Annotated in this window: 45 protein-coding genes and 1 pseudogene; 28 read left to right on the top strand and 18 right to left on the bottom strand. The window is 71.1% G+C overall.

From position 1 onward, the window contains the following. A pseudogene (locus KJS59_RS27415) lies at window positions 1-343 on the bottom strand (hypothetical protein); the annotation flags it as partial. Window positions 344-663: 320 nt separating this feature from the next. Here KJS59_RS27415 and KJS59_RS27420 point away from each other — a divergent pair. Beyond that, window positions 664-1,299, top strand: coding sequence for a maleylpyruvate isomerase N-terminal domain-containing protein (locus tag KJS59_RS27420; RefSeq protein WP_213456264.1), 636 nt, complete (start codon window positions 664-666; stop codon window positions 1,297-1,299). A 269-nt stretch (window positions 1,300-1,568) separates the two neighbouring features. On the opposite strand, the gene KJS59_RS27425 is transcribed toward KJS59_RS27420, so the two are convergent. Continuing rightward, entirely contained in the window at window positions 1,569-1,838 is a 270-nt protein-coding gene (locus tag KJS59_RS27425; RefSeq protein WP_213456267.1) for a hypothetical protein, read from the bottom strand. A 430-nt stretch (window positions 1,839-2,268) separates the two neighbouring features. Here KJS59_RS27425 and lysX point away from each other — a divergent pair, with 430 nt between their 5' ends. The 4 genes from lysX to KJS59_RS27445 all read left to right on the top strand — a co-directional run bounded on the left by lysX (window position 2,269) and on the right by KJS59_RS27445 (window position 8,207). Next, window positions 2,269-5,694, top strand: a complete 3,426-nt coding sequence (gene lysX / locus KJS59_RS27430) for a bifunctional lysylphosphatidylglycerol synthetase/lysine--tRNA ligase LysX (protein ID WP_249714966.1) — start codon at window positions 2,269-2,271, stop codon at window positions 5,692-5,694. A gap of 44 nt (window positions 5,695-5,738) precedes the next feature. Next, on the top strand, window positions 5,739-7,022 hold the full coding sequence (locus KJS59_RS27435; RefSeq protein ID WP_213456269.1) for an MFS transporter: 1,284 nt from the start codon (window positions 5,739-5,741) through the stop codon (window positions 7,020-7,022). Window positions 7,023-7,051: 29 nt separating this feature from the next. Continuing rightward, window positions 7,052-7,366, top strand: a complete 315-nt coding sequence (locus KJS59_RS27440) for an ArsR/SmtB family transcription factor (protein ID WP_283775905.1) — start codon at window positions 7,052-7,054, stop codon at window positions 7,364-7,366. Between the two features lie 190 nt (window positions 7,367-7,556). Then, window positions 7,557-8,207 (top strand): alpha-ketoglutarate-dependent dioxygenase AlkB, encoded by a 651-nt coding sequence (locus KJS59_RS27445; RefSeq protein WP_213456273.1) that lies wholly within the window; start codon window positions 7,557-7,559, stop codon window positions 8,205-8,207. 49 nt (window positions 8,208-8,256) lie between these two features. On the opposite strand, the gene KJS59_RS27450 is transcribed toward KJS59_RS27445, so the two are convergent. The 4 genes from KJS59_RS27450 to ligD form a co-directional block, all read right to left on the bottom strand. Further along, window positions 8,257-9,114, bottom strand: a complete 858-nt coding sequence (locus tag KJS59_RS27450) for an alpha/beta fold hydrolase (RefSeq protein WP_213456275.1) — start codon at window positions 9,112-9,114, stop codon at window positions 8,257-8,259. A gap of 127 nt (window positions 9,115-9,241) precedes the next feature. Next, window positions 9,242-10,132, bottom strand: coding sequence for a hypothetical protein (locus tag KJS59_RS27455; RefSeq protein WP_213456277.1), 891 nt, complete (start codon window positions 10,130-10,132; stop codon window positions 9,242-9,244). Between the two features lie 219 nt (window positions 10,133-10,351). Next, window positions 10,352-10,915: a hypothetical protein gene (locus KJS59_RS27460; RefSeq protein WP_213456278.1), complete on the bottom strand. Its 564-nt coding sequence runs from the start codon at window positions 10,913-10,915 to the stop codon at window positions 10,352-10,354. 111 nt (window positions 10,916-11,026) lie between these two features. Further along, window positions 11,027-11,983 carry a non-homologous end-joining DNA ligase gene (gene ligD, locus KJS59_RS27465; protein ID WP_249714968.1) on the bottom strand — a complete coding sequence of 319 codons (957 nt, stop codon included), beginning with the start codon at window positions 11,981-11,983 and terminating at the stop codon, window positions 11,027-11,029. 264 nt (window positions 11,984-12,247) lie between these two features. On the opposite strand from ligD, the gene KJS59_RS27470 reads away from it, so the two are divergent. Continuing rightward, window positions 12,248-13,105, top strand: coding sequence for an alpha/beta fold hydrolase (locus tag KJS59_RS27470; protein WP_249714970.1), 858 nt, complete (start codon window positions 12,248-12,250; stop codon window positions 13,103-13,105). A 39-nt stretch (window positions 13,106-13,144) separates the two neighbouring features. Here KJS59_RS27470 and KJS59_RS27475 read toward each other — a convergent pair whose 3' ends face one another. Both KJS59_RS27475 and KJS59_RS31510 read right to left on the bottom strand, forming a co-directional pair. Continuing rightward, window positions 13,145-13,792 carry a response regulator gene (locus KJS59_RS27475; RefSeq protein ID WP_249714971.1) on the bottom strand — a complete coding sequence of 216 codons (648 nt, stop codon included), beginning with the start codon at window positions 13,790-13,792 and terminating at the stop codon, window positions 13,145-13,147. Continuing rightward, window positions 13,789-14,964 (bottom strand): sensor histidine kinase, encoded by a 1,176-nt coding sequence (locus KJS59_RS31510; protein ID WP_249714974.1) that lies wholly within the window; start codon window positions 14,962-14,964, stop codon window positions 13,789-13,791. Before KJS59_RS31510 ends, KJS59_RS27475 begins: the two co-directional genes overlap by 4 nt. Before the next feature lie 159 nt (window positions 14,965-15,123). Here KJS59_RS31510 and KJS59_RS27480 point away from each other — a divergent pair, with 159 nt between their 5' ends. From KJS59_RS27480 to KJS59_RS27555, 16 genes are all read left to right on the top strand, one after another. Then, the gene (locus tag KJS59_RS27480) at window positions 15,124-15,837 is read left to right on the top strand and encodes an ABC transporter ATP-binding protein (RefSeq protein ID WP_213456285.1); all 714 of its coding nucleotides are present in this window, start codon (window positions 15,124-15,126) and stop codon (window positions 15,835-15,837) included. 69 nt (window positions 15,838-15,906) lie between these two features. Further along, the gene (locus KJS59_RS27485; RefSeq protein ID WP_213456287.1) at window positions 15,907-16,590 is read left to right on the top strand and encodes a hypothetical protein; all 684 of its coding nucleotides are present in this window, start codon (window positions 15,907-15,909) and stop codon (window positions 16,588-16,590) included. Window positions 16,591-17,145: 555 nt separating this feature from the next. Beyond that, a complete protein-coding gene (locus KJS59_RS27490; RefSeq protein WP_249714976.1) occupies window positions 17,146-18,120 on the top strand; it encodes an LLM class flavin-dependent oxidoreductase in 975 nt (324 codons plus the stop codon). Between the two features lie 47 nt (window positions 18,121-18,167). Then, window positions 18,168-19,223, top strand: a complete 1,056-nt coding sequence (gene mpaB, locus KJS59_RS27495; protein ID WP_213456288.1) for a daptide biosynthesis RiPP recognition protein — start codon at window positions 18,168-18,170, stop codon at window positions 19,221-19,223. A 4-nt stretch (window positions 19,224-19,227) separates the two neighbouring features. Continuing rightward, window positions 19,228-20,112, top strand: coding sequence for a daptide-type RiPP biosynthesis methyltransferase (mpaM, locus tag KJS59_RS27500; protein WP_213456291.1), 885 nt, complete (start codon window positions 19,228-19,230; stop codon window positions 20,110-20,112). Next, window positions 20,109-21,380 carry a daptide-type RiPP biosynthesis aminotransferase gene (gene mpaD, locus KJS59_RS27505; RefSeq protein ID WP_213456293.1) on the top strand — a complete coding sequence of 424 codons (1,272 nt, stop codon included), beginning with the start codon at window positions 20,109-20,111 and terminating at the stop codon, window positions 21,378-21,380. Before mpaM ends, mpaD begins: the two co-directional genes overlap by 4 nt. Continuing rightward, on the top strand, window positions 21,368-22,639 hold the full coding sequence (gene mpaC, locus KJS59_RS27510) for a daptide-type RiPP biosynthesis dehydogenase (protein ID WP_213456295.1): 1,272 nt from the start codon (window positions 21,368-21,370) through the stop codon (window positions 22,637-22,639). The genes mpaD and mpaC overlap by 13 nt, the downstream gene beginning before the upstream one ends. Window positions 22,640-22,644: 5 nt before the next feature. Then, the gene (locus KJS59_RS27515) at window positions 22,645-22,815 is read left to right on the top strand and encodes a hypothetical protein (protein ID WP_213456297.1); all 171 of its coding nucleotides are present in this window, start codon (window positions 22,645-22,647) and stop codon (window positions 22,813-22,815) included. Window positions 22,816-22,865: 50 nt separating this feature from the next. Continuing rightward, the gene (locus KJS59_RS27520) at window positions 22,866-23,033 is read left to right on the top strand and encodes a daptide-type RiPP (RefSeq protein WP_213456298.1); all 168 of its coding nucleotides are present in this window, start codon (window positions 22,866-22,868) and stop codon (window positions 23,031-23,033) included. Window positions 23,034-23,130: 97 nt separating this feature from the next. After that, entirely contained in the window at window positions 23,131-24,771 is a 1,641-nt protein-coding gene (gene mpaP / locus KJS59_RS27525; RefSeq protein WP_305071793.1) for a daptide biosynthesis intramembrane metalloprotease, read from the top strand. A gap of 21 nt (window positions 24,772-24,792) precedes the next feature. Then, window positions 24,793-27,405, top strand: coding sequence for a class III lanthionine synthetase LanKC (gene lanKC, locus KJS59_RS27530; RefSeq protein WP_213456302.1), 2,613 nt, complete (start codon window positions 24,793-24,795; stop codon window positions 27,403-27,405). Then, window positions 27,402-28,337, top strand: a complete 936-nt coding sequence (locus tag KJS59_RS27535) for an ABC transporter ATP-binding protein (protein ID WP_213456304.1) — start codon at window positions 27,402-27,404, stop codon at window positions 28,335-28,337. The genes lanKC and KJS59_RS27535 overlap by 4 nt, the downstream gene beginning before the upstream one ends. Beyond that, window positions 28,334-29,071 carry a hypothetical protein gene (locus tag KJS59_RS27540; RefSeq protein ID WP_213456306.1) on the top strand — a complete coding sequence of 246 codons (738 nt, stop codon included), beginning with the start codon at window positions 28,334-28,336 and terminating at the stop codon, window positions 29,069-29,071. The genes KJS59_RS27535 and KJS59_RS27540 overlap by 4 nt, the downstream gene beginning before the upstream one ends. Window positions 29,072-29,086: 15 nt before the next feature. Further along, window positions 29,087-30,532: an NDP-hexose 2,3-dehydratase family protein gene (locus tag KJS59_RS27545; RefSeq protein ID WP_213456309.1), complete on the top strand. Its 1,446-nt coding sequence runs from the start codon at window positions 29,087-29,089 to the stop codon at window positions 30,530-30,532. Continuing rightward, entirely contained in the window at window positions 30,529-31,503 is a 975-nt protein-coding gene (locus KJS59_RS27550; RefSeq protein ID WP_213456311.1) for an NAD-dependent epimerase/dehydratase family protein, read from the top strand. Before KJS59_RS27545 ends, KJS59_RS27550 begins: the two co-directional genes overlap by 4 nt. Further along, on the top strand, window positions 31,500-32,600 hold the full coding sequence (locus KJS59_RS27555; RefSeq protein ID WP_213456313.1) for a DegT/DnrJ/EryC1/StrS family aminotransferase: 1,101 nt from the start codon (window positions 31,500-31,502) through the stop codon (window positions 32,598-32,600). The genes KJS59_RS27550 and KJS59_RS27555 overlap by 4 nt, the downstream gene beginning before the upstream one ends. Window positions 32,601-32,617: 17 nt before the next feature. Here KJS59_RS27555 and KJS59_RS27560 read toward each other — a convergent pair whose 3' ends face one another. From KJS59_RS27560 to KJS59_RS27570, 3 genes are read right to left on the bottom strand one after another with little or no spacing between them, the layout of a single operon-like run. Continuing rightward, a complete protein-coding gene (locus KJS59_RS27560; protein WP_213456315.1) occupies window positions 32,618-32,923 on the bottom strand; it encodes a transcriptional regulator in 306 nt (101 codons plus the stop codon). Further along, window positions 32,920-33,357: a hypothetical protein gene (locus KJS59_RS27565; protein ID WP_213456317.1), complete on the bottom strand. Its 438-nt coding sequence runs from the start codon at window positions 33,355-33,357 to the stop codon at window positions 32,920-32,922. The genes KJS59_RS27560 and KJS59_RS27565 overlap by 4 nt, the downstream gene beginning before the upstream one ends. A 44-nt stretch (window positions 33,358-33,401) precedes the next feature. Next, on the bottom strand, window positions 33,402-35,237 hold the full coding sequence (locus KJS59_RS27570; protein ID WP_213456319.1) for a S1 RNA-binding domain-containing protein: 1,836 nt from the start codon (window positions 35,235-35,237) through the stop codon (window positions 33,402-33,404). A 101-nt stretch (window positions 35,238-35,338) separates the two neighbouring features. On the opposite strand from KJS59_RS27570, the gene KJS59_RS27575 reads away from it, so the two are divergent. From KJS59_RS27575 to KJS59_RS27595, 5 genes are all read left to right on the top strand, one after another. Further along, on the top strand, window positions 35,339-36,622 hold the full coding sequence (locus KJS59_RS27575; protein ID WP_213456321.1) for a YcaO-like family protein: 1,284 nt from the start codon (window positions 35,339-35,341) through the stop codon (window positions 36,620-36,622). Window positions 36,623-36,708: 86 nt separating this feature from the next. Further along, window positions 36,709-37,590, top strand: coding sequence for an ABC transporter ATP-binding protein (locus tag KJS59_RS27580; RefSeq protein ID WP_213456323.1), 882 nt, complete (start codon window positions 36,709-36,711; stop codon window positions 37,588-37,590). After that, the gene (locus KJS59_RS27585) at window positions 37,587-38,750 is read left to right on the top strand and encodes an ABC transporter permease (RefSeq protein ID WP_213456326.1); all 1,164 of its coding nucleotides are present in this window, start codon (window positions 37,587-37,589) and stop codon (window positions 38,748-38,750) included. The genes KJS59_RS27580 and KJS59_RS27585 overlap by 4 nt, the downstream gene beginning before the upstream one ends. Window positions 38,751-38,756: 6 nt before the next feature. Next, the gene (locus tag KJS59_RS27590; RefSeq protein WP_213456328.1) at window positions 38,757-40,142 is read left to right on the top strand and encodes a TfuA-like protein; all 1,386 of its coding nucleotides are present in this window, start codon (window positions 38,757-38,759) and stop codon (window positions 40,140-40,142) included. 47 nt (window positions 40,143-40,189) lie between these two features. After that, window positions 40,190-41,380 (top strand): YcaO-like family protein, encoded by a 1,191-nt coding sequence (locus KJS59_RS27595; protein WP_213456333.1) that lies wholly within the window; start codon window positions 40,190-40,192, stop codon window positions 41,378-41,380. Between the two features lie 42 nt (window positions 41,381-41,422). Here the strand turns inward: KJS59_RS27595 and KJS59_RS27600 are convergent, their stop codons facing one another. The 7 genes from KJS59_RS27600 to KJS59_RS27625 form a co-directional block, all read right to left on the bottom strand. After that, entirely contained in the window at window positions 41,423-42,679 is a 1,257-nt protein-coding gene (locus tag KJS59_RS27600) for a class I SAM-dependent methyltransferase (RefSeq protein WP_213456335.1), read from the bottom strand. Continuing rightward, complete coding sequence (locus KJS59_RS27605) at window positions 42,676-43,491, bottom strand: TylF/MycF family methyltransferase (RefSeq protein WP_213456337.1); 816 nt, start codon at window positions 43,489-43,491, stop codon at window positions 42,676-42,678. The genes KJS59_RS27600 and KJS59_RS27605 overlap by 4 nt, the downstream gene beginning before the upstream one ends. Before the next feature lie 22 nt (window positions 43,492-43,513). Next, complete coding sequence (locus KJS59_RS27610; protein ID WP_213456339.1) at window positions 43,514-44,596, bottom strand: glycosyltransferase family 2 protein; 1,083 nt, start codon at window positions 44,594-44,596, stop codon at window positions 43,514-43,516. Window positions 44,597-45,049: 453 nt separating this feature from the next. Beyond that, window positions 45,050-45,661, bottom strand: coding sequence for a dTDP-4-dehydrorhamnose 3,5-epimerase family protein (locus KJS59_RS27615; protein WP_213456342.1), 612 nt, complete (start codon window positions 45,659-45,661; stop codon window positions 45,050-45,052). Further along, window positions 45,658-45,942: a glycosyltransferase family protein gene (locus tag KJS59_RS31515; RefSeq protein WP_249714978.1), complete on the bottom strand. Its 285-nt coding sequence runs from the start codon at window positions 45,940-45,942 to the stop codon at window positions 45,658-45,660. The genes KJS59_RS27615 and KJS59_RS31515 overlap by 4 nt, the downstream gene beginning before the upstream one ends. A gap of 28 nt (window positions 45,943-45,970) precedes the next feature. Beyond that, complete coding sequence (locus KJS59_RS31520; protein ID WP_249714980.1) at window positions 45,971-46,114, bottom strand: hypothetical protein; 144 nt, start codon at window positions 46,112-46,114, stop codon at window positions 45,971-45,973. 401 nt (window positions 46,115-46,515) lie between these two features. Further along, complete coding sequence (locus KJS59_RS27625) at window positions 46,516-47,778, bottom strand: ATP-binding protein (protein ID WP_213456353.1); 1,263 nt, start codon at window positions 47,776-47,778, stop codon at window positions 46,516-46,518. A gap of 644 nt (window positions 47,779-48,422) precedes the next feature. On the opposite strand from KJS59_RS27625, the gene KJS59_RS32365 reads away from it, so the two are divergent. Then, entirely contained in the window at window positions 48,423-48,596 is a 174-nt protein-coding gene (locus tag KJS59_RS32365; protein ID WP_213456344.1) for a WYL domain-containing protein, read from the top strand. Window positions 48,597-48,993 lie beyond the last annotated feature (397 nt).

The following is a 48,993-nucleotide window of genomic DNA, read 5'->3' on the forward strand; positions in this document are numbered from 1 at the left end:
GCTCCGGATCCATCCCGTTGACCGACTCCAGGTCGACGAGCGGCGCGTACCTCTCGTTGCCGCGCTTCTGCCGGCTGGTACCGGCCACCACGTCGCCGCGGCGCAGCGCGTGCCGCTTCACGTGCGTCATCGATACGTACACGTCCTCCGGACCGGGTGCGTAGCCGGTCACGCGCAGGAACGCGTGGTTGTCGGTCACGTCCAGCACGCCCGAGACGGGCCGCCGGACGTCGTCCTCGGTCACCGGTGGCGCCGCGGCGCCGGTCGGGCGCGGGTTCGCCGGCCGGGTGGCACTGCGGCGGCGCCGGGTACGTGGCTTCTCCGCCACCGTTGTTTGGCTCATCGATTGTCCCTTCTGGACGGGGAAAATACGCCGAACCGGGCCCGATACGAGGGCGGGTTCGCGAAAGCGGCGGGCCGGATCGACCGCGCCGGAAAACGTCGGTTGTCGGGCTACTCGAACCGGGGCGGTGCGTGACGGATGGGACCGTCGATACGTACGAGACGGAAGCAGCGCCGCGGGGGAGCGCGACCACCCCGGGGGGCAAGATCACTTGCCGGCAACCACAGGGCTGACCGGCCAACCGTAGCGCACAAACCGGGCATCGGCAAGCCACCCGCGCACGGTCATCCGCCCCGCCGGACGGACCCTAGGCTCGGCACATGATTCGAGACGCGTATCTCGAGGCCGCGACCGCCGCCGCGACCCTCCTCCGCGACCCGGCCGTATCGGCCGCCTGGAACGAACCGAGCGCCCTCACCGGTTTCACCGTCGGCGGCCTCTCCGCCCACCTGGCCCGCCAGGTCTCCTTCGTCCCGCTGACGCTCGCCACCCCGCTCCCCGACCAGTCGGCGCCCATCTCGCTGCTGGCGTACTACGCCCAGGCCGCCTGGGTGGAGGCCGGCCCGGACGACGCCCCGAACGTCGGCATCCGCGACGCGGGCGAGAAGCTGGCGGAGCCCGGCATCGAACCGCTCCTCGCCCGCCTGGACGCCGAGCTCGCCGACCTGCGGGAAACCCTGCGGGTCGAGCCCGCCGACCGCCTGGTCCAGATCATGCCGGCGGACCGCACGCTCACCTTCGACGATTTCCTCCTCGGCCGCACCATGGAACTCGTCGTCCACTCGGACGACCTCGCGGTCAGCGTCCAGCTGCCGACGCCCCCGCTGCCCGCCACGGTCGTCGAACCCGTCGTCGACCTGCTGACCCGCATCGCCATGCGGCGCCGGGGCAGCGTGGCGATGGTCCGGGCACTGTCCCGCGCGGAGCGCGCACCGGCCACGATTTCCGCCTTCTGACCCGGGAAAACGGGGCGGCTCCGATCGGGCGAGCGGCACAACCCGTACGGGCGCAGAGCACCCGGGCCTCGCACCCTCGATCGCGCACTCGCCGCGCGTGGCGCATTCGGGATCTTGGTACTGATTCCGCCAGAAAACGGCCGATCCGAGCCAAGATTCACGGCGCGGGGGCCGGGCGGAGCAGGCTCGGCGGAGCAGGGCCGGCGGAGCGGGAGGGCAAAGCAGGCCGGGCGGAGCGGGGGGCGGATGGGGAACGATTCGGGGCGTCGCTAGCGCTGACTGGTCGCCGCTGCCCGGGGCGCGCGGATGCGCGCGTCCGAGCGCGGCGGGTCACCGGGCCGGGACGGTGGCGCACCGACCTTCGGGGGCGACTGCACCTGCACGGCGATCAGGTCGCGGGTCACGAGGACGGGGGTCGCCGCACCGGCCGGGGCGTGTGCGGGGAACGGCGCCGCCGCCACCGCCAGGCCCGCGGCGAGGGCCAGCATGGCGGAGGCGAGGCCGTACCGGACGATCTTGTTCGAGCCAGTGAACCTCATGGCTACCAGCAAACTCTCCGGGCGTTCCCGGCACACTCCCGACCGCTAGAGACTTCTGGGTAGTGCTAGCCCCCCTGTGACGGGTACTGGTCCACGCCAAGGATCCGACGCGGGGCAGCCCCGACAAAGGCGGACTCTGGGGGCCGGAAACCGCACCCCGTCCCGCGCGCACCGACCGAACCGCTGCGGGCGAAGTGCGGCGCCCGAATGAGAGCCGTAACGGCCCGCGTTACACCCACCTCGACCTTCGGCCCTTCCGAGGGGTGCCACAACTCCAAGATCGTCCTGGGTGCCACCGGCACGGGCGTCCGCAGAACGGGCCACATCCGGAGCAGGGGTGCCACCGGACACACAGGAATCATCCGCCCAACGCGCGGCGGGGTGCGCCTCGTGGCCGGCCGGAGGCGGGATACGGGCCTAAGCTGTCCGCGTGGCGAGAGGGGCGCAAGCGGAGCAGATCGCCCGGCCGGTCGGGCGGGAGGAGCCACCGCACCAACCCCGGGCGCGGGGGCACGGCGGCTGGCAGCGGCAGGTACCTCGGATCTTCGCCACGCTGCTGCGGGTGACCGCCGCGGTGTGCGCGATGGCGGCCATCGGCGGCGCCTTCCGGCCGCGCTTCCAGCCGGTCCGCGCGACCATCGACGCGACAGTCCTGCCGGCACCGCAGAACCTCGGGTACGCCCTGTTCCTGGTCATTCTGGCGGCGGCGGTGAGCCGGCGGAAGCGGGTGGCGTGGCGGATCCTGGTCGCGTACCTCACGCTGCAGGGCGTCGGCGGCGCCCTGAGCGTGTGGGCGTTGATCCAGCCGTACCTGTTCCTCGACGCGGACCGGGACGACCGGTTCCTCAAGTACGGGTACATCAGCGTGCCGGTGAGCCTCCTGGTGACCGCCCTGGCGCTGACGACGCTGATCATCGCGCGGCGGGAGTTCCACGCGAAGGTGCAGCGGGCGAGCTTCTGGAAGGCGACCGCCACCCTGGTCGGGCTGCTCGGCGGCGGGTTGCTGGTCGGCTGGGCGCTGGTGCGCGCGTTCCCCGGCGAGGTGCCCTCGGACCAGCGGCTGCCGTACGCGGTCAACCGGGTGTTCGGCGGCGCCTTCACGATGGACTGGACCCGCGGCGGTGAGGCGCCCGGCTGGGTCAACCTGCTGCTCGGCCTGTTCGGCGCGGTGGCCCTGTTCGCGGCGGTGCTGGCGCTGTTCCGGGCGCAGCGGGCGGCGGCGGTGCTGCCGCCGGAGGACGAGCGGCGCATCCGGGGCCTGCTGGCCGAGCACGGCGACCGGGATTCGCTCGGGTACTTCGCGACCCGGCGGGACAAGCTCACCGTCTTCTCCCCCTCGGGCAAGGCGGCCCTGACCTACCGGCCGGTGGTGGGCGTGAGCCTGGCCAGCGGCGATCCGCTCGGGGACCCGGAGGCGTGGGGCCCGGCGATCGAGGCGTGGCTGACGGTGACCCGGGAGTTCGCCTGGACGCCCGCGGTGATGGGCGCCAGCGAGGCCGGCGCGACCGCGTACCGGCGGGCCGGCCTGCACGTGCTGGAGATCGGCGACGAGGCGGTCCTCAACGTGCGCGAGTTCGGCCTGGACGGGCGGGACATGCGCCCGGTCCGCCAGGCGGTGAACCGGGTGGAGCGGGCCGGGTACACGTGCCGGATCCGGCGCCACGCGGAGATCTCGGCGGCCGAGATGGCGAACATCATCTCGCTGGCGGACCGGTGGCGCGACACCGAGACCGAGCGGGGCTTCTCGATGGCGCTGGGTCGGCTGGGCGACCCGGCGGACGGCGACTGCGTGCTGGTCGAGGCGATCGACGCGGCGGGGCGCGAGGCGGCGCTGCTGTCGTTCACGCCCTGGGGCCGCACCGGCATCTCGTTGGACCTGATGCGGCGGGACCGGGCGGCCGACAACGGCCTGATGGAGTTCATGGTGGCGGCGCTGATGCGGCAGGCGCCGGCGCTCGGCGTGGAGCGGGTGTCGCTGAACTTCGCGGTGTTCCGCTCGGCGTTCGAGGAGGGCGCCCGGATCGGCGCGGGCCCGGTGCTGCGCGCCTGGCGGGGGCTGCTGCTGTTCCTGTCGCACTGGTGGCAGTTGGAGTCGCTGTACCGGTCGAACGTGAAGTACCGGCCGCACTGGGAGCCGCGGTTCCTGTGCTTCCGGGAGCGGCGCGAGTTGGTGAAGATCGCGGTCGGCTCCGCGATCGCCGAGGGCTTCCTGTCGGTGCCCAGCCTGCCGAAGCTGTTCCGCCGGGGTCGCACCGAGGCCGGCCGGCCGGTCCCGGTGGTCACCCACCCCGAGCCGATCACCGTCGAGCCGGCGGCCGCCGTGCCGGCGCTCGCGGCGGCGCCCACCCCGCCGCTGCCGGGCGCGGCCGTCGCGCCGGCGGCGCCGCCGGAGCAGGTCCGGGTGCGCCTGGAGAAGCTCGCCCGGATCCGCGCCGCCGGCATCGACCCGTACCCGGTGTGCTTCCCCCGCACCGACCACTGTGGAGAAATTGCGGCCCGCCACCCCGACCTGCCGCCGGATACCCGCACCGGCGAACGGGTCACCGCGGCGGGGCGGGTGATCCTGCTGCGCGACCACGGCCGGCTCAGTTTCGCCACCATCCGGGACTGGACCGGCGACCTCCAGGTCATGGTCTCCGCCAAGGACGCCGGGGACGAGGCGTTCCAGCGCTGGCGGTCCGATGTGGACCTCGGTGATCACGTCGGCGTGACCGGCGAGGTGGTCACCTCGCACCGGGGCGAGCTGTCCATACTCGCCACAGAGTGGACGATGACCGCGAAGTGCCTCCAGCCGCTGCCGGACAAGCACCGCGGGCTCACCGACCCGGAGGCGCGGGTCCGGCAGCGGTACCTGGACCTGGCGGTCAGCCCCGCCGCGCGGGCGCTGCTGACGGCCCGCAGCGCGGCCGTGCACAGCCTCCGCGCGTCGCTGACCGGGCGCGGGTTCATCGAGGTGGAGACGCCCATCCTGCAACCGGTGCACGGCGGCGCCAACGCCCGGCCGTTCCGCACCCACAGCAACGCCTACGACCTTCCCCTGTACCTGCGGATCGCCCCCGAGCTGTACCTGAAACGGCTGGCGGTCGGCGGGGTGGAGCGGGTCTTCGAGCTGGGCCGGACGTTCCGCAACGAGGGCGTGTCGGTCAAGCACAACCCGGAGTTCACGATCCTCGAGGCGTACCAGGCGTACGCGGACTACCGCACGATGATGACGCTCACCCGGGAGCTGATCCAGGCGGCGGCGACCGCGGTGCACGGCGCGCCGCTGGTGCGGCACGGCGACGCCGAGTACGACGTGTCCGGGCGGTGGCCCGCGATGACGGTGAACGCGGCGCTCTCCGACGCGCTCGGCGAGGAGGTCAGCGCCGACACCGGCGTCGAGCACCTGCGCGAGCTCGCCGACCGGGCCGGGGTGCCCTGGAATCCGGCGTGGGGGCGCGGCGCGCTCGTCCTGGAGCTGTACGAGCGCCTGGTCGAGGAGCGGACCAAGGTCCCGACCTTCTACCTCGACTTCCCCACCGACGTCTCCCCGCTGACCCGGCAGCACCGGTCCGACCAGCGGCTGGCCGAGCGCTGGGACCTGGTCGCGTTCGGCACCGAGCTGGGCACCGCGTACTCGGAGCTGGTCGACCCGGTGGAGCAGCGGCGGCGGCTGACCGAGCAGTCGCTGCTCGCGGCCGGCGGCGACCCGGAGGCGATGGAGCTGGACGAGGACTTCCTGCACGCGCTCGGCTACGCGATGCCCCCGACCGGGGGCCTGGGCATCGGCGTGGACCGGGTGGTGATGCTCATCACCGGGCGCGGCATCCGGGAGACGCTCCCGTTCCCACTGGTACGTCCGGCATCATCCGGATAAATCCGACTCACCGGCGGCACGGGGGCACTCCTAGAGTTGCGGGCATGATCGCCACTGCCGAGCGGGCCCGGATCGCCGTCTCCGCCGCCTTCATCGCCAACGGCCTCGGCATGGCGTCCTGGATCTCCCGCATCCCGGCGGTCCGCGACGCGCTGTCGCTGACCCCGGCCCAACTCGGCCTGCTGCTGCTCTGCCTGTCCGGCGGGGCGGTCACGGCGCTGCCGCTGTCCGGGCCGGTGGTGCACCGCTTCGGCCCGGCGCGCGCCGTCGTCGGCGGGGTCGTGCTCTACGTGATCGGGTTGGTGGTGCTGGCGGCCGGCGTCGCGCTCGGCCTTCCGCTGCCGGCCGGCGCCGGGCTGCTGCTGGTCGGCATGGGCACCAGCACCTGGGATGTGGCGATCAACGTGGAGGGGGCCGACGTCGAGCGCCGGCTCGCCCGCCCGCTCATGCCGCGCCTGCATGCCGGCTTCAGCATCGGTACCGTCGCGGGCGCGCTGCTCGGCGCCGGGGCGGCCGCGATCGGGGTACCCCCGGCGGCCCAGTTCCTGGGCACGGCCGCGCTGCTGCTGGCGAGCATGCTGGTCGTTGTCCGAAGCTTCCTGCCGCTGCCGGCGCGGGAGGGCGGCGAACGGCGCGCCTCCGGGGTGCTGCGCGCCTGGCGGGAGCCGCGCACCCTGCTGATCGGCGTGCTGGTGCTGGCCTTCGCGTTCACCGAGGGCACGGCCAACGACTGGCTGACCGTCGCCTTCGTGGACGGCTACCGCAGCAGCGACACGGTCGGCGCGCTCGGGTACGGCGTGTTCGTCGCGGCGATGACCGCCGCCCGGGTGGTCGGCAGCGCGGCGGTCGCGCGGTACGGCCGGGTGGCGGCGCTGCGCGGCTCGGCGGTCCTGGCCGGCGTGGGGTTGGTCCTGGTGATGCTGCACGTCGGGCTGCCCCTGGCGATGGCCGGCGCGCTGCTCTGGGGTGCCGGCGCCGCGCTGGGCTTCCCGGTGGGCATGAGCGCCGGCGCGGACGACCCGGAGCACGCCGCGGTGAACGTCTCCGTGGTCAGTTCCCTCGGGTACACGGCGTTCCTCGCCGGCCCGCCGCTGATCGGCTTCCTGGCCGGGCACGTCGGCATCCTGCCCTCGCTGGTCGTGGTGGTCGCGGCGCTGCTCCTGGGCCTGCTGGTGGCGGGCGCCTCGCGGCCGCCCGTACCGGCCGTCAGCCACACCGCCGAAAGCAGCGGCCGGACCGAGAGCCGGCCCCGCCGGGGCCACCTCCACCGAGACCAGCCCCGCCGGAAGCAGCCCGACCGAGGGCTGACCCCGCCGTCCACCCCTTGACAGGTCCCCACCCGGCCCCGTAGACCAGCCTGACCTTCGCCGCGCTCGCCGATCCGACCCGCCGCTCGATGGTGGAGCGGCTGGCGCTCGGCGCGCTCACCGTCAACGAGCTGGCCGAGCCGTTCGCCGTGACCCAGCAGGCGATCTCCAAGCACCTGAAGGTACTCGAACGCGCCGGCCTGGTCACCCGGACCCGCGCCGCGCAGTCCCGCCCCTGCGCGCTCGACGCCCCCCGCCTCGACGACGCGGTGGACTGGATCAGCCGGAACCGGCGGCTCCGGGCCGAACGGTACGACCGGCTGGACGCGCACCTGGCGGAGATCCAGCGCGGCCGGCGGCCGTGACCGCGGGCGAGTTCACCTACCGGCGGGTCCACGACGCCCCGCGCCAGCTGCTGTTCGACTGCCTGACCGGGCCGGAGCACCTGACCCGCAGATCCACGACGTCTCCCCGGCTGCGCTGGCCCCCGTCCTGGCCGGGTTCCTTTCCGGGGACTGATTGGCACAGGCGTTCGAACGCGCGTAGGGTCGCGACATGAGCGACCTGGCGTATCAGCCCTCGATGCTCGACCCGGCCCTGCTCGGCCACGGGCCCGAGCGCCCGAACCTCGGCCCGCTCGCCGGCGGACTGCGCCGGCACCGGCTCATCCGCGGCGCCTGGGTCGACCACCTGCCCGGCTGGGTGCGCGGCTCGGACCAGGTCCTTGAGACGCTGCTGCGCGGCGTGGAGTGGCGCGCCGAGCGGCGCCGGATGTACGACGGCGAGGTCGCGGTGCCCCGCCTGCTGCGCTGGTACGGCCGCGGCGAGGCGCTGCCGCACGAGACCCTGACCGAGGCGCGCGAGCGGCTCACCCGCCACTACGCCGCGGAGCTGGGTGAGCCGTTCGTCACCGCCGGCATGTGCCTGTACCGGGACGGGCGGGACAGCGTCGCCTGGCACGGGGATACGCACGGCCGCTCGTCCCGCATCGACACCATGGTCGCGATCGTGTCCTTCGGCTCCCCGCGCGCCCTGCTGTTACGCCCGCGCGGCGGCGGCGAAAGCCTGCGCTTCCCGCTCGGCCACGGCGATCTGATCGTCATGGGCGGCTCCTGCCAGCGCACCTGGGAGCACAGCGTGCCGAAGACGGCCCGCCCGGTCGGTCCCCGGGTCAGCGTTCAGTTCCGCCCGATCGGCGTCGCCTGACCGCCGCCTCCGGCCCGCCGCGCCCCGCACGGCCACCGTCCCGCCGGCGTCAGCGACCCGCCATCGCCGGTTCGCGCATCGCCGCGAAGTCCAGCAGCGCCTGGTTCACCTCGGGCGCGTGGGTCCACGGGATCGCGTGCGGCGCCCCCTCGAGCGCGATCAGCCGGCTCCCCGGCAGAGCCGCCTGGAGTCGCTGCCCGGTGAGCGGGAACGGGAGTACCCGGTCCTCGGTGCCCTGGATGATCAGGGAGGGCACGTCGATCCGGGAAACGTCGGCCCGGAAGTCGGTCAGCCAGGTCCCCGGGCTCGCCAGGGTGGCGATCGGCGAGGCCATCGTGGCGATGTTCCAGTTCATCCGGAACGCCTCCTCGCTGACCCGCTTGCCCATGTTCTGGTCCCAGCTGAAGAAGTCCTTCAGGAACGCCGTCTGGTACGCCGGCCGGTCGTTGGCGATCGTGGTCATGAAGCCGTCGAACATCCGCTTGTCCAGCCCGTCCGGGTTGTCCGCCGTCTTCATCAGGAACGGCGGGATCGGCGCGATGAACACCGCCTTGCTGATCCGGGCGGAGCCGTACCGGCTCAGGTACCGGGCGACCTCCCCGGTGCCCATCGAGTGGCCCACCAGGATCGCGTCCCGCAGGTCCAGCTCGGTCATGATCGTGTGCAGGTCGGCGGCGAACGTGTCGTAGTCGTACCCGTTCGCCGGCTGCCCCGAATTCCCGAAGCCGCGCCGGTCGTACGCGATCGTCCGGTAGCCGGCCATGAGCAGCGCCGGCACCTGCTTCTCCCACTCGGCGGAACTCAGTGGGAAGCCGTGGATCAGCACGACCGGTGTGCCGACCCCATGGTCCTCGTAGTACAGGTCGATCGGGCCGGAGTTCTCCACGCCCACGGTGATGTACGGCACGAGCTTCTCCTCACGCTGGTCGGTTCGGCCCCAGCGTCCGGCGGTCAGGGGTGAGCCCGGTTCACCGGAATCGGGTGAGCGGTCGGTGATACCCGGTGCACGGCGTGCCCCCGCCCCTCACCGAGCATCAGGCGGCGCGGGCGGTCTGCCACTGCAACGAGGCCGGCGGGCGGGCCGGACCGGCCTGCGCGCGTACGGGCGCGACGGCGGAACCGTACTGCTCCTGCCAGGCGGCGATGGCAGCGGTGCACGCCTCCCGGCGCAGGCTCCGCGCGGCCTCGGCGGCGTCCTCGGCGACCCGCCACGCCGCCCGCTCCCGAGCCGCGGCGGACCGGTACGCGCCCAGCGTGGTGTCCCGCACCACCTTCCGCAGGTGGATCTCCTGCACGACCGGGTGGCGGCGCGGGTCCCAGCCGTCGCGGTGCGCCAGGGCATCGCTGAGCTGCAGAATGGACAGTTCCCGCCGCCAGCACGCCGCCATCGCGGCCCGCCGCAGGTACCGCTCCCGGTCGACGAACTCGGCCGGCGTGCGGGGCGTCCGCGGCACGGGCAGCGCGGTCGTGGCCAGCACTCGGCGTGCCGCCGCGTCCGCCTTCTGGTACGCCTCCCACGCGTGCCCGGCCTCGCCGTGCGCCGTGGACCACTCCCCCCGGCGCCGCACCGCGATCGCCGCTGACCGGTCCGCGGCCACCGCCACCTCCGCCGCGAACCGGCTGGCCTCCACCGCCGAAGCGCGCGGGCGCCACCCCCGCGGCTGCTTCGCCGGCCTCGGCGCCCGGTCGCGCCGGGCGATCTGCGGTAGCGCGACGGTGGCTTCCCTGCCCCATTGGGCCGGCACGGCCGCCGGGTGGGGCGTCGTTCCCGCGGCCGGCCCCTCGGGGTCCTCGGCGTCGCTGGGTGGCTGGCCGGTGCGGCGAAGGGTGGCGACGAGAGTGATGAGCGCGGGCACCAGCAACGCCAGCCAGATGCCGGCGGCCCGGGGAATGTCGAGCAGGAACGTGTTCAGCACCATCTGCATGATCAACACCTCTGGGGTGGACGAGGCGAGTGGGTTAACCGGCCGCGCCCAGCGACGCGGCGGTGAGAGGAGTGCGACCCATCGGGCCGGCACGCGGTGAATCTTTCGGTCGCCGCTGACGGCGGCGCGCCTTGGGCCGCATCGCGACCGGTACCGCGCGACCGTGCCGGACGGCGGTACGGCGGCGCGGCGGGCCGGCGGTGTGCCAGCGGCGCGGTGTCAGCGGTGCGGCGGGGCGCGCAGGCCGACCGGCGCGGCGCTCCGGCCGGCCGCGAGGTCGCCGGCCGCCGAGCGCCAGGCGAACGACCGCGCCACCAGAAGATCAACGGGCCGGGCGCCCGCCGGGAGGGCGACTCCGGCGAAACCAGCGCGAGCCGCCCGACCGTCGCCGGCGAACCCGGCGTCGGCACCCACGGCCGCCACTCGCAAGAGATTGGCGCCGGTGGTGGCCACGCGCACGGCGCCGGCAGCGTAGTCGGCCAGCCGCACGACATCGACGCCGTCCGCGGCCTCTCGCACGACGCCGGCACCGGCGGGAGCCGCCGGTGCGCCGCCCGCGGCGAGCGCTCCGTCCCCAGTGGATATGGATGCGGCGCGCTCGGTGGCGATCGACACCGCGGACGGGTGCTGCGTCGCCGGGGCCGGGTCGCCCTGGGACACGGGGGCGCCGGCCGTGGCCATCAGGCCGCCGACCCCGACCGCGAGCGCCGCGATTCCGGTCAGGACCTGGAGGGATCGGCGCACGATCCACCGCATCATGCGGAGGAGCGCGTCACCGGTCACCCCGCCAACCTACTCCGCGCCGCAACCACTCGCATCCCCCGGTGAGCAACGCCACCGATTTCTGTCCACTTTAGACGAAAAGCGATCATGCATATCGGACCGGTGCCGGCGTTAGGCCGGTGTGGAGCCACCGTCCAGCCGGACCAGTTCGTCGATGCTCCGGTCGGGCCGCAGGCCGCGCCACGCCGGGTGGCGCAGCCGGCCGTCCGGGGTCCAGGTGCGGAACATCACCTCGCCGACGAGGCTCGGCTCCACCCAGTGCGCCGTGCGCGCGTGCTCCCGCGGCACGCCTTCGAGGGCCGGCGTGAGCCGGGCCAGGCGGCCCAGGCGCTGGCCGAGGTCGCGCAGCATCGCCCGGGTGAAGCCGGTGCCGACGTGCCCCACGTAGCGCAGGCACCCCTGCGCGTCCGGCAGCCCCAGCAGCAGCGAGCCGACCTGCCCCGCCCGCCCGCCGGACCCCGGCTTCCAGCCGCCGACCGCGACCTCCACCGTCCGGTTCAGCGGCGTCTTGACCCACGACGGCGAGCGCCGCCCCGGCTCGTACGGGGAGGTCAACCGCTTGGCGACGACCCCCTCCAGCCCCAGTTCGACCGCGGCGGCCATCACGTCCGCGCCATTGCCCTGCCACCACGGCGGCACGGGTTCGGGCAGGTCCAGCGCCTCCAGGCGGGTACGCCGCTGCGTGTACGGGCGGCCGACCAGCAGCCGGCCGTCCTCGGCGAGCAGGTCGAACGCGTACAGCCGGACGGGTACCGCGGCGCGCAGCGCGGGCGACGGGCTGCGCTGGTGGATGCGCTGCTGGAGGCGGCTGAAGCTGGGCACGCCGGACGCGGTCAGCGCCACGATCTCCCCGTCGAGGACGAGCCGGGCGGCCCGCAGCGCGCCGGTCAGCGAGCACAGTTCGGGGTACGAGGCGGTCACGTCGCGGTTGTTGCGGCTGAGGATGCGCAGCGAGCCGCGGTCCACCTCGACGATGGCCCGCACGCCGTCCCACTTGAACTCGAAACCCCAGCCCGGGCCGGTCGGCATCGGGCCCGGCGTCGCCAGCATCGGCGCCAGGCCCGCCATGGTCTGATCCTTTACGCGGGACCGGCGCCGCCGCCGGAATATCGACCATTACGGTGCCCCTACGCGGCTCGGTGCCCCTACGGCTGGCCCAGGCTTTTGCGCCCTCGCCGCGGATCGGCGCGCCGCCCACGCGGACGGTGGACCTGCCCGCCGGCACGGATGAGCGACCCGGGCCCGTTTCAACCGTCGAAGGTCAGCGACACCACACGCGTAGCACCGATGAGTTTCCGACGCGGAAGAGGTCTACCCGTTATGACCGCCCACGTGCTTGAGACCCCCGAGGTCGACCTCGCCTACGACGTCCACGGCCCGCTGCCGACCGCCGGCGGCCGCCCACCGCTGGTCATGATCGGCCAGCCCATGGACGCCAGCGGCTTCGGCGCGTTGGCATCGCACTTCACCGACCGCACGGTCGTCACCTACGACCCGCGCGGCCTCGGCCGCAGCAGCCGCAAGGACGGACGGATCGACCACTCGCCGGAAACCCAGGCCGGGGACGTGCACGCCGTCATCGCGGCGCTCGGCGCGGGCCCGGTCGAGATGTTCGCGAGCAGCGGCGGTGCCGTGACCGCGCTCGCCCTCGTGGCGGCGTACCCCGACGACGTGACCACCCTGGTCGCGCACGAGCCGCCGCTCATTCCGGTGCTCCCGGACGCGCAGGCCGCCGAACACGCCCGGGCCCGGGTGCGGGACGCGTACGAGGAGAAGGGCGCGGGCGCCGGCATGGCGGCCTTCATCGCGATGACGTCGTGGCCGGGCGAATTCACCGACGACTACTTCGCCCAACCCGCGCCGGACCTCGCCGCGTTCGGCATGCCGGCCGGGGATGACGGATCCCGTGACGATCCCCTGCTCTCCGACCGGTCCTGGGCGGTCAGCAGCTACCGACCGGACGTCGATGCCCTCACCACGGCGGGGACCCGGGTGGTGATCGCGGTGGGCGAGGAGTCGCGGGACGTCTTTACCGGACGCACCGCGGTGGCGACGGCCAGGCTGCTCGGTCAACAGGCGACGGTGTTCCCGAGTCATCACGGCGGCTTCCTCGGCGGCGAGTTCGGCTACGCCGGGCAGCCTGCGGCCTTCGCCCGCAAGCTCCGCGAGGTCCTCGACAGCGCCGGATGACGATCGCCCCCATTGACGCCTGAGCCCGGGGCGTGGTGATCAGTCGAGCAGACCCGCATCCCGGACGATCATTGCGGCCGAGACGCGGTTGTCGACGCCGAGCTTGGCGAAGATGCGGGCGACCGTGGCCTTGACGGTGGCGAGGCTCAGGTAGAGCTGCTTGCCGATCTCGAGGTTGGTGAGCCCCCGGGCGAGCGCGACGGCGACCTCCCGTTCCCGCGGCGACAGGTCCGCGACCGCGGCCGGGATCCGGGGGTCGACGTCGCCGTGCCCGGTGGCGGCGGCGATGACGGTGGCGGTCACCGCCGGGGACAGCACCGGGTCGCCGCGGTGCACGGCCTTGATCGCGTTGATCATCTCCGGTGGGTCGGCGTCCTTGAGGAGGAAGCCGTGCGCCCCGAGCCGCAGCGCCCGCAGCACGTGGTCGTCGGTGTTGAAGGTGGTGAGCACGATCGCCCGGGGCGGTGAAGCCAGCCGGGCGAGGTGCTCCAGCACGACGAGCCCGTCCACGCGGGGCATGCGGATGTCGAGCAGGACGATGTCGGGCCCGGCCTCGCGGATGACCCGCAGAGCGTTGTCGCCGTCGTCGGCTTCGCCGACGATGCCCAGTTCGGCGTCGGCACCCAGGATCAGCCGGAGCCCGGTACGCACCAGTGGGTCGTCGTCGACGACCACGATCCTGATCACCGGGCCCTCCGTGGGATGCGCACCGTGAGGGCGAACTGGTTGTGCTCCATCGTGGACGTGATGGTGCCGCCGAGCATCTCGGCCCGTTCGGTGATGCCGATCAGGCCGAGTCCGGCGCCGCTCGGATCGGGGATCGCGGGCCCGCCGACCGGATTGCTGACCGTGAGCACCAGGTCTTCGTTCGCGCCGTCGGCGATACTCACCTCGACCGGCGCGTCGGGGGCGTGCTTGCGGGCGTTGGTCAGGCATTCCTGCACGATCCGGTACGCCGAGCGGCTGACCTGCGACGGGAGGTCGGCCAGGCCCGTCGCGTTCAGGTCGAGCCGGACCCGGGTGCCGCTCTCCCGCACCTCGGCGACGAGGACGGGTAGCTCGCGAAGGGTCGGCTGCGGCGGCTCGGGGGCGGCCCGGCCGTCCCGCAATCGCGTCAGGACCACCCGCAGCTCATCGAGGGCCTGCCTGGCGTTGCGCTGGATGACCCGCGCCGTCTCCCGGGCGGTCGGGGTGTCAAGGTCGTCGACGTAGGCGAGCGCCCCGGCGTGCATGGCCACCAGGGAGAGGCGGTGGGCCAGCACGTCGTGCATTTCGCGGGCGATCCGTTCGCGTTCCCGCAGGCGTGTCCGCTCGATCCGGGCGTGGTCGGCGTCGCGGCGGGCGGCCCGTGCGTCGTCGCGCCACGCCTGCTCGCCGGCGATGCTCCTCGACAACCAGCCGATCAAGGTCGCCACGACCAGCCCACCGATCCCGATGGTCGACTCGACCGTGGCGGCACCATCCCACTCGGTGCGGTAGGGCCCGGCGAGCAACTGCATGATTTTCGCCAGGATCAGCCATCCGCCCGACAGGAGGACGATCGGCGACGTGCCGTGGCGCCTGGCGCTCGTCGCCTGGGCGACGAACGCGGCGCCGATGCTCGCCGGGCCGAGGAACAGGCAGCAACCGACGAGCACCACGCAGGGGTGAACGAACCTGTGCCGCAGCGCCAGGGCACCGATCCCGGCGAGGCCGGCGGCCGCCACCGTCAGCGGCATGTGCCACGGCCGGTGGGCCGGAGCCAGGAAGGCGGCCAGGTAATACAGCCAGAACAGCACCGCCACGGCCCACCCGAGGGCCGGGGCCGGCGGCGCCAGGTGGCGCAGGGCCATCAGGCGACTGCACGCGGGGGCCGTCATCCCGCCAGCCTACGAAAGGCGCGAGGTCAACCCGGCGACCAATGGCCTGTTCGGGTAGCCGATCGGCTCGTTTCCCGCTCGGGTCGGGAGCCTGCCGGACCCGCCGGCTGAGCCGATCGCCCGCAGCGCCGGCCACCCTCGGGACGCTGGAATGCATGCATGATCGTCTTCGACGGGCTGACCAAGCGTTACGGGACGGCGACGGCCCTTGACCGGGTCTCCTTCACGGCCCCGGCCGGAACCATCACCGGACTGCTGGGGCCGAACGGCGCCGGCAAGTCCACCACCCTGCGGATCCTGCTCGGCTTGGCCAGGGCCGATTCCGGCCGCGCCAGCATCGCCGATCGCCGCTACCCCGAGCTTGCGAACCCCGCGCTGCTGGCGGGCAGCCTCCTCGACGCCGACTGCTTCCACCCTGGGCGCACGGCCAAGGAGTCACTGCGGCTGGCCTGCCTCACGATCGGGCTCCCGCTCGCTCGGGTGACCGAGGTCCTCGACGAGGTAGGGCTGTCCGCGAAGGAGTCCCGGCGGCGGGTGCGCACGTTCTCGCTCGGCATGCGGCAGCGGCTCGGGTTGGCACTGGCGCTGCTGGGTCGACCGGCCGCGCTGATCCTCGACGAGCCGGCCAACGGTCTCGACCCCCACGCCCAACGGTGGCTGGCCGACCTGCTGCGCGCCGAGGCCGCGCGCGGATGCGCGGTGCTGCTCTCCAGTCATCAACTGGCGGAGGTGGAGCAACTGGCGGACCGGCTGGTGCTCATCGACGGCGGGCGGGTGCTCGCCGACGACACTCCCGACCGGCTGCGCGCCGAGTACGGAAGCGTCGCCCGGTTCTACTTCGCCCGCACCGCCGGAAGAGACCACACCGCCTGACGAACGACCACCCCGGAGGGAACCGCAAGCATGAACGCAGACCGCAGCAATCGACCAGCGTCCCTGGCAATGCTGACGATGGTCGAACTCCGCAAGCTCGTCGACACCCCGGCCGGCATCACGATCTGCCTGGTGGCCACCGTCCTGGCCGGGATCTTCGGCGGCGGGGCGGCGCTCTACCGGCAGCCGGCCACCATCGGCGACATCGCGCTGCTGGCCGGAGTGCCGGCAGGCACCCTCGTTCCGGTTCTGGCGATCCTGCTGGTGACCGCCGAACGCACCCACCGCACCGCGCTGACCACCTACGCCCTGACGCCGCGGCGCCACCGCATCCTGGCCGCCAAGGCCGGCGCGGCCATAGCCGTATCGGCGGCGGTCACGCCACTGGCCCTGCTGGCCGCGGTCGTCATCGGACCCGTCGGGTCGCTCGCCACCGGCGACCCGACGGTATGGTCCGTCGATGCCGGGGCCCTCAGCAGGTTTACTATCATCAATGTCATCCTGGCGTTGACCGGCTATGCCCTCGCCCTGGCGATCGGCAACGCACCGGCACCGATCGTCATCGTGCTGATCTGGCCCATGCTGGAGAGCATGCTGCGCACCGCCAGCCCCGCGCTGGACGCGATCGTGCGCTGGCTCGACGTCGCGGCCATCACCGAAGACGCCGGCCGCGCCGCCACAGCCCTCGCCTTCTGGGTGGCACTGCCCGCCCTGATCGGGTTGCGCCGAGCGCTACGAGCAGAGGTGCGATGAACACCTGACAACGCCTCGGTCAACCCGGTCCGGCCGGCCAGCATCCGCAGCAACACCGCATCGACGTGTGACACCCCACCCGTTCCGGCCGCGGTGACCCGCGGATCCTTCGGCCACGCCGTCAACCGCACCGTGGAAGTGCCCCCCGGTTAGCGATCCTCGTAGCCGCCGCAATCACAAGTTTCCCCTGCTAGAGAGGCACTTCCGGCTATCTATCCACCGGAAGATATCACGGGTTGATGATCACCATGAATCATCCGGCAGTCCGAGATTACGAGATGCTCCCGCGCGCCGGCCCCATTGGGCCATGATCAGCAACATGAGCCGCCGGTTGACCGGCGAGTGCACCCGGACCCGGCCCGGCGGCGTCCGCAAATCGGGCGAACCATCCAATGTCTAGATTAGATGCCACTCACTCGGAACCTTACTTCCCTCCGACTTTGCGGTGCCCGTTCTCCGGCTGGTGGGTTGCCCCATCGACGTCTATGCGTTACGGTAACACGCCAACAGTTGTCCTTCGCATCGCGAATCGCAGATGTGCGTCACGAGAGCAGGATGTCGCTGGTGGAGTATTCGGTTCAGTTGCCCTTCTCGACCATAAAAGCCGAGCAGGTTCTGCCATATGCGTCGCTGGTGGAATGGACCGGTGCCCGTCGGCTATGGCAAGGGCAGACCTTCACGGTCGAGCCGCACCAGGCCTTCACCTTTCTGGCTGGCACCGGCACCCGTATCCCGGTCGGGCTCGGGGTGACGCTGATGCCACTGCGGCACCCATTCGAGGCCGCGATCCAGGCCGCCTCAATGGCGCGGATCATCGGCCAGGATCTGACCATCGGTTATGGGCCCGGAGGCCGCAACTTTCAGGCTATGCTGCGCGCGGCCCCCTATCGCAGCCCGCTGACCGCCACCCGGGAGTACGTGCAGATCGTCAAGGGCCTGCTGGCCGGCGGATTGGTGGAGTTCGTCGGCGAGTATTTCACCTGCCATGGCGCCGTGTCGTCCACGCCGGTGCCCCGGGTGGAGGTCGCCATGGGGGTGCTGCGGGAGCGGATGGCCACGCTGGCCGGCCAGGTCGCGGACGCGGCCATCACCTGGCTGACACCGGCACAGTACCTGCGGGACACCGTGGTTCCAGCGCTGCGGGCGGGGGCCGCCGAGGCAGGGCGACGGCCGCCGCGGTTGGTCGCGATAGTCCCGCTCGCGCTGTCCCGGCCAGGCCGGACAGCGTCCGAGCTGGCGCTGGCCAGCAATGCCGCACATTTGCAGGCACCGCATTACCAGGACATGTTGCGCAAGGCCGGGGTGGACGTGGCCAAGGGGCACGCACCGGAGCAGGCCGCCGGTGCCGTGGTCAATGCCGGCGCCTTCCTGTACGGCGATGCCGACTTCCTGGTGCGCGGCCTGAAGGAGTACGAGGCCGCGGGTGTGGATGAGGTAGTGCTGAACCTCACCGGGGTCTACAACTCTGCGGGGCCGGCAAAAACGCTGGCCGAACTCAAGCTTCTACTGAAAACGGTTGGCGTGCTGTGACATTCGAATTCAAGTGATCGTCTCGATGGCGGGGGAAGGATGAGGCCGTGAAAGGTACCGCGAGGTTGATCCGGGTATGGGGATCCGGGCAATTAGGCACCGACATCCTTGAGCCGGGCGAGTCCTTGCCTCATGACGGTGCGCTGACGGTTGTGCTGGAGCGGGCAGCGGATGTTGATCGTGCCCGGGATACCGGACTGATCGGCGCACAGACTCGAGTATTCGTCCCCGGCGTCTGCGACAGTTCCGACGGGCCGGTCATGCTCGGGTATGACGGCTCCCTCAGCGATCCGGGCTACGACGTGCAGATCGGTACCCAGTTCTTCCTGCAGACGCAGGATTACGGTACGAGTGAATACCTATCGCTGATCGGCGCCACGCTGATAAGAGTGGTCGACGAACACGACTTCACCGCGTTCCTCAATGATGCCGACACCGCTTACACCGAGGGCAGTTTCGCAGACTTTGTGACGCATCCGATGGTCCGGGTGTGTGATGCTGCCGCACTGGGTGCGATCGCTGCGGACGACGGCCCGCGGCTGCGGCTGTACGTCGGCGCGGAGGGCACCATCTCGATTTCGCCTGCCGGCGCTCCGCTGGGCGAACTGGGCGATGACCTGGTGACGCTCGTGGCCGCATTCGACAAGATCAACGGTGAATCGACGCGCCCGTGCGCGGTCGCGCTGGCCGGTGTCGTGCCCGAGGCCAGCCGGGTGGCGGGCCTGAAGGAACGGCCCTGGATTGCCCGCTACCACGGGGCGGTCGCGGCCATTCGGGGCCTGCGCGCCCGCGAGATCACCGACGGGCGGGATGTCCGGGTGTCCGGGTTCGGGGGCCGGTTCGCGCCGGATCTTCAGGACGCGGAAGCCCAGTGGGACCTGGGTCAGGAAGATGCCCCGCTGCTGTGTCGCGTCAACGGCGAGGACTACCTGTACAGCGCGGCCTCCGAGCGGGTCTTCCGGGTGCCGGCCCAGACGAGCCTCCAGGTGGAGGCACTGCTGGCGTACGGGTCGCCGGAGCAGGCCGCGGCCGCCGGGAGTACCGGGCAGTTGACTCGGATCAGCGACTACTTCGAGTCCGTCGGCGTCCCACTCTGCGGGTGACCTGGTGACCTTCGCACAGACCGACGCGTCTACCGAGCCCGTCGCTCCGGACACCCTGCCGGGCAGTCTGGGGGCTGTCGTCGCTGCCCTCGGGGAGCGAGCCGTCATACACCACCTGTACGGCGAACGCGGTGCCCGTGTCTACCACGACTCCACCCACCTCGACGCGAGCGAGATCCGTGTCATGCGACGGGTTCTGCGGCGGCATGACGGGCCGGTACTGGAACTTGCGGCGGGCTCGGGCCGGCTGACGGTGCCGCTTCTGCGGATGGGCCGCGAGGTCACCGCCATCGAGCTGAACCCGTCCATGATCGACCTACTGCACGAACACGTCGGGGATCTGCCCGAACAGCTGCGCCGGCGGTTGACCGTGCACTGCGGTGACATGAGCGACTTCGACCTGCGGGCCAGGTTCGCGGTCGTGGTACTCGGCGCGGCCTCCATCTCGATCCTCGACGAGGACGGCCGGGCCCGGATGTTCGCCGCTGTCCGCCGGCATCTGGCGCCGGGCGGGGTGCTGCTGTTCAGCATCGTCATCCCGGGCGGCGGCCAGGCCGGTGCCGCGCCGGGGCCGGCCGCGGACGACATCGATACGGATGTGGTCATGGACGTCACCGGCGCATCCGGGAAGCGGTACCGGGTCCACGAGTACCGGGCGGCCGGAGCGGTGGAGCGGCTGGTCGGTGTCTACCCGCTACCGGGCGACGGCGACCCTGTTTCCGGCACCGGGCCGGTTCCGGTGTGCGTAGGGCTGCATCGGGTGTTGTCCCTGGAATCGATGCAGGCCGAGGTCCACCGGGCCGGGTTGGTGACGCGTGAGCAGCACGCGTACACCTACGCGGCCCAGGGGCTGTCCGAGGTGTTCCTCGAGGTCGGGGAAGCGCCGTGAGTGCTCTTTGGCCGGCCCTGCTCCCGCCGAGCCGGCACGGCGACGACGACCGTTGTGTGGTGGCGGCCGACGGCGTCCACCTGACCATGAAGGATGGCCGGCGGCTCCTGTGCGGTACCAGCGGCCTTTGGAATGTGAACCTGGGATACGGGAACGCGGCCATCGCCGACGCCATCGCCGGGGCGCTGCGCGAGGCCTCCTACCTCGGCATCTTCCGCTACGAGAATGAGTTGGCCCGGCAGGCCGCCGACGTGTTGGTGGAACTCGCTGGAGCGCGGCACTTCTCCCGCGTGCAGTTCACCACCTCGGGCGGATCGGCAAACGATCTGGTGATGAAGCTGGTCCGCCAGTACCACGCCCTCCGCGGCCAGACACACCGCCGGCTGATCGTCGGGCTTGCCGAGGGCTACCACGGCCTGACCTTCGGCAGTTTCGCCCTGACCAGCGACAGCCTGGGCCAGCAGATATATGGCGTGGACCGCTCCCTGGTGCGGCACGTACCCCCCAACGACATCCGCGCCCTGGAAGGTCTTCTCGAACGGCAACCGGAGCGGGTCGCCGCCGTCGTTGTCGAACCGTTGCTGGGCACCGGCGCGGTGCCGCTGCGGGCCGGCTACCTGGACGCCGTCGGCGAGCTCCGGGATCGGTACGGGTTCTTGCTGGTGGCCGACGAGGTCGCCACCGGGTTCGGCCGGCTCGGGGAGCAGTTCGCCTCCCGGGCCTGGCGGAAGGCACCCGATGTGCTGATCACCTCCAAGGGCCTGACCAACGGCACCACGCCGGCCGCGGCCGTGCTGGTCACCGACGAGGTGTTCGACCCGTTCCGCCGGGCCGACGCACTGCTGGCGCATGCGGAGACCCAGGCGGGCACGGCGACCACCGCCGCCGCGATCCTGGCGACCGCGGGCGAGATGGCCCGGCTGGACGCGATTGCCGCGGCGCGCCGGCTGGGGTCGCTGCTCGACCGGGAGTTGGCGGAGCTCGTCGCGGCCGAGCCGTTGGTGGCGTCCGTCTCCGGGGCCGGCTGCTTCCGGGCACTCCGGCTGCTCACCACGGACGGCCGCCCGCTGCCCCAACACGAGGTCGGCAATGTCGTGGACGCGGTGCGGACGGCGGGTGCGGTGGTGCATCCCGGCCCGCAGGGCATCCAACTCATCCCGGCGCTGACCTACACCGAGCGGCAGCTCGGTGAGCTGCTCACGGCCGTCCGGAACGGCCTGGCCCGGTATGCCGAGCATCGCGTCGAGGCGGTCTCATGTCGACAGTGACCGCCAGCCCCTCGGCCGGGGCGGTGACCGGCGCACCGGAGACCGCCGTATACGCCAGCCTGCACGCCTGGGCCTGCTGGGTGCGGGACTTGCCGTCATCCGGGCGTACCCACCTGCTGGTGGACGAGGCGGTGAGTGGAGCGCCGATCGAGCGGCACGTCCGGCAGGTACTCGACGGCCACGGGCTCAGGGTGACCCGTCACGTGGTGGACAGCCCGGCCGGGCTGGCTGAGCTCCGGCAGGAAAGTGACGTCATCGGCGATGATCCGATGATCGCGGTGGGTGGTGGGCGGGTCATCGACCGGGCCAAGCTACTCACCCTGCTCTCCGCGGACGCGCACGCCGAGAAACGGTTGTCCACCGCGCACCGCTGCGGCTTTATCGTGCTGCCGGGCGGCACCCGACGCCGGGGGGCGTTGGCGGTCGTGCCGACCACCTTGGGCACGGGGGCGGAGGTCAGCCGCAGTGCCTGCATCCAGGTCCACGGCCGCAAGCGGCTGGTATTCGGTGACGGGCTGCGCCCGGACAGCGCGGTGCACACGCCTGCGGCCACCGACACGCTGCCCGATGACCTGGTTGCCGAGGGTGTCCTGGAGGCCCTGCTGCGGCTGGCTTCGTGCTATGTCGGCAGCCTGACGGATCTACCGCGGCAGGACGCGCTGGTGCGGGAGCACGCCCAACGGTTGGTCGAACTCGGTGACCGGGTGCTGGCGGCCCGCGTCGCGGGGAGGCGCACGCCCGGGGAGGTCAGGACGGACGCCGCCCGGATCAGCGCGGAATCCCACTCCGACGCCGTTCTGGCCGGCCGCGACCCGTTCTGCGACATCACCTGGCCGCTGGCAAATGAGCTGTCGATGGCTGCGGGAAGCCGCAAACTGACCGCGCTGGCCGCCATCACACCCCCGGTGTGGCGACGCATCTCGGCGGGAGACCGGCGGCTGGGATGTGCCCGCCGGCTGGCGGGGTTGTGGGCGGTGTTGCGTGCCGCCTCCGCGGGCGCCGTGGCCGACGACCCTGCCTCCGGCCTGCGCGCCCTGATGGACCGGTGGCGGATCAGCCGCGCGCTGCCAGCCAGTCCGAATAGGACTGTGGATCCGGGGGACACGGCCACGCGGCTGGCGGACAGTGCCGTCCACGCCTGGGGGGCCGGCCTTCCGATGCTTAGAGGCTTGTCGGTGACGGAGACCTCGGAGTTGTACTCCGAGGCGCTTGACCAGATCACCGACGAGAATGCCGAACCGACCCGGGAGAGGAGGTGAATCAAATGATCGAGAACGAGGAGCCGACCCAGTGTGAGCCGACCGTCGCCAACGACGAGGACGCCCCGTTGGAGCTGGGCATCCAGATGCTGGAGACGGCAGACGCGCCGTTCTGGGCGACCGGAGCCGGTGTGCTGGTCAGCGCGACCATCGTGGCGAGCGTGGCCTACACGTAAACCGCCGAGCCGTCCCCGACCGGACATCACCCGCTAAGGAGGTGAAACACATGGAGACCAAGGAGTTCCCGACCGCCACGGCCGCCGTCCTGGACGAGCAGCCGCTGGAGTTGGAGATGCAGGAGCTGGAGCCGATGGACGCCCCAGGCTTCTGGACCGGCGTCGGCATCGGTGCGGCGCTTTCCTCCGCGACAGTCGCGGCAGCTGCGTACACCTGATCCACAGTGGTTGCCGTGCCGTCCTACGTGGCGGCACGGCAACCACTGCCGTCACGTCGATGCGCACCCGAGGGAAAGAGCACGCACGGTGACCCAGATGACGAACCCGCCGCATACGGTCGATGCCGCTACCCTGCCCGCGCGCCCCCGACTGGCGGCCGACGTGTCGCTGCATCCCCCGCGCGCCGAGGGCGGCCCGTGGGTGCTGGAACGGGATGGTCGGCAGTACTTCCGGGTCAAGCCCGACCTGGCCCGGCTGGCCGAGTTGCTCACCGGCGACTACGACGTCGACGAACTGCTGGGGCTGCTCGGCCCGCGCTGGTCCGAGAGTGCCGTCCTCGGTGGGATCGCCCGGCTGCAGCAGATGAATCTGATCGATGACGGTGAACGGCACAGCTTTTCCGCCCGCCGTTTCCAGCTGGTACCGCCGATGACCGTGCAGCTTTCGGTGGTGGACCCGAGCCGCGTACTTCCCCGGATCGCACCGGCCGTCCGCGCGCTGACCCGGCGTCCGGTGCTGGTGATCCTGGGTGCGCTGATAGCGGGCGGACTGCTCGCCCTCGGCCTCGCCGCCGGCGATGTGCGGCGGCTGATCAGTACTCCGATTCCGGCCGGCGTGCTGGCGCTCGTGATCGTCGGTGGCTTCCTGGGCACGGTCGTCCACGAGTTCGCCCACGCCGCGACGCTCGCGCATTACGGCGGCCGCCCGCATCGGATGGGCGTGATGCTGTTCTACCTGCTCCCCTCGTTCTTCTGCGACGTCTCCGACGGCTGGCTGTTGCCTAACCGGATGCAGCGGGTGCGGGTCGCGCTGGCCGGCATCTTCGCGCAACTGGTCTTCGCCGGGACAGCCGGTATCACCGGGGTGTTGCTGCCCGCCGGGCCGGTCCGCGATGCGCTGCTGCTCCTCACCGCGGTCACGTATCTGGCCGCGATAATCAACCTGCTGCCGTTCGTCAAGCTGGACGGCTACCTGGCCCTGATGGCGTGGTGCGACACCCCGAATCTGCGCGCGCATGCGATAGCGGACGCCCGGAACTTCCTGGCCGTGGCGTTGTACGGTGCCCGCCGCCACCGCACACTGCGGGGCCGCTGGATTGTGCCCTACGGGTTGGTCTGCATGGCGTTCCCGCTGTATCTGGTCGGCGGCGTGGCGTTCAACTTGTGGAGCCAGACGATGCTGGGCGTCGGGGTCATCGGCGCGCTGCTGGTGCTGGCCCTCCTCGGCGGCCTGGTCTTCGCGGTGCTGGCCGGGTTCGCCCGCATCCTGCGCGCCGCCCGGACCGGCGGCGCACGGTTGCCGCGGATGATCGCCGTGAGCCTGCTGGTGGTCGCTGGCCTGGCGGCCGGGCTGCAGTTCATCAAGGTGCCCGAGGCGGTGCCGGCCTACTACCGCACCACGGGCGGCGAGTTGCAACTGCTGGTCGCGACATCGGCCGGTGCCGACGCGCTATCGCCGGGAATGGCGGTAGAACTGCGGAGCGACGGCGTGGTGCACCGGCAGCTGGTGGGCGCCGCGACGATCACCGGCGGCGAGCCGGGCAGCGCCTCCGTCCCACTGTCCGGACTGCTGCCGCTAACCCTGGAGACGGGGCTCACCGTCGAGGTCACCGTCTACCCGATGGCCGCGGCCGCACCGCCGCGCCTGCCGGCCGGGACCGCACGGGTCCGGCTCGGGGACCGGCCAGTGTGGGCATGGCTGTACGCCCGGTATGTCGCACCGGTGACGGGATTCTAGGACGGGCGGGAGATCGCGACGATGACAATGATTGCTCACCTGCAATGCTGCCCGCCCGGAACGCCGTTCTTCGATATGCCGGACCGGGACGCCGGGCGGTACGAGCTCTCCGACGCGCCGGTGCCCGCCGGCTGGCAACGCACCACCGATCCCGACTGGGTGGGGGTGATGCCGCCGGCGCCGCTGCCCCCGCAGGGCTGGAAGATTCACGTCAGCGCGACCCCGGCGACCAGCGACGACGTGCTCCGGATCTGCTGGGATCGGTGCCTCGCCGCCGGGGTCGGCTTCAAGTTCCTCAAGAGCCGCGAGGTGCTGTTCCTGCGGTCCGGCAAGTACGGCGACCGCACCGCAAGCGGCAAGTTCATCACCATCTACCCGCGCGACGACGCCGAAGCGGCCCGGCTGCTGGATGACCTGGACCCGCTACTGCGCGGGATGCCCGGCCCGACGATTCTCAGTGACCTGCGCTGGCGGGCCGGCCCGCTGCACGTGCGGTACGGCGGGTTTGTGCGGCGGGAGACCCGGGATGCGTCCGGCCGGCGCGTGCTGGCGATCGAACGGCCCGACGGCACGCTGGTGCCGGACGAGCGTCGCCCCGGCTTCCACGTCCCCGACTGGGTCGTGCTGCCCCCATTTCTGGCCACCGCCGTCGAAGAGCGGGGCCGCGGCCGGCTCACCGATTTCCCGTACCGGCCCACCCGGGCTCTGCATTTCTCGAACGGTGGCGGTGTCTACCGTGGTGTGGGCACCGCCGGTGCGCCCGTGCTGCTCAAGGAGGCCCGGCCGCTGGCCGGGATCGATGGGGCCGGGGAGGACGCGGTAGCCCGGCTCAAGCGTGAACACACCGCCCTCCAACAGCTTTCGGGCATGCCGGGTATCCCCCGGCTGATCGACTATCGCAAGGGCCACGAGCACTGGTTCCTGGTCCGCGAGGAGATCGACGGGACCCCGCTGAGCGTGTGGACCGCCACCCACAACCCGCTCCTCGGGGCGGATACCGACGTCGCGCGGTACACCGCCGACGCGCTGTCCGTGCTCGCTGAGGTACAGGACGGTGTCGCGGCCATGCATGAGCGCGGCCTGGCCTACCGCGACCTGCACCCGGGGAACATCCTCATGCGGTCGGATGGCAGCTTGGCGTTCATCGACCTGGAGGCCGCCCGGCCGCTGACGGACGACGAGGCGCAGACGATGGGCGCACCGGGGTACATGGCGCCGCCGGAGTTCCGGGGAGCCAGCGTGGACCGGTACGCGCTGGGCGTTCTCGCCCTGGACCTGTTCGTGCCGCTGGCGGGGCTTCTGCGGTGGAGCCCCGGCAAGGCGGCGGAGATCCTGGAGTTGGTGCGGCGGCACTTCCCGGTGCCGTCGGACTATGCCGACCGGGTGCAGCGCCTGCTTGCCAGCCCGGGTGGTGCGGTATCGCCGGCACCACCCACGGGTGCCGGGCCCTTCGGCGTCTCGGTCCCGCGGGAGGACTGGGCCGACGCTGTGAAGGTTCCCGTACTCACCGAGCGGCTCACGCGCGGCCTGCTATCCACCGCGACACCGGACCGCGCTGACCGGCTCTACCCCGGCGACGCCGCGCAGATCTGGGATCCGGCCGGCGGCCTGAGCTTCTTCCACGGCGCGGCCGGTGTGCTCTGGACGCTGGCTACCTCGGGACGGGGTGCCCCGGCCGGCCACGCCGAGTGGTTCCGTACGGCCGTGGACCAGACCCGCTGGGAGCGCTGCGGCCTCGGCGACGGCGCGGCGGGCGTGGCGCTGGCGCAGCACGCGATGGGCGAGACCGAACGCGCTGAGCGCACCCTGCGCCGGGCGGTGGAACTCGGGCAGGACACCGCATCTGGCCGGCTCGCGGACGGGCTGTCCGGCCTCGGGCTGGTGCTGCTGGAACTGGCCGCCACCGACCCGGCGGCGGACAGCGCCGAGCGGTGGATCCAGGAGGCCGAGCGCCTGGTGCCCGCGGTTTCCCGGTGGGTCCCGGATCAGCGGGACATGCGCTGGGGGCCGGGACTCCTGGGCGGCACCACCGGGCCGGCCCTGTTCTTGCTGCGGCTGCACGCGGCCACCGGCGGTGCCGGGTTGCTCGACCTGGCGGAGCGGGCGGTGCGCGCCGACCTCATCGGCTGGGGCTGGGACCCGCAGGAGACCAGCAGCGCCGGGCTGCCGGCCGCGCTGTCCCGCACCCCACACCTGGCCGGGGCCGCGGGTACCGCCCTGGTGCTGCAGGAACTCCTGCGGTTGCGGCCGGACGCCGAACTGGCGGCCGTACTGGCGGCGCTCCGCGCTGCCTGCGCGGCCCCGTTCGCGACCGAAGCCGGCCTGCTGTACGGCCGGGCCGGCCTCATCCTCGCGCTGGACGCCCTCGGCGTCGACCGTGCCGTCATCGACTCACACATCCGTGACCTGCGCGTGCACAGCGTGCTGCGGGACGGCGAGCTACTGGTCGCCGGGCGGTACTCGCTGCGAGCCAGCGGGGACCTGGCTACCGGCGCCGCAGGCGTGCTGCTTGCGCTGGACGCCGCGGTGGGCGCCGGGGCGGTGGCCCGGCTGCCGTTCCTACCACCCCCGCCGGGACACCGCCCCGGCTGCGCCGCACAGGCAGAGGCAGAGGTAGAACGGAGCATCGCATGAACGCCACCCCCGCGCTCCAGGCACGCGCCCTGACCAAGCGGTTCGCCGGCCGGACGGTGGTTGACGGCCTGGACTTCGCGGTCCGGCCGGGCACGATAACCGGGTTTCTCGGCGCCAACGGCGCAGGTAAGTCGACCACCATGCGGCTGTTCATGGGATTGGACCGGCCGACCGCGGGCGCTGCGCTGATCGGTGGGCAGCGCATCGACCAGTGGCCGGTACCGGGCAAGAAGATCGGCGCGGCACTGAGCAACCGGTGTGCCCACCCGGGCCGCACCGCACTGGACAGCCTGCGCTGGATCGCGCTGCTCCTGGGCCTCCCGGAGCGCCGGTGCCACGAAGAACTGGACCGGGTCGGCCTGGGCGATGCCGCTCGCCGGCGTACGGGAGAGTTCTCTTTCGGCATGCGGCAGCGGCTGGCGCTAGCGCAGGCGATGCTCGGCGATCCCGAGATTCTCCTCCTCGACGAACCGATGAACGGCCTGGACCCACAGGGCATCGACTGGTTGCGCGAGTTGTTGACCGGGCTGCGCGAACGCGGCCGGACGGTGCTGATGGCCAGCCACCTGCTGCGCGAGATCGAGGACCTCGTTGACGATCTGGTCATCATCGACCAGGGGCGGATCGTGGGCACGGGCAGCGTGCGCGAGTTCCTCGACCGGTTCGAGCGAGAGACCGTGACGGTGCGCTGTGAGGACGTGCACACCCTGGTCGGTGCCGTCCTCGCGGCCGGCGGGCAGTTGCTCGGGGCCGCTCGCGGAGACCGGGTTTCGATCGTTGGGCTTGCCGCCCGCGAGATCGGCCGGCTGGCCCGCGACCGCGGTCTGTCCATCGAGGAGATGACCACCGAACGCCGGCTTGAGACGGCCTATCACGCGGCCACCGGTGGCGAGGTTCCCGGGCGGCCGGCGCCGGAGGAGGTTCGGTCATGATCCCGATGTCGAGGGTGGTTGCCGCAGAGGTATTCAAGCTGTGCAGCATCAGGTCCTACCGGTGGGCGGTACCGGCCTCGGCGCTGGCCGTCGTCATCGCGGCAGCGGTGATGGCGGCGGTGCGCCCAGGGGGCGGCGGTGGCGTCTGGGACCCGGACCCGGTGGCTCTCCCGCTGGAGTACTTCGCGTACGTCATGATGGTCATCGGTGCGCTGACGGTGACCGCCGACCTGTCCTCTGGCACTGCCGCCGTCACCGAGTCGCTGGTGCCGTGGCGTTCCCGGCTGGTCTATGCCAAGTATCTCGCCGCCGGCGGTCTCGCCGTTGTCGCCGCCCTGGTGGTCGGCGTGCTGGTGGTGGCAGCGGACTGGCTGGGTTCCGGAGCGTCCGCGACCACGGTCTTCTCCCCGGCGGCGATGGGTGTGGTGCTGGCCGGTTTGGGCGCGGTGTGCCTGGCCGCCGTCCTCGGCGTGGCGACCGGGGTCCTGGTGCGGTCGACGGCCGCCGCGGTGTCCCTGCTGCTGCTCTGGTCGTTCCTGGTGGAGACCGTGCTGATCTTCGTGATCCCGGAACGGGTCGGCGCGTACCTGCCCTTCAAGACCATCGGCGGTAGCCGGGTACTGATGGAGCAGATCGGCGCGGGCACCGGTCTGGCCGTGTTCGCGCTCTACACCGCGCTGGCCGTCGGGCTGGCAGCCCTCGTCCGATCCCGCCGCGATGCCGCAGTCGCCTGAGGTCCGGAGGACTTGATGACAACACTGCTCACGCAGCGGCCGGCATCGCTGGCGGCCCGGCTGACCGCCAGCGTGTGTTCGGCCGGCAAGGTCAGCCCCGGACTGGATGGCTACCGGTCTGCGCTTCGGCACGACGCCGATCGCATGTGGACACGGACCACGGTCAAGCCGCTGGCGGAACTGCGTGACTGGTCCAGGACCGCCGGGCGGTCGGCGATCGCGCATCGCAGCGGGGGGTTCTTCGCCGTGATCGGGGCCCGGATGACCATGTCCGGCCCGGGCCGTACCCAGACCTGGGACCAGCCGATCATCTCCCAGCCCGAGGTCGGACTGCTGGGCATCATCGCCCACGAGTTCGACGGCGTCCTGCACTTCCTCATGCAGAACAAGGCCGAGCCCGGCAACCGCAACGGGATCCAGTTGTCCCCGACGGTGCAGGCCACCCGCAGCAACTTCACCCGGGTGCACGGAGGTAGTGCGATCCCGTACCTGCACCACTTCCTCGACCCCGCGGCGCCGGCCTTCCGCACGCTGACCGACGTCCGGCAGTCCGAGCACGGCAGTTGGTTCCTGCGCAAGCGCAACCGTGACGTGGTCATCGAGGTGATCGACGACATCGAGGTGCGGGACGGCTTCCACTGGCTGACTCTCGGCCAGATCGCCGAGTTGATGCAGGTCGATGACATGGTCAACATGGAGACGCGGTCGGTGCTGTCCTGCCTGCCGTGGTTCCGCACCGCGGAGCCGCAGGCGGCCGGGGACCCGGCCGGTTTCCGCGCCGCCCTGGACCGGTCCTGCGACAGTGTATGGGGCAGCGCGCACAGCGACACCGAGATCGCTAGCTGGATCACCCGGGCCCGCTCCGAGCACCAGGTATCGGTCGAGCGTGTCCCGCTCCACCGGCTGTCCGGATGGACCGACGGCCCGGACCGGGTGGCCCGGAACGATGGCCGCTACTTCGAGGTGGTCGGCGTTGACGTCGAGGCCGGTGGCCGGGAGGTGCGCACCTGGGACCAGCCGATGGTCTCGGCCGGTGACAACGGCGTGGTCGCCCTCGTCGTACGCCAATTCGACGGGGTGCTGCACGTGCTGCTGCAGCTACGCGCCGAGGGTGGCAGCGCCGACGGTCCGGAGATCGCTCCCACCGTCCAGTGCAACCCGGCCAACTACCTGGCCGACGGGCCCGACGGCGACCGCCGGCCGGTGCTGCTCGACCGCGTGCTGTCCGCGCCAGCCGGGCAGATCCGGTACGACACGATGCTCTCCGACGAGGGCGGCCGGTTCTTCCGGATCTCGCATCGGCACCTGATCGTCGAGGCCGACGACATTGACGCGCCGCCGGGATTCCGCTGGCTGACCGTGCACCAGATCGCCCGGCTGCTACAGCACAGCGGCTACCTCAATGTCCAGGCCCGCAGCCTGATGGCCTGCCTGCAGTCCCTGCTCGCCGAGGCTCCATGATGGCCGCCGGGCGGGCCCGGGTCGCGGTGCTGGGTGCGTCCGGCCACCTCGGGGCTGCGGTTGTGGCGGCGCTCGCCCGACTCCCCGTCGACCTGCGGTTGGTCGGGCGTGACCCGGCGCGGCTGTCGGTGTCCGGCCATGAGTGGTGTTCGCTGAGCCTGGACCGGCCGGAGGCGGTTGCCGACGCGGTGCAGGACTGCTCCGTGGTGCTGCACCTGGTCGCCGATCTGTCTGGCACCGGGTCGTGGCGCGGGGTCGGCGGGCGCGGAGCGGGAGAGACCGTCGACACGATGGTGCTGCGAGCCCTGCTGGACCTTGCGGACCGCCCGGGGGCCCGGCCGCGTGGCTTGGTTTACGCCTCGACGGCCGCGCTCAATGTGCCCTGCGGCCCGACCGGCCGCTCCGGCTATGAGCAGGTCAAGCGCGCCGGCGAGGAGTTGGTGCTATCGGGCACGGCCCGCGGGCTGCTACGCGGCAGTTGCCTGCGATTGCCGACGCTGTACGGCGTGGCGGCGGGCGATCCGGCGGGCCGTGCCGGGCGTGGGGCCGTGCGGGCCCTGGCCCGGCAGGCCCTGGATGGGGGGCCCGTGACGGTCTGGGGGAACGGCCGGAACCTGCGCAACCTCCTGCATGTCGACGACGCCGGCGCGGCGTTCGCGGCAGCGGTGTCGCATCTGGACCTGCTGGCGGGCCGCACCTGGGATGTCGGGGCGGAACAGAGCATCCCGCTGCGCGAGTTGGCCTGCCACATCGTCACGCGGGTCGCCGCGGTCGCCGGCCAGGATCCGGTCGCGGTGAGCTGCGCCGCACCGCCAGCCGCGGCGGCCAGTCACGACCTGGCCGACGCGGTCGTGGATGCCGGGCCATTCCGGCGGTGCACCGGGTGGTCGCCGGCCCGCGAACTCACCCGAGCCCTGGACCACATGATCAGTACGTTGGCGGCGACACGGGAGCTGGGAGATCTGCGATGAGTATTGGTGTCTGGGGGTACCTGGGCGAGTACGAACAGGAGCGGGACGACCTGCTGGACGCGGTGGACACCGTGTTCCGCTCGGGTCAACTGGTGCTGGGCGCCAGCGTGGAGGGCTTCGAGGCAGAGTTCGCCGGGTACCACAACGTGGACGCCTGCGTGTCCGTGGACAACGGGACCAACGCGATTGTGCTCGCACTTCGCGCCCTCGGGATCGAGGCGGGCGATGAGGTGATCACCGTCTCGAACACCGCGGCCCCCACGGTGATCGCCATCGACGCGGTCGGCGCGCGGCCGGTTTTCGTCGACGTGGACCCCGATACCTATCTGATGGACGTCGACCAGGTGGAGGCTGCCATCACGCCGCGGTCCAGGGCCATCCTGCCGGTGCACCTGTACGGGCAGAGCGTGCGGATGGAGCCGCTACTCGCGATCGCACGACGCCACGATCTGGCCGTGCTGGAGGATTGCGCGCAGGCACACGGCGCACGGCACCACGGACGGATAGTCGGCAGCTTCGGTGATGCGGCGGCGTTCTCGTTCTACCCGACGAAGGTGCTCGGCGCGTACGGAGACGGCGGTGCGGTGCTCACCGGTAGCCGGTCCACTGCCGCCCGGCTGCGGCGGCTGCGGTACTACGGCATGGAGGATCGCTACTATGTCGTGCAGACGCCCGGGCACAACTGCCGCCTGGACGCGGTTCAGGCAGAGATTCTGCGGCGCAAGCTGATCCGGCTGGACAGCTACATCAAGCGGCGCCGCGAGATCGCCGACCGCTACCGGGAGGGGCTCGCCGGGACGGGTCTGGTGCTGCCCGCCGTCGCCGACGGCAACGAGCACGTCTACTACCTGTATGTGGTGCGGCACCCGGACCGGGAGCGCATCATGGCGAGCGCCAGCGCGGCGGGCATTCACCTCAACGTCAGCTACCGCTGGCCGGTGCATACCATGTCCGGCTTCGCGCACCTGGAGTACGGCCCGGGCTCGCTCCCGGTCACCGAGCGACTGGCCGATGAGATCTTCTCGCTGCCGATGTACCCGTCGCTGACCGAGATCGCCCAGGAGCGGGTGATCGACGCACTGGTGCGGGCGCTGTGATCGTGCCGGGGCGAGGGTCAGCCCTGCCGGGTCGGGTCGGTGCCGGTGATCGCGTGCAGGGCCGCGAGGTGACCGCGGTAGGCCGCCTGCCCGGCGCCCGTGAGGGAGAGCCAGATGCGGCGCGAGTCCACCGGGTCGCGCTGCTGGGATACATAACCGGCGTCCAGCAGCACGTGTACCTGCTTGCTCAATGCGGAAGCGGACAGTCCGACGTTGTTTTGCAGGACGGAAAACTCGACCTCGGCGGCGGCGGACAGGGCCGCGCACACCCGCAGCCGGCCCGCCGAGTGGATGATCCGATTGAATCCGTCCGGTTCGCTCACACCGGGCTCCGGCGACGAAGCGCACCGGCGACCAGAACCACGGCCGCCGCGACGACCGCGCCGACCGGCACAATCCAGAGGTGGCCCGTCAGCCGGTGGAGCACGATCGCTGCGGCAGCGACCAGGACACCGGGCACGATCGCGGTGAGCGGGCCCGCGGTGCCGGCGGATCCGATCACCCCGGCCTGCCGGGCGGCGAGCAGATGCACCGCCAGGAGACCGATCACGACCGCCACCAGGAACCAGATCGCCCGGTGACCCAGCATCGACAGCGGCACGGCAGCCGCTACCAGGGCCGCGCTGACGGGGATCTGCCAGCGGGGCGGTGCGGCCTGCCTGGTGGTGGCGGCGCTGCGGTCGGCCAGCGTCAGCGCCTCCTGCGCGGCGGCGGGGTCCGGCCGGCCGGTCTCGTTCCCCGGTCCTTCAGTTTCCATGTTGGCAACTATATGGGGCGGCGCCGCTGGCCGGCAAGGGCGGCTCAGCGGATGGTGAAGTCGTCGTGGTAGCCGACCTTGGCCAGCTCGATCCTGCCGTCGGGCAGCACCCAGTAGTGCAGCCGCCGCGCCGCCGCGGTGCGCACCTGCAGGCTCGCACGGTAGGCGCGAGCGCCGTCGTGCCTGGTGCGCTGCGCGGAGCCGCCGCCGTCGGCGGACCGCAGCGCATGCACCTGCAGGCCGGATCGGTCGGCAGCCCGGCCGGAGACCACCTCCGCGCAGACCTGCATCACCCGTTCCCGGCTCACGCCTTCCAGATTGTCGAGCGAGGCCGCGAAGTCGGGCCCGATCACCGGCTCGCGCCAGGGGTAGCGCGCGCGGTCCGCCTTACTCGTCTGGCGCAGCCAACTCGACCGGATGGCGGCTCGCAGCCGGTCCGACTCCGGGACCAGGGCCGCGAGCTCCGCGTCCAGCCGCCGCGCCCGGGTGCGTTGGCGCTTGGCCTCCACGTTCGCCCGGCGCAGGGCCTCGGCGCTCCGGCGCGCATCCTCACCCGCCGAGCGCGCCTGCTCGGCGAGCCGGTCTTGTTCACGTACCGCGTCGGCCAGCATGCCTCGCAGCCGGTGGATCTCGACCCGCGCGGCGTCCAGGGCCTGCTGGCTGGAGCCGCTGACGCGCTCGTACTCCTGCTCGACCGACCGCAGTGCCCGGTCGTGCAGTTCGATCAGGTCCACCTCCAGTTCGTGCCGCAGCTCGGCCGCCTGGGCGCGCAGCTTCACCAGCCGGCGCTCGGTGTCGCCCAGCAGATCTTCGGTGCGGCGGTGCATGTACGCCGCCCGCCGGACCGCGTCCTCAAGCCGGTCCAGCTCGGTGAACTCCTCGGCCGGATCCCCCGGGGACACGGTCGCGGCGCGGCCGGTGCGCTCCCAGGCCAGCACGGCCGGATCCGACTCGGCCAGGTCCGGCAGTTCGACGGCGGGTGTGGGTGGCGCCAGCCAGGGCGGGCCGTCCGGGAGCAGGGCGGCGGCCACGGCCGGCCCCGCGCCCACGCCCCGCAGGGTCAGCCTGACCGTCTGGCCATCGGTGTCCAGCAGCCGCGCGTCCACGAGATCGCCCACTGCCAGCCGTTTGTCGGGGTGCCCGACCCATTCGTCGGCGAGTTCGCTGACCGGGACCAGCCCGGTCAAGCCGGGAAGCACATCGACGACCGCGCCGAGCCGGTGCAGCCGCCACACCCGGCAACGCAGGACGGTGCCAGCGGGGTAGCCCTCGCTCAGTCTCCGACGGACATCCGGCTCGAACGGCAGCAGCGAGCCCTGGCCCGGCAGTCCCTGTGCCGGCTCCTTCAGCACCAGCACGCGGACCGGCTGCCCGGGCCGCAGGACCCGGTCGGCGGCAAGGCCGTGGGTGTTGGACTCCTCGCGCGCGACGATCACGGTGCCGCCGCCGGCCAGCCGCAGCGTCGCGGCGTTCTCGTCTGCGGTGGCCACCACGGCCGCGCGCTCCTGCCGGGGCCTGCGGTCCAGCGCGGCGCGCACCCATTCGGCGACCAGCGCGGGATCTCGGTCGGCGTCCAGAAGCAGCAGTGGATGGCCGCCGGACCCGGCCTCCGGTGCCGGCCACCAGATCCGGACGGCGTCGCCGTATACGTCCAGGCCAGCGGGCAGGCGATGTTTGAGCTCCCAGGTCGCCTCGCCGGTGACCACCGTGCGCACCAGCGCGGCTCCGTCCGCCGCACGATCCAGCAGATCCGGTGGTATCAGGGGCGTTTCACGATCAGCAGCCATGCAGACGACCAGCAACGGGACGCTGCGGGCGTGATCCAGCACCTCCTCGGCGAGCCCGGCTGCGGCGGCCCGCGAGCGGATGGGGTCCTCCATACCGGGCATCATACGGAAACCGCCGAGATACTTGAGCAGTTGGCAACTATCTGCCATGCTTCTTCCACCATGGACTTCGATCTGCTGCGGGGTGTGGGCTGATGCTGGACGTTGTGGCGCTGCTGGACCCCGCGGCCGGTCTGGTCACCAGCGCACAGGTCGTACCGCCCGCGGCGGGCGAAAGCCCATTCTGGCGATACGCCCTGGAACTGGACTGCGGACATCACAGCATGACGCGGGACCGCGGTGAGCTGGACCCCTGCGTCGCGGGGGCATGTGCGTCAACGCGGACACGTGCCGTGGTGCGGGCCGCGGGAGAAGCGGTCGAGCGGTTGGCACTGCACGCCGTCGCCGATCTTTCGGTCACCGCCACCGAACTCGGCGACAAGGCGCTGCGCTATTGGGATCCGGCCGTCGCCCTGGCGGATCCGCCCGGACCCGAGCGGTCGCTGCGCTGGTTTACCGCCACCAGGCTCCTCGACGGCTCTCCGCGGTTCGTGCCGGACGGCCTGGTGGTGTACCCGGCCGGCGGCGGGCAGGCCGGATTCGACCCCGGACCCTCAGGGGCCGCGTCCGGAGTTGGGTACTGGCCGGCGCTGCACAGCGCTCTGCTGGAGACGGTCGAGCGCGACGCCGTGATCGTCGGATGGGCACGGCAGCAACGGCTTTGGCGGGTCGACGTGGACGCGGAGCTGGCGGCGGCGCCGGCCGACCCGGAATGGGCGGAGCTGCGCCGGTCTGTCGGCCTGGTCCGCAGGGTCGGGCTGGACGTGCTGTTCGCCCGGATTCCGCTGGCGCTGCCCGGCCTGACCTGCGTCGTGGGCGGTGTCCGGGGCGCCGGCCGGTTCCATCCGCTGATCTCCCTGGGGGCCAAGGTGTCCTGGCACCCGGCCGCCGCCCTCTACGGCGCCCTGCACGAAAGCATGCAGCTGTACCCCGCGCTGCTGCACTTCGAGACCCCTGACGACCACCGGGAAGTCGTGGTCACCGAATCCGACCGGATGCGATTCCTGGCCTCCGCCTCCGGCCCACCGGCGCTGTCGGGGTGGCTCGATGACGCGGTGCCCCACCAGGTGCCGGCGACACCCGGCGAACCCGAGGCGGAGGGCATCCAGGCACAGACGGAGATCCTGGTCGCCAGGCTGTTGGCGGACGGGCTCGACCCCTACCTGGTCGATCTAAGTTCGCAGCTGCCCCCGCGGGTGCGGGCGCTGGGCTGGTCCGCGGTCAAGGTCGTTCCGGTCGGCTACCAGCCGCTGCGGATCGACGAGCGCATGACCTCGGGTTGGCACCGTGGACGGCTGGCGAGCCTGGAGGTCCGCACCGGATCCACCGCGCGCTGTGACCCGCAGGATCCCTGCCCGCTCCCACACCCGCTGCCCTGACCGCTCCCGTATCGACTGGCCGACGCCACCGGCGAACCCGATTACCCGGGAGGGCCCCGGGGGCCGAGCGAAAGAACAGGTACTCGATGCTACGGATCGACGGACTCCATAAGACCTACGGCGGCGACAAGGCCGCACTCGACAGCGTGTCCTTCAGCGTCGGCGCCGGCGAGATCTTCGGCTTCATCGGACCCAACGGCGCCGGAAAGTCAACGACCATGCGGATCCTGATGGGCGTGCTCGAACCCACCTCCGGCAGCATTACGTGGAATGGCCGGCCGATCGACCGGGGCGTGCGGCGCACCTTCGGGTATATGCCGGAAGAACGCGGGCTATACCAGAAGATGAAGGTCCGCGAGCAGATCCGCTGGTTCGGCCGGCTGTACGGGTTGGTGGCGGCGGAGTCCCGCCGTGAAACCGACGCGCTGATCGACCGGCTGAACCTCGGCGCATTCAGCGAAAAGGAAGTGCAGGCACTCTCGCTGGGCAATCAACAGCGGGTGCAACTGGCCGTAGCGCTGGTCCACCGGCCCCGGCTCCTCGTCCTGGACGAGCCGTTCTCCGGCCTCGACCCGGGCGGCGTCGACGACCTGGCCGCCCTGCTGCGGGAACGGCGGGACGACGGCGTCTCCATCATCTTCTCCAGTCATCAGCTCGAACTGGTCGAGCGGATGATCGACGCCCTGGGCATCATCGACCAGGGCCGCATGATCGCGACGGGGACCGTGGACGAGCTACAAGAGCGAAATGGCCGACGGCTGCGGGTGGCGCTGCGCGACGCGAAGCCGGGCTGGACCGGCCGGGTGCCGGGCCGGGTATTCGATGCCCGGGGCGGCGAGTACCTGATCGACGCTGCCGGCAGCACCCCCCGCGATGTCCTGGTCGCCCTCATGCGCGAGGGCGACGTGGAGCAGTTCGGCTGGGACCGGCCGCAACTCGTGGAGATCTTCCGGGAGATGGTCGCATGAACGGCGTGCTGATGGTCGGCTGGCGCGAGCTCGCGTTGCAGTTGCGGTCCAAGGGATTCCTCATCGGGGCGCTGGCCTCGGTGGTGATTGTTGTTGCGGCAGTTGCCATCCCGACGATCGTCGGGCGGGACAGCACCTACCGGATCGGGCTGGTCGGTCGGTCGAGCCAGGTGCTGGCCGCCCCGATCCAGTCCCTCGCCGACGGATCCGGCGTGCAGGTGCACCTCTCGTCGCCGGCCGACGAGTCCGCGGCCCGGGCCGCACTGTCCGATGGCGACCTGGACGCGGTGGTCATCGACGACGCGCGGTTGCTCGCCGACGGTCCGGCGGACCGCATGCTCGCCGGGCTGATCCAGGGCGCACACCAGGCGGTTCACCTGGGTGGCCGGCTCGCCGAGCTGGGCCTGTCCGATGGGCAGATCGAGAGCACGCTGCGGGTGGCGCCGTTGTCGGAGGTGTCGGTCGCCAACGGCGACGGCTACGAGGGAACCCGGCAGGCGATGGTAATGATGATCATGTTGGTGCTGCTGTTCCTGTTCATGACAGCGCCGCTCGGCGTCGCCGCCGGAGTCGTCGAGGAGAAGAGCAGCCGAATCGTCGAGAGCCTGTTCATCGCATTACGCCCGTGGCAGCTGCTGACCGGAAAGCTGTTCGCCTTCGGGCTTCTCGGATTGATCCAGTTGACGGTTGTCGTGGCCGCCGGGCTCGGCACCGCCCTCTCGGTCGGACTGGCCGACGACCTGCCGCCGGGTATGCCGGGGATTATCGGAATAACCTACGTGGCCTACGTCTTCGGGTTCCTGCTCTATGGCGCGATGGCCGCGGCCCTCGGCTCGCTGGTCGCCCGGCAGGAGGAGACCAACAGCGCCCTGGGACCGGTGACGGCGGCCGTCGTACTCAGCTACCTGGCCGCATTCGTGGTGAGCTCCCAGCCCGGGCTGGCGATCACGGACGTGCTCACCATCCTCCCGCCGGTCTCCACCTTCGCCCTGCCGGTACAGATCGCCTCCGGCCAGGCCGCTGCCTGGCAGGTGGTCGCCGGGCTCGCGCTACTGGTGCTGGCCATCATCGCGGTGATCGTGCTGGGTGCCCGCATCTTCGAGCGTTCGGTGCTGCGAACCGGTGGCCGCATCAAAATCCTGGAAGCGATCAAGGGGTGATGAGACATGGTTGAACGTCATGCATCCGGCGGTGAACTCGCCCCGGCACACGTGTTCGTTGGCCCCACCCTGCCCGCACCGGAGGTCCGTGCCGCGTTGCCCAACGCGGTCGTTCACCCGCCGGTAGCGCACGGCGACCTTCTGGGACTGGACGTCGGCGCCGGCGACGTGGTGGTGATCATCGACGGGTACTACCACCAGCGGGCACCGGTGCGGCACAAGGAGATCCTCGACCTGCTCGACCGAGGGACCGTGGTGGTCGGCTGCGCGAGCATGGGGGCGCTGCGAGCTGCCGAGCTCCACCCGTACGGCATGATCGGCACCGGCCGGGTCTTCCAGATGTACCGCGACGGCGAGATCGAGGGCGACGACGAGGTCGCGGTCGCCCACCTACAGGGCGACGCCTACGCGGCCCGGAACGCGCCACTGGTCAACGTGCGGCACGCCGTGGCCAGTGCCGTCACGGCGGGCGCACTACATCTCGACGAGGCCGTCGGCCTGGTTGACACGGCGAGGTCCCTGCACTACACCGACCGGTCCTGGCAACTGCTGTACCACACCGCGGCGCAGCAGGTCAGCCAGCGCGCCGCCGACGCGCTGCGCGACCACCTGCGGGAACACCCGCAGGACGGCGACCTCAAGCGCACGGACGCGGCCCGCACGCTGGCGGACCTGGACGCGATCGTCGTCGGTGGCAGCAGGGTGCCACTCGGCCATTGGCAGAACCCGCATGTGTACGGCTGGCTGCCGGAGTTCCGCGGCGACCGCGACGAGGACGGCGACCTGGTCAGCGAAGCCGACCTGCTGCGGCACGAACAGCTCTACGCACCCGGATTCCCGCGCCAGTGGCGGGATTTCGTCATCGCCGAAGCCGCGGCCGCCCCGGGCATCGCCAGCCCCGCAGGCGATGAGGGTGCCGTGGCGCGGGAGGTGCTGGGCCGCGTCGGGGCCTTGCCCGGACTGCGTGGGCCAGGCAACGAACTGCTCACGAGGGCCGAGCGAGCCGGGCTGGACGACACCGAGGTCGCCGTGCGGACCCTGGTGCGCTGCTATCGGCCACCCCGGGGCCTACACGACGTGGTCCACCGAATCTCCGTACCCCCGCGCCGGGCCGCGCAGATCAGGCCGTCAATCCGCCGGGCCCGCGCCCTCAACGACCAGGTGCTGTGGCGGCAGCGGATCCGGCTGGTCGAGCGGCTCTCGACCACCCGGCTGCGCCGGCACCTGGAGAAACTCTGGCAGTTACCGCCGGGCGACGAAGAACTACTGCTTGCCGCGGCCCGCGACCGTGGCCTGGCCACGACAGTCGAGGCGCTGGCAACGGTAAGGCCGTATTTCCTGCGCGACGACAGTGCGGCGGGCGGCTCGATCTCGGATAAGTGGGGTCTCTGAACATGACCGGAACTGCAAGGCCCGTGGCGGGGCCACCGGCCGGTGCGATGGCTGTCGGTTCGGCCAGGCCCGGCACGGCCAAGGCATACGTACAGGGCACCCACCGGGTGCGCCGCCCCGAAGAGACCTGGGAGATCATCCGACCCCGGCTCAGCGACTTCGGGATAACCCGAATCTCGGACGTCACCGGGCTGGACACCCTCGGCATCCCGGTCGCGATGGCCGCCCGGCCGCTGTCCTGGACGCTGTGCGTCTCGCAGGGCAAGGGCCAGACCCTCACCCTGGCAAAGGTTTCCGCGGCGATGGAGTGCATCGAACTCTGGCATGCCGAGCACACGCCGCTGCCACTCGCGCACACCGACACGCCGGCGGATGCTCTCGGCCTGCCGTACCGGATCAGCGAACTCGGCGTCGTACAGGGTCCGTTCCTGTCCGACCGCGCACCGCTGGATTGGGTGAACGCGGTCGGCATGATCTCCGGCAAGCCGGTGCCGGTGCCGCGCGATGCCGTGTTCTTCCCGGACCCCCGCACCCAGCACTGGAGCCCGGCGTCGTTGCGCGCCAACAGCAATGGGCTGGCCTCCGGGAACGTGTGGGAGGAGGCGGCGCTGCACGCGTTGTACGAGATCATCGAGCGAGACGTGCTGTGCCGGCCATCTCTCAGCGACGTCGCCGCGGCGCCCGCCGTGGACCCCCGCTCCATCCCGGACGAGGTGTGCGCCGGCCTGACCCGGTCGGTGCTGGCCGCCGGCGGCCGCATCGCCATCCAGCACCTTCCGAACGCCTTCGGCATCCCCACCTACCGCGCGGTGATCTGGAGCTGGGAGTTCGCCATGCCCTGCGCGGGCTACGGCTCGCACTCCGATCCGCTGGTCGCGGTATCGCGGGCGGTCACCGAGGCAGCACAAGGGCGGCTCGCGGCCATCGTCGGCAGCCGGGACGACCTCGAGGACTACTACGGATATCTCGAGCGGCCGCGGGCGAAAGCCGAATACCTGTCCCATTTCCCGGCACCAGAAGTCACCTTCGCGGCGCAGACACCGGCCCCGGCCGCGAAATTCGAGGACGTCTCCCGGGAACTCAGCTGGTTGGCGGGCGTGGTGTGTGACGTCGTCGGCCAGGAGCCACTGTTGGTGGATCTGACCACCTGTCCCGACCTCGCGGTGGTCAAGGTGGTCGTCCCCGGAGCGGCGTTCCTGGGCAATCGGGTGCACGCCAAGCTCGAACGCCCGGTCTGAGGCGGCATCCGCTGCCCGGTGCACGGGCAGCGGATGCCCGGCTCAATCGACGCGGACCTCCGGCACGTACCGGATCCAGCGCCCGCCGGCCTCCCGGAAGGCGGATTCCTTCGCCAGGATCTCCGTCTCGTGGTTCCATGCGTACAGCAGCGCGTACGGCGCAGGGTCGGCCCGGAAGCCCGCCATCGGCGCCACCGGTATGTGCGTGCCCGGGGTGAGTCGGCCTTGTTTCTCCGGGGTGGTGTCGTACACCGTCTCCACGAGGTCCGGGCCGATACCGCAGAAGTTGTTCACGGTCGCGCTTTTCGCGGTCGCGCCATACCCGACGACCCGCACGCCCTGCTCGCGTAGGCCGGTCAATAGCGTGCGGAGGTCCTCGCGGATGGCGTAAACCTCGCGGGCGAAACGCTCGTACGGCTCGGGGCCGGCTAGCCCGCGGTGCGCCTCCGCATCGAGCAGGGCGGCCACCCGCGCGTCGGCCCGCCGGCGGCCCGGCCGGGCGAGGGTGTATCGCACCTCACCGCCGTGCACCTCGAGCCGTTCCACGTCGACCAGTTCGAAGCCGAAGTTCCGGGCCATCGCCCGCACCGACGTGGCCGAGAAGAAGTAGAAGTGCTCGTCGTAGATCTGGTCGAACGATCGCCGGTCGAGAATGTCGCCGATGTACGGGTCTTCGAACACGAAGATGCCGTCCGGGCGCAGCAGCGCGTCGATTCCGGCGAATATCGAGTCGACGTACGGGATGTGACAGAACGTGTTTGCTGCGTAGATGACGTCCGCACGGCCCTCGGTGGCGGCGATGTCTCGGGCCGTTGACTCCTGGAAAAAGTCATCGCGCACCCGCACGCCGCCGTGCTGTGCCGTGAGTCCGACTCCGCTGGACGGGTCAACACCCAGATGCCGGACACCGGCCGCCGCAACGGTGCGCAGCATAACGCCGTCGTTGCTGCCGATCTCGACGATGAACGGGTCCGCACCACCCAGCTCATGAGCCAGAAAGCGCTCGGCGACCGCGGTGAAATGGGCGGTCATCGTGGTCGAGCCGGAGGAGCGGTACGGGTACTCGGCGTGGAACATGCGCTCCCGCGGGACCTCGTGCAGCAGCTGCGTCATCGAGCAGTCCCGGCAGTTGCCAACCACCAGCGGGAAGGAGAACTCCTGGGCGGTCTCGTCCGGCTTGCGGAAGGCGTCGGACAGGGGCTGCCGGCCGAGATCCAGGAAGGCGGACACGGTCCCACCGCACACCCGGCAGGCCGCCGCGGGTTGTGCCGGCCGTGCAGACGGCTTGGCCACGGTCATGCCTCCTTGCGCCAGTAGGAACCGCAGGCATCGATGGGCCGGATCGGCGTGTCGATAGCGTGCTGACGTCGGTAGTCCGTTACTGCCCGGCGGCAGGCCGGTACCAGCCGGTAGTCGTCAAGGATGAGGAACCCGCCGGGAGACAGCTTCGGGTAGAGGTTGTCCAGCGCGTTGATGGTTGACTCGTACATGTCGCCGTCCAGCCGCAGCACCGCCAGCTGCTCGATGGATGCGGTGGGCAATGTGTCCCGGAAATATCCCTCGAGAAAGTGGACTTGGGAGTCCAGTAGGCCGTACCGCCGGAAGTTTTCCTTCACCTGTTCCAGCGACACGCCGAGCACATCGGTCATTGCATCGAACGGTATTCCGGCATCGTCGGGATAAGATTCGATATCCGCCGGAGGCAGCCCGCGAAAAGAATCGCACACCCACACTGACCGGTCGGTGACTCCATGGGCCTTCAGAATCCCACGCATATAGATCACCGCACCACCGCGCCACACCCCCGTCTCGGCGAGGTCGCCGGGTACGGCATCCGCCAGTACGGTCTCCACACAGGTGCGGATATTGTCCATCCGGCGGGTGCCGATCATCGTGTGCGCGACGGTCGGGAAATCGAAACCATTGGAGCGGCGCTTGGGGTCGAACTCCCGGACCTCACGGTGGCCGGCGATCTCCTCGCGGGTGGCGCCGTCCGGGTAGAGCATGCCCGGATCTTGGTAGATGGAGTTGACCAGCACCTTCTGTAGCAGGTCCAAGTACAGGTCTCTGGCAGCCACGGTGGCCGGTACATCGGCCCGGCCGGCCGTCATCGGGGGGACCGTTGCTGTCACGTCAGTTATTCCTTCCGTTGGGTAGTGCACCGCCGAAGGGTGCGGTGACCTGTTCGACGATGGCGAAAAACCGCGAGTATGCGCGGAGGGTAACGGCCTGATACCGCTCAGCGTGCTCGGTGGTCATGCAATTGATGTCCTGGACCAGTTCGACCCGCCGATCATTGTTGGTGGAGGGCTTGAGCCGTACCGTTACCGGATCCTCCAAGCCCCGATCTGCTTCCTGCGCCTGAGCAAGGGCCGCCGGCACGGCCGCCGTGGCTGCGGAGCGATCCCCGGCGAAGCCGATCGGGAACACAAACTCGACGGTTTCGGCGAGGTGCCGGTACCACTGGAGGCGATCCGAGTGGCCGGCCCTGGCGAGTTCTTCAGCGGCGGCCGGCTGACTCAAGGCGGCGAGCCCCCGGCGGGCGCTCCCGACATCCGGGAACGACGCCAGCACCAGCCCGTGCGCTTTCGGCAATCGCCGATGACGGTTTGCCCAAGCCATGGTCTTGAATACGGTGCGGTGCACGGTTGTGCGGAACCGGGCGCCCAGGTCCGTCATGCGCAGCCACATGTCCCAGTCCTCCAGGCCGTGCGGAGCGACCCGCCAGGGCCCTGCCCGCGTGAGCAACTCGGCCCTGTGTACGGCCTGTGAATTCTCGAAGACCGGATTTATGACCTGGATCTCGGGATGCCAGAACAGGGACGCGGCCGGCCGCTCGGAGATCAAGGCGCCCTCCGCGTCCACCCAGGTGGACCCGGCTGCCGCGATGTCCGCACCATCGTCGAGCAGCGGTAGCAGCGTGGCCAGGTGATCCGGGGCCCATCGGTCGTCATGGTCGATGTAGGCGATGACCTCACCGCTGGCGGCGGCGAGCCCGGCGTTCATCGCCCGCGACGGGTGTCCACTGTGCTCGATCCGGTGCAGCCGTACTCGGTGATCGTCGTTCGATGCCGCGAGCACCGCCGCCTCGGTGTCGTCCGTGCAGCCATCTGAGATCACCAGCATCTCCAGGTCGGCACGGGTCTGGGCCAGGACCGAATCGATGGTGGACCTGATTGCGGCGCTTCGGTTCCAGGTCGGGCAAATCACTGACACGAGAGGCACGGTTTTCGCCCTTCCCTGCGAGCCTTCGAGGTCACCCCTGGCTGATCACGAAGGGGGTGGTCTTGCGATGGTTTCGTAAGGTCCGGATAGGCGAAAGTGCCTGTCAGGTAAGGCAAAAATGGTGATTACGACATCTATCAGGGTCTCTTGCGAGGAGGCACTTCCGACCTGCGTGAGCCTACCGGATAATCGAAGGATGTGCTTGTCTGCGCCGGCGGTGAAGAGGTGGCGACGGCGGCCGGAATGGCCAGGTATTGGCCGATGTGGCCTGTTCGATCGCCACGGCGGGATCGACGTCTACCACATCGAGGGGTTGTGCCCGTAGACTGCGCTGTTCGGGCCGGTCGCCCCGGACACCATCGTGCTGCTGGCGCTGAGTGAAATCAGCGACGCGCGGAGCCGATGAAGCCGGCGACGGAAACCCGCAGGCGTGACGGCCTTGCGTCAGGTACGGGGCGCGGCTGCATGCAGGCTCTCCGCGATCGCGCGGCAGGCCTGGTAATCGGGCAGTAGTCCCGCCGCACGTGCTTCGGCCAGGCTCGCCGCCGTGGTGTCACGCTCCGAGAGCAGGGGCGCCGAGACCGGCCAGGTTATCGCCAACTCCTCGTCGAGGGGGTGCACGGCGCGCGCCGTCGACGGATCGTAGGTGCCCGAACAGAGGTAGCTGACGGTGGCGTCGTCGGTCAGCGCGCAGAACCCGTGCCCGAGGCCCTCGCTGAGGTAGACAGCGCGGCGCTCGACGTCGTCGAGGCGGACCGCCTCCCACTGCCCGAAGGTCGGCGAGCCCACCCGGATGTCCACCACCACATCGACGATCGCCCCTCGTACGCAGGTCACGTATTTGGCCTCGCCGGGCGGGGTGTCGGCGAAGTGGATGCCGCGCACGACACCGCGGGCCGAGACCGAGAGGTTGCCCTGGGCGAGCCGCAGCGGGTGCCCGACCACGGCGGCGAGGTGGTCGAAGCGGTAGCACTCGGTGAACATCCCGCGCGGGTCGACGTGCTGCACCGGCGTGATCTCCCACGCTCCGTCGATGCCTAACGGCCGGATCTTCATTGGCCCGCTTCCCCGTTGTGCAGCGGCCCGGCGCCACCGCCGGGCTCGGCGTGCCCGACCACCGGGCGCCGTTGGTCGGATAGGTGGGAGCCGTAGCCGCATGTGCCCAGCGACCCCGGCCGCTCATCGTCGATGAACCGCGCGCGCCAGACGGCCGCCTCAAGGCACCCGACCTTCACGCCCTGGCGCTCCTCGATGACCCGGACGAACTCGGTGGACTGCATCACCGAGGTGAGGCTACCGGTATCCAGCCACGCCGCACCCCGGTCCAGCACCGTCACGAGCCGTTCCTCCCACTCCCGATAGGTCTCATCGATCGCCGCGATCTCCAGCTCTCCGCACGGGCTGGGTGAGCTGGCCGGCGATGTCGACCACCCGGTTGTCGTAGAAGCAGAGAGCCGGTACGACATAGCGCGTTTTCGGCTTCGCCGGCTTCTCCTCGATCGAGAGCACCCTATCATCCGAGTCGAAGCCCATCACTCCGTACTGATTTGCGGGTGTGCCACCGCGGGTGACCGTCGGTCGCACCCGGGGTTCGCGTGATCCTGGACTGAGCGAACAGGTTCCGGGTGCGGTGGGTGAACATGGGCCACTCCCGGCCACCCCAGGTGAACCCCAAAGTCGCTAGGACTATCTAGGCCCTCGCGCCCTCGTAGCTCAGGGGATAGAGCAACGGTTTCCGGGCGCTGCTCAATCCGGGCTGTGGGCATTCTGCCTGCGGCTTTCTCGTTCCCTCTGTTGGATGCCGGTCGCAACAACGGGTTGCTGTGCTCGCTTGCCAAAGATCAGCAGCCCAGATGGCTCAGTGATCGATGAGCCTCACTTGATGGAAGCGATCTGGGACGAGAGCGAGGTCAGTCTGCTGCCGGGGCGGAAACCTGCCACAGGGCGCTGACTGGTAGGGCGCGGAGTCTGTCGCCGAACGGCAGCGTGGAGGTTCCGGTGTAGAGAACGACGCCGGCGATGAAGTCGTCGCCGAGCCGGTCGGCGAGTCGGCGTAGCCCGCGGAAGTCATTGGGTCCGACGGATGTGGCTGCTTTGACCTCGATTCCGACGACGTGGCCGGATCTGTTCTCGAGCACCGCGTCGACTTCGTACCTGCTCTGGTCGCGGTAGTGGGACAGGTCGGCAAACTGCTCCGACCAGGTGAGCTGACGGGACAGCTCGGACAAGACAAATGCTTCGAGCAGCGGGCCGAACGGGGCGCCCGGCCGGAGCAGCGCCCGGACGTCGGTCGCGATCTCGTTGGCGGCGATGCCCGAGTCGACAAAGATCATTTTTGGAGCGGCGGTGGCGCGGGTGCCCAGGTTGCGGGACCAACCGGGGATCCGCTTGACCAGGAAGATCTCTTCCAGTGCCTGGAGGTAGCGGGCGATCGTCGGCCGGCTCAGCCCGAGTGCGGATTCGAGGGAGTTGGCGGCAATGATGGTCGCGGATCTGGCCGCGAGCAGGCGTACCAGCTTGCGCAGCTCGCCCTTGTGCTGGATGTCGGACAGCTGCAGGACATCGCGATCGATGAGTGCTTGGACGTACGCGTCGAGGAACCGTTGGCGGCGCCGCGAGTCGGCGCGGGTCGTGGCCTCGGGCAGGCCGCCCCGCACGATTCTGGTCGCGTAGTCGGCGCGGGTAACGTCCGACTCGTGTCGCAGTTCGGGGCCGAGGGCGAAGATGGCGTCGACGAATCCGTCCGGCTCTCCATCGAGTTCGCCTTGGGAGAACGGCCAGAGTTCGACGGTTTCCATCCGGCCGGGCAACGCGTCCGGGGCAGCCACCATGCCGAACAGCCGCGATGATCCGGTGAGCAGATACCGGCCGGGCCGAGGGTCCTCGTCGACGGCTGCCTTGATGGCCAGCAGCAGTTCCGGAGCGCGCTGGATCTCATCAACGACCAGGAGTTCGCCGGAGTCCACGAAGCCGACCGGGTCGGCGATCGCCGCGGCCCGGTCCTGTGTCCGGTCGAGGTCGCGGCGCTCGGCGAGGCGATCGCCGGCGACAATGCGGACCAGGGTGCTCTTACCTGCTTGGCGTGCTCCGCTGACCAGCACGACGCGGGTGTCGGCCAGGGCGGCGTCGACCTGCGCGGCGGCGCGGCGCGGGATCAGGTGCGGTGTGGGCACGTGTGTCAGGATAGCCGATACGGTTTCGATCTGCGAGGGTGTTTGCTTTCGATCTGCGGCGGATCTATGTTCGATACGCGGGCCCTTGGTGGTTCGATCTGCGGCTGATGGTCCGCCGGCTCCCGAACCCGTCACCTGGTTGCGGCCGTGTACAGATCGGCGACAAGTCGATCGAGCAGGCGTTCCTCCATCACCAACACCTTGCGGCAGCGCGTTCCAGAACCCGAGCGCGCCGTCGCCGACGACCAGGACCGGGGCCCGCGGGCCGGGGCGTTGGGACGGCGGCTCTTGCCGCAGCTTGTCGGCGGCCAAGCCCTCGCGGGTGCCGGCGACGATCAGCTCGCGGAGGAACTCGGCGAGGGGCGGCGAAGATTTGGAAGAGCAGCCGGCCGCCGGGGGTGGCCGTGTCGAGGTTCTCGTGCAGCGAGGTGAAGCCGCCGCCGCGGGCTGCGTAGGTCGCCGACAGTGGTGAGCAGGTCTTGCAGGGAGGCGGGAGCGCCGGTCCGGTGCCGGTACGACGAGGATGTCGCCGGGGTGCCTGCTCGCTCTTGGCTCGACCACCGGCGCGGTCGCAGGTGACCTCCTGGGTATCGTCTCCGACGCCATCTTGGTGCCGGTGCTGGCCGGGCTTTCGGTCCTGTCCGATGCTCCTGGCCCGCACCCAAGGACACCGGTACCTCGTCGGACACTGCCACACGCATCAAGCGATCCGCTGGCTCCGCCTCGACCGCGTCAGCCCCGCACACCTGACAACCCAGCCCGCCACTCGTATCCCCATCGAAGCCGCTGGCACACCGCCCACCACCGGCGAACTGTGACGCCACCCGCCATCGCCGACCAGTCCGCACCAGGGTCGACCGACACCAGACCCTCGGCAAGCCCCATCTCCCGGCAACGACTCGCCCACCACCGCCCGCCGAACGCTGGCCCGGCGTCCGCGTCGAGGCTGGGGCCAGCGCTCGAAGCCTCCCGGGGTTGCCGCCGAGGCGCGCTCCTGCCAGCCGGCCGGCGGCTCCGGACCCGGTGGAGCGGGCGGCACAACATGATCTTGCGTGATGTGCGCGGTGTGTGCTCTCCAGCGGATGCCAACCCGAGTGAACCGGTGCCAACACGGGTCATCCCGGCCGACCGGCGGTTGCAAACCGGCGTTCGTGTGCTCGCGGTATGGTCCTGGACTGGGAGGACAGGGGTCCGGGTGACTGGGCGAACGTGGCA

Source organism: Rhizomonospora bruguierae (assembly GCF_018397995.1).
Lineage (GTDB): Bacteria > Actinomycetota > Actinomycetes > Mycobacteriales > Micromonosporaceae > Rhizomonospora > Rhizomonospora bruguierae.

What these genes read in the sequence shown, in the direction of transcription:
- KJS59_RS27420 (WP_213456264.1), top strand. Translation starts at nt 664, where the DNA reads ATGATTCGAGACGCGTATCTCGAGGCCGCGACCGCCGCCGCGACCCTC.
- KJS59_RS27425 (WP_213456267.1), bottom strand. Translation starts at nt 1,838, where the DNA reads ATGAGGTTCACTGGCTCGAACAAGATCGTCCGGTACGGCCTCGCCTCC.
- KJS59_RS27435 (WP_213456269.1), top strand. Translation starts at nt 5,739, where the DNA reads ATGATCGCCACTGCCGAGCGGGCCCGGATCGCCGTCTCCGCCGCCTTC.
- KJS59_RS27445 (WP_213456273.1), top strand. Translation starts at nt 7,557, where the DNA reads ATGAGCGACCTGGCGTATCAGCCCTCGATGCTCGACCCGGCCCTGCTC.
- KJS59_RS27455 (WP_213456277.1), bottom strand. Translation starts at nt 10,132, where the DNA reads ATGCAGATGGTGCTGAACACGTTCCTGCTCGACATTCCCCGGGCCGCC.
- ligD (WP_249714968.1), bottom strand. Translation starts at nt 11,983, where the DNA reads ATGGCGGGCCTGGCGCCGATGCTGGCGACGCCGGGCCCGATGCCGACC.
- KJS59_RS31510 (WP_249714974.1), bottom strand. Translation starts at nt 14,964, where the DNA reads ATGACGGCCCCCGCGTGCAGTCGCCTGATGGCCCTGCGCCACCTGGCG.
- KJS59_RS27480 (WP_213456285.1), top strand. Translation starts at nt 15,124, where the DNA reads ATGATCGTCTTCGACGGGCTGACCAAGCGTTACGGGACGGCGACGGCC.
- KJS59_RS27485 (WP_213456287.1), top strand. Translation starts at nt 15,907, where the DNA reads ATGCTGACGATGGTCGAACTCCGCAAGCTCGTCGACACCCCGGCCGGC.
- KJS59_RS27490 (WP_249714976.1), top strand. Translation starts at nt 17,146, where the DNA reads ATGTCGCTGGTGGAGTATTCGGTTCAGTTGCCCTTCTCGACCATAAAA.
- mpaC (WP_213456295.1), top strand. Translation starts at nt 21,368, where the DNA reads ATGTCGACAGTGACCGCCAGCCCCTCGGCCGGGGCGGTGACCGGCGCA.
- KJS59_RS27515 (WP_213456297.1), top strand. Translation starts at nt 22,645, where the DNA reads ATGATCGAGAACGAGGAGCCGACCCAGTGTGAGCCGACCGTCGCCAAC.
- KJS59_RS27520 (WP_213456298.1), top strand. Translation starts at nt 22,866, where the DNA reads ATGGAGACCAAGGAGTTCCCGACCGCCACGGCCGCCGTCCTGGACGAG.
- mpaP (WP_305071793.1), top strand. Translation starts at nt 23,131, where the DNA reads ATGACGAACCCGCCGCATACGGTCGATGCCGCTACCCTGCCCGCGCGC.
- lanKC (WP_213456302.1), top strand. Translation starts at nt 24,793, where the DNA reads ATGACAATGATTGCTCACCTGCAATGCTGCCCGCCCGGAACGCCGTTC.
- KJS59_RS27535 (WP_213456304.1), top strand. Translation starts at nt 27,402, where the DNA reads ATGAACGCCACCCCCGCGCTCCAGGCACGCGCCCTGACCAAGCGGTTC.
- KJS59_RS27540 (WP_213456306.1), top strand. Translation starts at nt 28,334, where the DNA reads ATGATCCCGATGTCGAGGGTGGTTGCCGCAGAGGTATTCAAGCTGTGC.
- KJS59_RS27545 (WP_213456309.1), top strand. Translation starts at nt 29,087, where the DNA reads ATGACAACACTGCTCACGCAGCGGCCGGCATCGCTGGCGGCCCGGCTG.
- KJS59_RS27550 (WP_213456311.1), top strand. Translation starts at nt 30,529, where the DNA reads ATGATGGCCGCCGGGCGGGCCCGGGTCGCGGTGCTGGGTGCGTCCGGC.
- KJS59_RS27555 (WP_213456313.1), top strand. Translation starts at nt 31,500, where the DNA reads ATGAGTATTGGTGTCTGGGGGTACCTGGGCGAGTACGAACAGGAGCGG.
- KJS59_RS27565 (WP_213456317.1), bottom strand. Translation starts at nt 33,357, where the DNA reads ATGGAAACTGAAGGACCGGGGAACGAGACCGGCCGGCCGGACCCCGCC.
- KJS59_RS27570 (WP_213456319.1), bottom strand. Translation starts at nt 35,237, where the DNA reads ATGGAGGACCCCATCCGCTCGCGGGCCGCCGCAGCCGGGCTCGCCGAG.
- KJS59_RS27575 (WP_213456321.1), top strand. Translation starts at nt 35,339, where the DNA reads ATGCTGGACGTTGTGGCGCTGCTGGACCCCGCGGCCGGTCTGGTCACC.
- KJS59_RS27580 (WP_213456323.1), top strand. Translation starts at nt 36,709, where the DNA reads ATGCTACGGATCGACGGACTCCATAAGACCTACGGCGGCGACAAGGCC.
- KJS59_RS27585 (WP_213456326.1), top strand. Translation starts at nt 37,587, where the DNA reads ATGAACGGCGTGCTGATGGTCGGCTGGCGCGAGCTCGCGTTGCAGTTG.
- KJS59_RS27590 (WP_213456328.1), top strand. Translation starts at nt 38,757, where the DNA reads ATGGTTGAACGTCATGCATCCGGCGGTGAACTCGCCCCGGCACACGTG.
- KJS59_RS27595 (WP_213456333.1), top strand. Translation starts at nt 40,190, where the DNA reads ATGGCTGTCGGTTCGGCCAGGCCCGGCACGGCCAAGGCATACGTACAG.
- KJS59_RS27600 (WP_213456335.1), bottom strand. Translation starts at nt 42,679, where the DNA reads ATGACCGTGGCCAAGCCGTCTGCACGGCCGGCACAACCCGCGGCGGCC.
- KJS59_RS27605 (WP_213456337.1), bottom strand. Translation starts at nt 43,491, where the DNA reads ATGACGGCCGGCCGGGCCGATGTACCGGCCACCGTGGCTGCCAGAGAC.
- KJS59_RS27615 (WP_213456342.1), bottom strand. Translation starts at nt 45,661, where the DNA reads ATGAAGATCCGGCCGTTAGGCATCGACGGAGCGTGGGAGATCACGCCG.
- KJS59_RS32365 (WP_213456344.1), top strand. Translation starts at nt 48,423, where the DNA reads ATGCTCCTGGCCCGCACCCAAGGACACCGGTACCTCGTCGGACACTGC.